This is a genomic window from uncultured Allobosea sp., assembly GCF_945957345.1.
In the GTDB taxonomy this organism is placed as follows: Bacteria; Pseudomonadota; Alphaproteobacteria; order Rhizobiales; family Beijerinckiaceae; genus Allobosea.
The window spans coordinates 1-56,622 of sequence record NZ_CAMFKW010000014.1; the positions used below are offsets into that span (position 1 = coordinate 1).

Below are 56,622 nucleotides of genomic sequence, written 5' to 3' on the forward strand. Positions count from 1 at the left end.
GCCAGCCGGTTCCGATCGTCTGGGAAGAGGATCTCAAGGCCCCGCTGCCCAAGGGTGGGGACGAGGATGGAGCGGGCGTCGTCGCCCACTGACCTCAGGTCTTGAAGGAACGAACCGCTGGCGCGCAAGCGCCGGCGGTTTTTGTTTGGGCGAGCGGTCAAGCCATTGCGGCAAGGCTTGCCCATGACCACCTTGAACTGGCTCCGCCACCGCCCGAAGGCAGGCCGATGAAGTTGCGACGCCCTCCACGACCAAAATCGAAACCGGACCGCTGGGCCGCGTTCGATGGTCTGCCGGCGCCGGTACGACAAGCGCTGGCGGAGGCGGATCGTCCCCTGGATCCGCTCAAGCTGGTCGGTGTCGCCGATGTCGAGGACGCGGTCCGCAGGGTTGCGCGATTGGACGACGCTGCGAGGCGGCGGGGATAGGTTTGGCGATCGGCCGGCCAATCGCAGGCGGGGGTGGCTTGGCCATCCGCGTCCATGGGCTACGCGATAGCCGCTGCAACGGCCGGCTTGACCGAGCGTTCCACGCCCGCCAACAGCGCACAGCAATGGCATGGCAAGGATGCCGGCGCCACGCGGGCTCAGAATGACGAGGGAATATCAGAAGCTTGGATAATGGTGGGCGGTGACGGGCTCGAACCGCCGACCCTCTCGGTGTAAACGAGATGCTCTACCAACTGAGCTAACCGCCCCTGCGGTCGCGTTTAAGGCCTTGGCCGCCGCATCGCAAGCGCTGTCGACGCGCTGCCCGCAAAGGTACTCAGGCGGCCGAATTCCGCCATGTTCATCGTCACCTTGTCGGAGCCGCTGGAGGTGGCCTGCTTGACCCGTGATCGTCGTTTTCCACGCCTTGCTTTTGCTGGCTCATGCCTGGGGCTCTTCCTCGCCGCCGGCCAAGCCGGGGCGCAATCGCTCCTGCCCGATTCCTTCTTCGCCGATCGTCCGGCCTTCTCTCAGCCGGAACAGGCCGGGACGCCCGCCAGCTGCGAGACCATAGCAACCCAGCTTCCCGATTCGATGCCGCCCGATTCGCGAGTCGACATGGCGATTGCGGGAACGGTGAGTCTCCTCCGGACGGATGGAGCGCTCTGGTATGTCGCGGTCTGCGCCGAGCCGGGCGTTCGGGTTCTCTGTGTGACCTATGGCGCCGGCGATCTGAAATTGGGCGATATGGCGGTCCTGCGCGGCGGATATAATCGCCAGGACAAGCGCCATGTCCTGCTCGATCCCTGCCTGGCATCGCCGTGGACCGGGGGCGACGGCGCCGAGCGATAGGCGAGGGCGAGGATAATTTTCCCCAGATGCGATTTTGCCGGCGTCACTCGCTTGACACTTTCGGCCGGGGGCAATACTCACCACGTCGCTGACGGCGAATGCCTCAGCCGCCCAGCGCGGGCGTAGCTCAGTTGGTTAGAGTGCCGGCCTGTCACGCCGGAGGTCGCGGGTTCGAGCCCCGTCGCCCGCGCCATTTAAATCAAGGGGTTATCGGCAAGCCCCCTGCTCCTCTTACAAATCCCCGCCCGGCATCGCAGACGTTCCATCGTGTTTTGTCCGCCGAGGCGTGGCCCGATCGCGTCCGCGTTCCGCTCCGTCGCTGGGTTGGCCGGGTTGTCGGACTTTCAGCTTTGGCAAGCTCGGTTTGCCGATCAAATTCCGGTCGCCATGCTGTCCGCCTCGAGGGGCGCGCTCCAACCCTAGCCACCATCGGTATCGACCGCCATCCTATCTCGGTCCTCGACCCCGGCACTCTTCGATTCATGCCGCGGCGCCAGCCAGTTCGAAAAGGCGTCGAGATAGAGATAGATCACGGGTGTCGTGAATAACGTCAGCAACTGGCTGACGAACAAGCCGCCGACCATGGCGTATCCAAGCGGCTGCCGGATTTCCGAGCTCGTCCCATGGCCCAGCATCAGCGGGACGCCCCCGAGGAGAGCTGCCATGGTGGTCATGAGGATCGGACGGAAGCGCAGCAGGCAGGCGCGACGGATGGCCTCCAGGGAAGAGAGCCCCTGGTCGCGCTCGGCCGCGATCGCGAAGTCGATCATCATGATGCCGTTCTTCTTCACGATGCCGATCAGCAGGATCAGGCCGATCAGCGCGATCAGGCTGAAATCGAAGCCGAAGAGCAGGAGGATAGCCAGCGCTCCGACACCCGCCGAGGGCAAGGTGGAGAGGATGGTGAGCGGGTGAATATAGCTCTCGTAGAGGATGCCGAGGATCAGGTAGACGACGACCAGCGCGGCCAGGATCAGCATCGGCACCGAGGAGAGCGAGGCCTGGAAGGCTTGGGCCGTGCCCTGGAAGGATGTGGTGATCGTTGCCGGCAGGTTCATCGCCCGTTCCAGCGCGGCGATCGCGTCGGTTGCCTGTCCCAGCGCGACGCCGGACGCCAGATTGAAAGAGATCGTCACCGCCGGGAACTGGCCCTGGTGGTTGATGACCAGCGGCTGCGCCGGGGCCGTGCTCCATTTGGCGATGGCCGAGAGCGGCACGCTGCCCCCCGTCGTCGCAGAGCGCAGATAGATCTGCTCCAGCGTCGCGGTCTTCTTCTGCAGGGCTGGCAGCACTTCCAGCACGACGTAGTAGGTCGAAAGCTGCGTCGCGTAACTGGCGATCTGGCGCTGCCCGAAAGCGTCGTAGAGCGTGGCATCGATGATGTCCGGCGTCAGCCCGTAATGGGCCGCCTGATCGCGGTCGATCGTCAGCGTCAGGGTGGAGCCGGATGCCTGCTGGTCGGAGGCGAGGTCGCGCAATTCCGGCATCGCCTTCATTTTGTCGAGCAGCTTGGGGGCCCATTCGTTCAGTTGGGCGATGTCGGTTCCCTGCAGGGTGAACTGGTACTGGGTGCGGGAGGGGCGGCCACCGACGCGCACGTCCTGCGCCGACTGGAGATAGAGGCTGACGCCTTCGAGCCGGCCGGTCTGTTCACGCAATCGGCGGATCACAGCGTCGGCCGAAGCTGTGCGCTCCTCCCGCGGTTTCAGCGTGATGTACATCATGCCGTCGTTGAGGGTGCTGCCGTTCCCGCCCATGCGCATCGCCATGTGGTCGACGGCGGGATCCTTGAGAACGATGGCGCCGACTGCCTCCATGTGCCTGGCCATGGCCTGGATGGAGGAGTCCTGCGCGGTCTCGATCACGCCGGTGATCAGGCCGGTATCCTGCTGCGGAAAGAAGCCCTTCGGAATGATGACGAACAGATAGATGGTGAGCGCGAGCGTGGCGAAGAACACCATCAACGTGGTGAAGCGGAAGCGCAGCGCGACATCGAGGCTGCGCTCGTAGGCATTTGCGAGTGTCCGGAAGAGCTTCTCGCTGGCTTGATAGACCCGGCCATGATGCACCTCACGGATCGGTTTCATGAAGCGCGAGGCCATCATCGGCGTCAGGGTCAGCGCGATGACCGCGGACGCCAGGATGGCCATTGCGAGCGTGACCGCGAATTCGCGGAACAGGCGGCCGATGATCCCGCTCATCAGCAGCAGCGGGATCAGCACCGCAACGAGCGAGATCGAGATCGACACGATGGTGAAGCCGATCTCGCTGGCGCCCTTGATCGCCGCGGCCATGGGCTCCTCGCCGTCCTCGATATGGCGCGTGATGTTTTCCAGCATGACGATGGCGTCGTCGACGACAAAGCCGACGGCGATGGTCAGCGCCATCAGGGAGAGGTTGTCGAGGCTGTAGCCGGCGAACCACATCAGGGCGCAGGCGCCGAGCAGGGCGAGCGGCACGGTCAGTGATGGGATGATGGTGGCCCACAGGCTGCGCAGGAAGACGAAGATCACCATCACCACGAGCGTGATCGTCAGCAGCAGGGTAAACTGCACGTCCTTGACCGCCGCGCGGATCGTCTGCGTTCGGTCGGACAGCACGGCGACCTTGATGGCAGGCGAGATGCCGGCTGTCAGGTGGGGCAGGGCCTGCATCACCTTGTCGACCGTTGCGATGACATTGGCCCCGGGCTGCTTGAAGATGACCAGGAACACGCCGCGTTTGCCGTCTGCCCAGCCGGCCTGCGTGTTGTCGAGCGGTGCGCTGACCGCCTGGCCGATGTCGCGCACGCGCACGGGGTTGCCATCGCGATAGGCGATGATGACGTCGTTCCACGCCTTCGCATCGGTAAGCTGGTCGTTGGCGTAGATCGTGTAGGCGCGCGTCTCGCTATTGATGGTCCCTTTGGGGCTGTTGACGGTGGTCACGGAGAGTGGCGTGCGCACATCTTCAAGGGACAGCCCGCGCGCGGCGAGCTTCGCCGGGTCGAGCTGGACGCGGATCGATGGCGTCTGCTGGCCGCCGACATTGACCTGGCCGACGCCGCCGATCTGGCTGATCGCCTGGGCGAGTTTGGTCAGGGCTTCGTCGGAAACCTGGGTGAGCGGCAAGGTGTCGGACGTCGCACCGAGCAGCAGAATCGGCGAGTCGGCCGGGTTGACCTTGCGATAGGTCGGCGGGCTCGGCAGGTTCTTGGGCAATTGTCCGGAGGCGGCGTTGATGGCGGCGAGCACGTCTGCCGCCGCACCGTCGATGTTGCGGCCGAGATCAAACTGGAGAACGACCTGGGTCGAGTTGGCTTGGCTCGACGAGGTCATTTCCGCAACGCCGGGGATCAGGGCGAACTGGGATTCGAGCGGTTGCGCCACTGTCGCAGCCATGGTGGCGGGGTCGGCCCCGGGCAGGCTGGCGGAGACCTGGATCGTCGGGAAATCCACCTCCGGCAGGGGCGCAACCGGCAATTGCGGATAGGCGACGATGCCGACGAGCAGGAGGCCCGCCATCAGGAGCGAGGTGGCGATGGGGAAGCGGATGAAGGGGGTGGAGATGCCGCTGGCCATGGCTCATTCTGCCGCCTTTGCCGGAGCGGGAGGGGCGGCAGCGATCGGTTTGGCGTCGACGACGGCCCCGTTCTGCAGGCGAGCTTGGCCGGCGATCACGATCTTCTGTCCGGCGGTGAGCCCGGACAGGATCACTGCACGGTCGTCGTCGCTGGGCCCGACCTCGATCGGCTGGGCCATCACCTTGCCGCCATCGCCGATGACATAGGTGAACAGGCCGGAAGGACCGTGCATCACACCGCTCTCGGGAATGACGATGACCTGCTTGAGCGTGTCGACCCGCATCCGCGTATTGACCGAAAGCCCTGGCCAGAGTGCGTTATCCTGATTGGCGAACCGAGCTTTCAGGCCGATCGTGCCGCTGGCGACATCGACGGTGTTGTTGATGGCGACGAGCTGGCCCTGCGCCAGGGTTCGCGTGCCGTCCGAGGAGATCGCATCGACAGGGATCGAGCCCCCGTCATAGGCCTTGGCGATGGTCGGGAGCCGGTCCTGCGGCGCGGTGAACTGGACCGCGATCGGCTGCAATTGCGTGATGGTGACGATGCCATTGGCGTCGGTGGTGTGGACGATGTTGCCGGGATCGATCTGCCGAAACCCGGCCCGCCCGGTGATCGGGGAGCTGATCGTCGTGTAATCCAGATTGACCTGCGCGCTGTCGACCGCAGCCTGGTCGCCCTGGATCTGTGCCTTGAGCTGGTCGACCAGCGCCTGCTGCGAATCGAGGTTCTCGCGCGACTGGAAACTTCTTTGGGCGAGATCCTGGTATCGCTGCAGGATGATCTGGTTGTTCTTCAGATTGGCTTCGTCCTGGGCCTTCTTGGCGACGGCCTGGTCGAGTGCGGCCTGATAGGGCCGCTTGTCGATCTCGACCAGTTGGTCGCCCTCATGGACGATCTGGCCCTGCTTGAACAGCACCTTGTTGATCGCGCCGTCGACGCGACTTTTCACAGTCACTGTCTTGAAGGCCGAGACCGTGCCGAGGCTGTGGAGATAAACGGGATAATCCGCTTTTTGGACCTCCGCGAAGGTCACCGGGACCCGCTGTGGCGTGGCCGCATCAGCGCCAGCCGCAGGGGAGCGGCCGTGAAATCCACGCCATCCGAGATAGCCCGCTGTCGCGACGGCCAATACGGCAGCGAGCACCAACCAGCGGCCGGTTCCCCTCCACCCGTCTTCGCCGTTCTTGGTCATGCTCGCATCCGCCGAAAGACAAGAGCGTCACCCTGCTTCGCAGCGACGGCCTCCATCGCGGCTGCGCGAGAACAACGCGCTCATCGGCCACGAGTTTCAGGTTCGAAGCCGGCAATCTGCAGGTGGATCGCTTCCGCCGGTAGCCCGCATTCGAGCAAGCGAAGCCGAAAACAGCGATTTCGGCGGCGGAAACGGCGCGGAAATGCCTCCTTCCGGCGCGTCGCCGGTCCTCGATCCAATCGGGTCGCTCTCAATCTTGTGACGATGAGCGGACCTGATGGGCTGAGCCAGCAACCTTCCGAGGTTGCTGCCAATTGCTCGAGCAAGCCGGTAGTTTTGCTTCTCCCCAATCTTCCCGACAGCAGGCTCCCGTCACGGAGCTCGCATCTCTTCCGCATCAACGAGCTCGTTCAATTATAGGGACGTGGGACTCCCAATGAGACGGGCAAAGTCACGCTAGCAACCGCGGCAAATGTCATGCAGCTGTTTAAGTGTGTTGTCGCCGTTCTCGATCAATTTTTGATAGGCGCGTTCCTCTGCGTCGCGTGCCGCATTGCGTCGTTCCGATCGCTGCATTGCGGGCGAGGCATTCACGGTGAAGATACGAACACCCGCCTTTTGCGCATCGACTTCGAAATCCTTGAGCGGCTGGGAGATGCGCCAGCCATCGGCTTCCTGGGAGGTGTCGAAGGCAATCAGAAAGAATGCGGCCGGCGGTGCGCCGTCCAGGGCGCTTGGGGCGGTATCCTGGGAGACGAGCCGACCGTTGAAGGCGGACAGGCTCTCGGTCAATTTGGCCGTCATGGCAAGCGTCGCCGCGGCGTCCGTCGCAGACGTCATCTCAACCGCCGCATAGGTGCTGATGTCGGAGCGATTGGCGCGGCGTTCGCCGTGGATATGCAAGCCATGGCGGCCGTAGCCACCACCGAACCCTCCGCCGACATGGCCGCCGCCGCGGGCGCCCGCCAGCGAGGGGCAAAATGCGAGAGGGATGAGAAGGAGAAGCGAGACAGGTCTCAACACGATCATGCTCCGGTTGCTCGTGCCCCGAAGCGTGAGCGTCGCATAGGATTTGAGCAGGACTGCGAACGGCACGGAAAAACTCCCCCGGCGGCTGTTCGGATTTCCAAGGCCGCGCTGGCCGGACGGTGCGCCAGGGGGGAGGCCGGCCAAGCTGAAGACGGATAAGCGGTCTCCGCTTGCGCCATTCGCCGCGCCTGGGCTTCCGCGCTGCAAGGAACCGGTCGCGGCCCCTGCTCCTGGAGCCGGATCGGTCGAATGCTGGAGTATCGAAAATGTGTACGAGCAGACCCTATCGAAGTGGCTTCGTTTTCCTATGGTTCGGGCATGTCGTGGCGCCGATGTGCGAAGCTTACGACCAGGAAGGGATGGAGATATGCTCACCCTTACGATCAATGGACAACCACGCGAAGTCGACGCGCCCGCGGATACGCCGCTTCTGTGGGTGCTGCGCGACCACCTTAATCTGGTCGGCACCAAATATGGCTGCGGCGTCGCTCAATGCGGGGTCTGCACCGTGCATGTGGGTGGCAAGCCGGTGCGTTCCTGCCAGCTCGCGGTAGGCGATGTCGGCACCCGTGCCGTCGTCACCATCGAAGGGGTTGGCAATACGACCCACGGCGCCAGGGTCCAGCAGGCCTGGCTGGAAGAGGCCGTGCCGCAATGTGGCTATTGCCAGGCCGGCCAGATCATGTCAGCGGCGGCCCTGCTGGACAGAATTCCGCAGCCGAACGATGCCGATATCGATGCGGCCATGGCGGGCAATCTCTGCCGTTGCGGCACCTATATTCGCATCCGCCGGGCGATCAAGAACGCCGCCGCCAAACCGGCCTGATCATGAAAAAAGCCGTTGGTGTCGTCGTCGCGGTCATCGTCGTCGTCGCGCTTGGTTTCGCAGGCTGGCTGTTCCTTGGCCGCGATCAGATGTCCTTCGCCGGTGGCGCGACCGTGGAACTGGCCAAATATGCGGGCGGCAACGTCACCGGCGTACCAGCCCAGCTTGCCGATGCCGATTTGGTGAAGCGCGGCGAATACCTCGCCCATGCCGCCGACTGCCAGGCCTGTCACACTGCACCGGGCGGCACGCCCTTTGCCGGCGGATTTGCTTTCAATATGCCGTTCGGCACGATCTATTCGACCAACATCACGCCGGACAAGCAAACCGGCATCGGCAATTACACGGACGCCCAATTCCTGGCGGCGGTTCACAGGGGCATTCGCGCCGACGGCGAGCGGCTTTATCCCGCCATGCCCTACACCTCCTATGGCTACATCACGGACGCCGACGCGCTGGCGATCAAGGCCTATCTGTTCGCGCTGGCGCCGGTCAGCGCTCCCGCCAGACAGAACAAGCTCTCCTGGCCCTTCAGCCAGCGCGGCCTGCTGGCGGTCTGGAACGCGATGTTCAATCCCGGCGAACGCTTCCGCCCCAATGCCGGGCAGAGCCCGCAATGGAATCGCGGCGCCTATCTTGCCGAGGCCATGGGCCATTGCGGCGAATGCCATACGCCGCGCAACCTTGCCTTCGCGCTCGACAATCACCGCAAGTTCGCGGGCGCGCTGACCGCCGGCTGGCGCGCCTACAACATCACCGCCAGCAAGGATTCGGGCCTCGGCGACTGGAGCGACCGCGACCTCTATTCCTACCTCTCCACCGGCCATGCCGAAGGGCATGGCGGCGCGGGCGGGCCGATGGGCGAGGCTACCGACAATAGCCTGAGCTATCTGGTGCCGGAGGACGTGAATGCCCTGGTGACGTATTTGCGCAGCATACCCGCCCAGGCGACGGACCTCCCGCGCACCGTCACCACGCCGGCACCGGCCTCCTACAGGGAGGGCGTGGCGGTCGCGGACGCCAATGCGCGCGGCGAGAAGGTCTTCGCCGGCGCTTGCGCCAGCTGCCATGACTGGACCGGGGTGAGCCCGGTCAGCGGCTATGCCACACTGACCGGCGTGCGCGCGGTGAACGACCCTAGCGCGACCAATGTGGCCCAGACGGTGATCAACGGCGTCGATCGAAAGACGGGCAGGGGTATCGCGATGCCGGCCTTCGGTCAGGGCTATTCAGACGACGACATCGCAGCCGTGGCCAATTACGTCACGGCCCGTTTCGGAGCCAAAGGCGCCCGGTTGACGGGCCAGGATGTGGCCCATCTGCGGATGCAGACGGCTCAGGAGCCTAAGGAGGGATCCAATGACTGACATCCAGTCCGGTTTTTCCCAATCCGACGCCTATCTCTCAGCCTTGATCGACGAGCTCCGTTCGTCGCCGACGGCGCCCAAACCGCCTGTGACGATGCACCGGCGCACCTTCTTCAAGCTCACCGGCGCGGGTGCCGCGGGGCTGGTGCTGGGCTTCTACCTCGGGAACGAGGCACGCGCGGCCGAGACGCCGAATGTCGATGCCGGCAGCCGCGGCGCGGCGGGCGAAGAAAACCGGGTGATGAACGCCTTCATCCGCATCGCGCCCGACAACACGATCACGATCTATTCCAAATGCCCCGAGATCGGGCAGGGCATCAAGACCTCCTTCGGCGTGATCATCGCCGAGGAGCTTGATGCCGACTGGAGCCACGTTGCGATGGAGCAGGCCGAGATCAACCCCAAGGTCTATGGCAGTCAGGGCGCCGGAGGATCGACCTCCATCCCGCGCGCCTGGAATCAGTTGCGCCAGGCAGGCGCCGGCGCCAAGGCGATGCTGGTCGCCGCCGCAGCACGGCAATGGGACGTCGACCCGTCAGAGATCACCGCCCGGGATTCGATCCTGAGCCATGCCGCGAGCGGCAGGAGCGCAACCTACGGCGCGCTCGCGGCCACAGCGGCGACAATGCCCGTGCCCGATCCAAAAGCTCTGAAGCTCAAGAACCGCTCCGAATACCGCCTGATCGGCAAGCGCTATCGCGGTGTCGACGACCCCAAGGTCGTCACCGGCCAGCCGCTGTTCGGCATCGACGTTCAGCTGCCCGGCATGGTCTATGCCAGCTATACGAAATGTCCGGCCGCAGGCGGCAAGGTCGCGTCCTTCAACCTGGACGAGATCAAGGGGCAGCCTGGCGTGCTCGACGCCTTCGCCATCGACGGCACCGGTGTGATGGTCGAGGTGATGCCGGGCGTGGCCATCATCGCCAAGGACACCTGGAGTGCGTTGCAGGCGAAGAGGAAGCTCAAGGTCGAATGGGACCTGAGCGAGGCATCGCGGGATTCCTCCTCGCGGTTCTCGGCCCGGGCCAGGCAGCTGGCGACCGATTTTCCGGCGCGCGCCGATGTCAATATCGGCGATGTCGACAAGTCCTTCGGCGAGGCCGCCAAGGTCATCGAGGCCTATTACGAATATCCCTTCGCCGCCCATGCCCCGCTGGAGCCGATGAACGCGACGGCGCACTGGCATGACGGGGTGATGGAAATGTGGGTGCCGACGCAGCAGCCCGATCGCGGGCTGCCGCTGGTCGCGAAGGCGGCCGGCATCTCACAGGATCAGATCGTCATGCACCAGACACGCGTCGGCGGCGGGTTCGGACGTCGGCTCGTCAACGACTATGCCTGCGAAGCTGCGGCCATCGCCCGCAAGGTCGCTGCGCCGGTCAAGCTGCAATGGACCCGGGAAGACGATTTCGGCCATGATTTCTACCGGCCGGCCGGCTATCACCAGTTCAAGGGCGCGGTCGACAAGGGCGGCAGGCTCGATGCCTGGCAGGAGCATTTCATCACCTTCACCGCCGACGGCAAGAAGGAAGCCTCGGGCGCCAACCTGACCGACAATCTCAGATATTCGATCAAGGCGCCCAATCTGCGCCGGGGCAAGACCATGTTCCCGCTCAGGATTCCGACGGGGGCGTGGCGCGCGCCTGGTGACAACGCCCAGGTCTTCGCCGCACAGAGCTTCATGCACGAATTGTCGTTCGCCGCGGGCCGGGACCATGTCGAGTTCCTTCTCGACGCCGTCAATCGCGATGTGCCGGAGCTGGCGCCGAAGGACCAGAGCGTCAATTTCAGCCCCAGGCGGGCCGCGGACGTGATCCGGCTATGCGCCGAGAAAGCGGGCTGGGGCAGGGCATTGCCCAAGGGGAGCGGGCTGGGTTTGGCGTGGTGCTATTCCCACGCCGGCCATGTCGCGCAATCGGTCGAACTCAGCGTGGATGCCGACAAGCAGATCAGGATCGACCGCATCGTGGTGGTGCTCGATGTCGGCCCCATCATCGACATGGCGGGTTCGGAAGCCCAGGCCCAGGGCGCATCGACCGATGCCCTTTCCACCGCCATGGGGCTCAAGATCAACATCGAAAACGGCCGGATATTGGAGCGGAACTACAATGCCTATCCGATCCTGCGAATGCCGTTCGCGCCTACGACGATCGAGGCCCATTTCATCCAATCGGACCATTCCCCGACGGGCATGGGAGAGCCGGCCTTCCCGGCGCTGGCACCCGCGCTGGGCAACGCCATCTTCTCCGCCACCGGAGAGAGGGTGCGCCGCCTGCCGTTGCGCGATCTCGGATATTCGTTAGCCGTCTGAACGATCGCCTGTGCCGAAACGGAGGACGTTGATGGCCCTCGCTGAGAGTTCGCTGGACGCCGACAAGTCCTGTACAGGCCCGTTCCTGTCACGCGGTAAGGCCTCGGCCGGCACAAACCATTGACCGCCCTGTCGAAGATCGCCACGGTGATCGTCTTGCAAGGAGGGCGAGGGGACCCGCTCCACCTGAGGGTAATGGAGGTCCGGGATGGTTGTGGGGACGGCAAGCGCATCACGCGTAGGTCACGAGCGGATACTCTGGGAATTGCCAAAGCCGCCAGTGTCTCGCGGCGGCAGCGGCTTCGTCGTTGCGCCTCGGGCCTGGGTGTTAACCAGCCAGATGAGGGTTCCCCGCCGAGCGGAGCAAGCTAAACTCAGCTGCCCGCCACCGTATGATGACGACAAGCTCGCCGGTCATCCTGTTGCCGCGGGGCTTACAGCACGGCGCTCCAGGTCTCCCCGCAGCTATGGCCGCGAGCTCAAGCAAGGGCATTACCGGCAGACAGCTCCCTGTCCCTTCATCGTGCAGGTCGAGGTCATCCGCTCGTGGGTGAGCGGCGGCTCATAGCCGCCAGCCTCTTCGGGGGTGTAGTTCTGGCCGGTGCCTTGCATCCGTGCGCCATCCTCTGGGCCAGGAAACACCAACCCGCCACATCCTGTGAGAAGGAGGCAGCATGCTGCGGCAAGAAGCTGTTTCATGACTGGCGCGCCTCTTAGAGAGGGCGTGGCGTTGCTGACGCTAGACCGCCAGGCCCGTGGCTTCAGGATATGGGATGACGCGATAAAGGTGGCGGGCTCGTGACGAGTCGAAGCGATGTTCTTCCGGCAGCGGATTGTATTGGCCTAGTACATGCCAGCCATCACGGCGCGCGGCAATGATCAGGGCCCGGAAAATGCCCCGACTGGATGATGGCCGGTCGATGCCGCCGAAAGCAGGCTCGACGCATGTCCAGGTGCGCAGCCAGTCATCGCGGCTTTCCCGGTCCTTGTCGCGCTTTTGCCTGCTTGTGGGGGCGAGCCGCGTCGCAAGGCTTCAGTGCGCGGCCGCGACCGAGAGACCGACCACTTGATGCTTGGCGATCAGCCGACCGACGAGCCCGGTCCGGACCGCCGCGGCAACGAAGCTCTTCAGGTAATCGATCGCGATGCCGGAGGCCTTGGGCGTGCCGAGCGCCTGCTGGACCGCCATGAAGCGGCCCGGCAGCATCCGCGAGCCCGGCAGCGTCTTCTCATCCTCGATCAGCTTGGGCCGCAGACCCGCGAGCGCATCGAGCTTCTGGTCGACGAAGTGCCGGTAGGCGCCGTCGAAGCCTTCGCCGGTCACTAGTCCGGCCGCCTGGATGTTCCGTTCCAGCCAGAGACCATAAGCCGTGCGCGCAGCAACGGCGATGCGTCGTCCCTTCTGGTCGACGTCCGCCATCGATTGGAGGGACGAACCTGCCGGCACCAGATAGGTCGCCTCGATCTCGGTATACGCTGGGGTGAAGTCTATGATCGCGGCGCGTTGCGGCTCGGCGCCGACAAGAGCGACATCCCATTCGTCGCGCTCGGCCGCATCCGCAAGCGGGCCGGGCGATTCATAGGGGATGTATCGGAGCTGCAGCCCGAGGCATGCGGCCAGGATCGCCGCCATGTCCGGGGAGACGCCGGCTGGGCCACCATCGGCCGTCCGGCTGGAGACCAACAGGAAGTTCGAAAGGTTGATGCCGGCCCGCAGCGCGCCATGGCGCGAGAGCGTTCGGCGAACCGATTCGGGTGGCGTGCCGATGATCGCGCCGATCTGACGGGCTTCCTCGCTTATCATCGTCAGGCCGTCCGCAGGGGTTCGGCCACGAGCGCGCCGAAGCGCTTCGTGCCGGTCTTGCCGCCGAGATCGGGCGTGCGCGAGGCGGGATCGGTCAGCACGGTGTCGGTAGCCTTGTCGATTGCATGAGAAGCCTGCTCGAAGGCGGGCAGTTTCCGCTTTTCGCCGAGGCACTGCAACAGCATCCCGCAGGACAGGGGCATCGAGCCGGCGAGGCCGCAGCCGCCGGACAATTTGCTGGCGAGGTCCGAAGTCGAAGCGGAGTCCGAGGTCGAAGCGGTCGCGTGCGCGTTCCAGCACCGCCATCACGGCGGAGATGATCTCGGGGCCGATACATCGCGGGGAAGGACGAGGATTCTCGTATTGGTCTTGCTCCGGTCCCAGATGTTTTTTGAATTGGCTATTTGATTTTATAAAGCCAGTAATGGTGGGAGTGGCCTGCCGCGATTTGCCATCCTGTCGCAGACCTGCGATCACTCGCGCGGACCAACGGCTCCAGACATGCCCCATAGCCCTCTCGCTCTTCGCATCGCCAACGACATCGCCGCGCGGATCGGCATGGGAGAGTTCGGCACGGGCTTGCATCTGGCGACGGAAGTCCTTGCCAAGCGCTTCGAGGTTTCGCGTTCGCCGGTGCGGGAAGCGCTGGCCATTCTCTGCGAGCAGGGCGTCATCGAGAACCGGCGCAATCGCGGCTTCTTCGTGTTGCCAAGCGCGGAGCGCAAGCCGGGTGAGACGGCGCTGGAGCCCACTGGGGCAGATGAAAGCGACCTCTATTACGAGCTGGCGGAAGATTGGCTCAAGGACCGGATCGGCGCCGACCAGACCGAGCAGGCGATCCGGGATCGCTACAACCTCACACGCTCGCAGGCACAGGATCTTCTGTCGCGCGCTGCTCGCGAGGGCTGGGCCGAGCCGAAGCCGGGCTATGGCTGGAAGTTGCGGCAGGTCGCCAAGACCGCCGAAGCCTTCGAGGAAATCTATCGGTTCCGTGCGGTTATCGAGCCCGCGGCCTTGCTCGAACCGAGCTTCCGGTTCGATCGGGCGGTTGCGGCAGCGCTACGCCGGACGCAGGAACGCCTGGCCTCGGGCGATCTCAACGGGCTGGCGCCGGCAGCGATGACGGCTGCGGGCGCGGAGTTCCACGAAGGAATCATCAGGATGTCCGGCAATCCGATGTTCTTCCACGCGTTGGAGCGCGCCAACCAGTTGCGGCGGTTGGTGGAATACCGGCTCAAGGTGAACCCGCTGCGCATCGCGGTGCAGAGTTCCGAGCATCTGCAGATCCTCGATCTGCTCGCCAAGGGCGATAATCTGGAGGCGGCGCATCTGATGCGCCGGCATCTCAGCGGGGCGCTTGCCTCCAAATCGCCGGTCATCCATCTACGAAACGACGATGCTGGGCACGCCGCCTAGGCGCGTTCGATAAGCTCAGCAACATCGTATCCTGCGATGCCCAAATCTGTATGCTGTCAGTATTGGTTTTATAGATTGATAAAGCCAATTGATGTTGTTAGCTTCTTGTCGTGACGATAAGCAGCAGGAAGACGTGACATGATCGAGCGGCAGCATTTCATGCTGGTTTCGGCCGCCAGCGTCGACGCTCTGGCGAGCACGCGAAATCTGGAGCGCGATTGACCTCCCGGCTTGCCCCCGATGCGACCAAGGCGCTCGGCGAGCGCGATGGGGTCCCTCTCGCGCATTTCCCGACCTCGCGGGCGGGCACGGCCTGCCCTGAACTGATCATGCAGCCGGTGCTCTCTTCGCCCGATGCCGCCGTCCGGAAATTGCGGCGCCTGCTTGATTGAGATCGTGACGGTGAACAAGAAGGCCGAATGGACCTCCTTTGAGGCGGCTGGCCAGCGCTTCCATCGCCTCGATGTGGCGTCGCTGCTCGGGGCCGATTTTACGCGTCTGCCGCATGTGCTGCGGATCCTGCTCGAGAACGCGATGCGCTCGGCGCCGGCGGACGAGACGGCGCATTTGCCGCAGGCGTTTCGCGACTGGCTTGAGGAGGGCTCCAGCCTTGTCGAGATCCCGTTCCTGCCGAACCGGATCATGATGCATGATACGACCTGCGGCCCGGCGCTGGTCGATATCGCCGCGATGCGCGACGTGCTGGCCGAGAACGGCCGCGACCCCGACCTGCTGATGCCGCGCATTCCCGTCGACGTCTCGACGGACCATTCCTCCGGCGTCGATGTCTTTGGTCGGCCGGACGCCTTCCAGCGCAATCTGGAGAAGGAATTCGCGCGCAATGCCGAGCGCTACCGCCTGATGAAATGGGCGGCCGCGGCGATGCCGGGCATCCGGGTGCATCCGCCGGGGTCGGGCATCATGCACACGATCAACCTTGAGCGGCTGTCGCGCGTCGTCGTCAGCGAGATGCATCAGGGCGAACGCTGGGCCTTCCCGGACGCGCTGCTGGGAACCGATAGCCATACGCCGATGGTCAACGGGCTCGGCGTGCTCGGCTGGGGCGTCGGCGGTCTGGAGGCGGAGGGAGCGCTATTCGGTGTACCCGTCGTGCTGCGCATTCCCGATGTGATCGGTGTGAAGCTCACAGGCCGGTTGCGCGACGGCGTGCTCGCGACCGATATCGCGCTGGAGGTGACCCGCGCGCTGCGCGCCATCGGCGTCACCGGCGATTTCGTCGAATTCTTCGGTCCCGGGGTGTCGACGCTCTCGGTCGGCGAGCGCGCCGCGATCGCCAACATGGCACCGGAATACGGGGCGTCGACCGGGCATTTTCCGATCGACGACAAGGCGCTGGCCTATCTCGCGCGGATCGGCCGGCCGCCCGCGGATTGTGCCCTGGTCGAAACTTATGCCCGGGCGAGCGGGCTCTGGTTCGATCCTGAGGCCGAGCCGCGCTTCACGCGCGCGATCTCGGTCGATCTTGATGCGATCGAGGCCAGCGTCGCGGGGCCGCGCCGCCCGCAGGACCGGCTCGCCGCCGGCAGCACCCGCTCGGCTTTCGCGCCGCCGCTTGGGGGGAAGGGCGGGGGCGTCATCCCCGACGGTGCCGTCGTGATCGCGGCGATCACGAGCTGCACCAACACCTCTGATGCCAGCATGCTGGCCGCCGCCGGCATCCTCGCCCGCAAAGCCCGCGCCCGTGGCTTGCAGCCGCCAGACTACGTCAAGACCTCACTGGCGCCGGGATCGCCGACCGCCGAACGCTTCCTGCGCCGGGCCGGTCTGCTCGATGACCTGGAAGGGCTCGGCTTCGGCATCGTGGGCTATGGCTGCACGACCTGCATCGGCAATTCCGGGGCTCTGCTCGACGCCGTCAGGAGCGAGCTCGGCCGTGAGAGCTTTCGCCCCGTGGCGGTTCTCTCCGGCAACCGCAACTTCCCTGGCCGCGTCCATCCCGATCTCGAAAACGGGTTCCTGGCCTCGCCACCGCTGGTCATCGCCTTCGCGCTGGTGGGCACCGTCGATATCGATATCACGCGTGAACCGCTCGGCTTCGACGCAGCAGGCGAGCCCGTCATGCTCAGCGAGATCTGGCCGACAAGCGCCGAGATCGAAGAGGCGGTGACAGCCGGCTGGGACGTGGCCGATTTCGATGCCGCTTATCAGGAGGCTGCTACCCGCCCGCTCTGGGTCGATCTCGATGCACCGGCCGGGCCGCGCTTTCCCTGGGACCTGGCCTCGACCTATCTGCGCAAGCCGCCTTTCGTGCGCCCGCAAGGGTTGCTTCCGGCGAAAGGGCATGCCCGGTCGCTGCTGGTGCTCGGCGACGACGTCACCACCGACCATATCTCACCGGCGAACCAGATCCGCCCCGACAGCGCAGCCGGCCGGCATATCATCGCCGAGGGAGGCGATCCGGCCGACCTCAACGTCTTCGCCTCGCGGCGCGGCAACTTCGAGGTGATGATCCGCGGCGCCTTCACCAATCGGATGGCGGTCAACCGCCTGCTGGCGCCAAAGGCGCCGGCTGGCTTCACGCGCCACGAGCCTTCGGGCGATATCGTGCCCCTGACCGAAGCCGCCTCGCGCTATGCCAGTGAAAAGACGCCGCTGGTGCTCGTGGCCGGCGAGCGCTACGGCATGGGCTCGTCGCGCGACTGGGCGGCCAAGACCGTTGCGTTGCTCGGCGTGCGCGCCGTGATTGCGGCGAGCATCGAGCGCATCCATCGGACGAACCTGATCGGGATGGGCATCCTGCCGCTGCTGCTCCCGGCGGGAGCCCATCCGGACAGGTTGGACATTCGTTCGAGCGATCTCTTCGAGATCGACCTCGATCCTGAACGTCTGGCGCCGCGATGCGAGGTCCCTCTGGCGGTTCTTCGACCTCACGGCAGAACGCTTCGACTGGTGCTGCGCGCGGCGATCGAGACATCTCTGGAGATCACCTTGCTAAGGGCGGGCGGATTGATACCGCATGTCCTTGATGGCCTTCTCCGCGATGGTGGCGGGGAGTAGATGGCGAACGGGTCGATGACACCCCGCCGGTGAGTGGCCTTTCTCGACCTGTGGCGCTCAGGGCGCCGAGACGCCGGCCGGGACGCCATCGCGGGCGACGATCCTGCCGCCTTTGACCACGAGATGCCGCGTTGGCAGGTCTGCGACCGCCTCGGCAACGGTCTCGGCATCGACCAGCACGAGATCGGCCTTGCAGCCGGCGGCAAGGCCGTAATCCGGAAGGCCGAGCGCCTTCGCGCCGAGCGTGGTGCAGGCTTCGAGCGCGAATTCCAGATCCTCGTCGCGTGAGAAGCCGTTGCGCTGTCCGATCAGCGCGGCGCGCTCCAGCATATCGCCCCGGCCATAGGGGCTCCAGGTCCCGCGCGGCCCGTCGCAGCCGCCGCAGACGAGGACGCCGAGCTCGTGCAGCCGCTTGATCCGCGGTGCGGGGAAACCGGCGGGGCCCGCCGTCATCACGGCGATGCCGGCTTCGGCGAGACCGGCGGCGAGCGCGTCCTGCCGAGCCGGCTCGATCATGCCGAGGCAATAGGCATGGCTGATCAGCACGCGCCCCTGCAGGCCGAGCGCGCGGGTGCGCTCGATGATCAGCTCCATCGAGAAGGCGCCGAGCTCGCCGAGCTCATGCAGATGGATGTCGATCGGCTTGCCGAAGCGGTCGGCCATGCCGAAGATTACATCGAGATGCCGCACGGGATCGCGGTCGATCTCGGCCGGATCGAGACCGCCGACGATGTCGGCGCCCATCCGGAGCGCCTCCTCCATCAGTGCGACCGTTCCCTCGCGGATCAGCATGCCGCTCTGCGGGAAGGCGACGATCTGGATATCGACAAGGTCGCGATAGGCTTCGCGGGTCGCCATGACGCCGGCGATATTGGCCGTGCCGATTTCGGTATCGACATCGACATGGCTGCGGATCGCGGTGACGCCGAGCGCCAGCGTCTGCACGGCCTGGCGTGCCGATTGGCGAGCGGGATCGATGCCGAGGCGCTTCTTCTCGCGGCGGTCCGTCTCGATGCGATCGCTGCGGCGCGGGCCGTTCTGGTTGCGCCACCACGGCATGCCGATCAGGTTCTTGTCGAGATGGGTATGGGCTTCGACCAGGCCGGACAGCACCAACAGGCCACCGCCATCGAACGTCTCGATGCCGGCCGGGATCGGTTGGCGGGCATCGGCGAAGCGCCCATCCAGGATCAGGATGTCGGTGGCAGCGGCGCCCATCGGGCGGACGTTCTTCAGGAGCAGGGCGCTCATTGCGGCAGGCCTTCGCGGAGGAGGGGGAAGTGGTCGGCGAGGCCGGCGCGGTCGATCATCGTCGTGTAGGCGTCGCCGGCTTCCCGCAGCACGGCGGCGGGATCGACGCTCAGGACGCGGCGGTCCTGCATCAGCACCCGCCCGGCGACGACGACGCTCGCGACATCGGCGCCGTTGGCGAAGCGCGTCAATCGCTGGACCGGCTCGACGGGCGGCCACAGATGCGGCTTCGCCCAGTCCACGACGATGACGTCGGCGCGCTTGCCCGGTTCGAGCGAGCCGATCTGGTCGGCGAGATTCAGCGCCTTCGCGCCCTCGATCGTCGCCATTTCCAGCACCTGCCAGGGCGGCAGCACCGAATCGTCGTGGAAATGCGTCGCGTGATAGCGGTGCATGTGGAACATGCACCGGAACAGGTCGAAGGGCCGGTCCGGCGCCGGAGCATCCGAGCCGATCGCGACGATGACGCCCTCCGCTGCCAGCTCCGGCGCAGGGCAGCGGCCGAACACCGACATGAGCGCGCTGGGATTATGGGCGATGGCCGCACCTGAGGCGCGCAGCGCCGCGCGATCGGCCTCGGTCAGGTCGATCGAATGGGCGAAGACCGAATGGCGGGGGCCGAGCCCCACGGTCGCGGCGGCGGCTGCCATGCTGCCGTCGCGATGGCCGTCCTGCACCAGCAGGGCGCCCGTCTCCTCAGCCAGCTGCAGCGCGGCGCGGCTGAGTGCCGCCGGCGCGTTCTCGCCCGCGATGGCGAGATCGACGGCGGAAAACACCGGCAGGGAGACGGCGATCCGCAGCGTCGCGCCGGCATCCCCGTTATGGGCCTGGATCAGCCTGCGGGCGACAGCAATTTGCTCGCGCGGCAAGACCGGAATCTCACGACTCTCGGCGCCGTTCCACGAGAGGTACTGCGCCGGTCCATCGGGCCGGTTCGGGCCGACGGCCAGAACCTCGGCAACGCCGACCGAGCGCACGCCGTCGAGATGGGCGTCCGCTGCCTCCGGCGTTTCCGTGCGCATGATGTCGGGGCCGCCGCCCATCAGCAGCGCGGCCGTCGTCGTGCCGCACATCAGCCGCTCCAGAGCCGAGAGCCGGGCCTCGGCATGCCAGAATGCTGCGTCGGTTGCTCGTGCATAGATCCGCCCGGCGATGCCCATCCACTCGCCCGATGCCGAGCCGAGCCCCTTGGTCAGGCCATGGCCGGCATGGGCATGGGCGTCGACGAGCCCCGGCAGGATCAGGCCGCCGCGCGCATCCAGGCGGGTGAGGCCATCCCGCTCCGGCGCAAGGCCGGGCCCGACCGCGACGATGCGCTCGTCCTTAATCAGGACATGGCCGTTTGCGATGATCTCCCGTTGCGTCATCGGGAGCACGGTTCCATTCTCGATCGTCAACCACCCGGGCATGGCCTTCGCCTTCTTTGTTCGCGTTAAAATCGCATACAAAAATTTGCTCGTGTAGTATGCGATCTCGCTGGCTTCCCGCCAAGGTGTCGCGTGATGTTTCTGCTTATCCCGCGCCGATCGAACCGCCTGGCGATCATTCAGGCAGCGGTGATGACATGTTCAGCAATTTATCGTATACAATATTGCTACGTTTCTGTATGCATGCGGCGTTCACGCAAAGTGAGGGGACAACAATGAAACGCGGTCTGATGGCGCTCGCTGGCGCCCTTGCGATCCTGATGACGCAATCCGCCGGTGCGCAGACGCTGCGCTGGTCGGCTCCGGGAGACGCAGTCTCCTTCGACCCGAACGCCCAGCTCGACAGCTTCACCCAGAATATCCAGCTCATGGTCTACGACACGCTGGTGCGCCGCAACCGCAAGCTCGAGATCGAGCCGGGGCTGGCGACCTCCTGGCAGATCGTCGAGCCGACGCGCTGGCGCTTCAAGCTGCGCCCGGGCGTCAAGTTCCATGACGGCGAGCCCTTCACCGCCGACGACGTCGTCACCACGGTGATGCGCACGATCGATCCGGATTCCCGCAACAAGGGCAATCTCGCCACCGTCGTGAAGGCCGAGAAGGTCGACGACCTGACCGTCGACATCGTGCTGAGCGGCCCCTATCCGCTGCTGCTCAACGACCTCACCGGCATCTTCGTGATGAGCAAGTCCTGGCTCGAGAAGAACAATGCCATGAAGCCGGGCAACACCTCGACCGGCGTCACCACCTTCGCCTCGACCCATGCCAATGGCACCGGCCCGTTCAAGCTCGAGAGCTACGCCCCGGATTCCAAGACCGTGATGACGGCCAACGAAGGCTGGTGGGACAAGCCGGAGCACAATATCAAGCGCCTCGAGTTCCGCCCGATCAAGTCCGACGCGACCCGTGTCGCCGCGCTGCTGTCCGGCGAGATCGACATGATCTCCTCGCTGCCGCTGCAGGACGTGCCGCGCGTTTCCGGCACGCAGGGCTTCAAGGTGGTCGAGGACCCGTCGCTGCGCCTGATCTTCCTCGGCTTCAACTGGAAGCCGGAGCTCTATGCCGATCCCGGCAAGAAGAACCCGCTGCTCGACGTCAAGGTGCGCCAGGCGCTCTGGCATGCCGTCGATCTCGACGCCATCCAGAAGCGCATCATGCGCGGCAAGTCGCGCAATACCGGCACGATGGTGGCGCCGCCGGTGCCGGGCTATGTCGCCGATATCGACAAGCCGCTGGCCTACGATCCGGCCCTGTCGAAGAAGCTCCTGACCGAGGCCGGCTATCCGAACGGCTTCAAGACCGGCCTGACCTGCACCAATGACCGCTACATCGCCGACGAGCAGCTCTGCCTCGCCATCGCCGGCATGTGGACCAAGGCCGGCATCCAGGTCGACGTGAAGACCGAGAGCAAGGCAACCTATTTCCCGCGCCAGGACCGTGGCGAGCTCGATGTCTGGATGCTGGGCTGGGCGACGCTGCCGCAGATGGACGGCTTCAGCGTACTCTCGGGCATCTTCGCCTCGCGCAAGGACGGTTATGGCGGCTCCAATGCCGGCGGGATGGTCATCCCCGCGCTCGACGATCTCGCCCGCAAGACCGCGGTCGAGCTCGACGAGGGCAAGCGCCGCGCCCTGATGGGCGAGGCCTTCAGGATCGCCAAGGACCAGGCCCTCTTCATCCCGCTGCACCAGCAGCCGCTGGCCTGGGCGATGCGGAGCAATGTGGATATGCCGCAGTTCCCGGACGAATATGTTCGTCCCTGGTTCGCCAAAGTGAACTGAGGAGGTCGCGCCGTGATCGCCTCCATCGGTTCTCGCCTCGGACAGGCCGTCCTCGTCATGCTCGCCGTGACGGCCATCGCCTTCGTGATGTTCCGCTATGTCGGCGATCCCGTCGCGATGATGTCGCGCGAGGATGCAAGCCCCGCCGAGAAGGCGGAGTTGCGCGCCTCGCTCGGGCTCGACCGGCCTGCGATCGTCCAGTACGGCGACTTCCTCGGCCGCACGCTCAAGGGCGATCTCGGCATCTCCTTCCGCAACCAGCGCCCGGTGGTCGATCTGCTCGCCGAGCGCCTGCCGGCGACGCTGGAGCTGGTGATCGTGGCGACGCTGCTGTCGCTTTCGGTCGGAATCCCCATCGGGGTCTATTGTGCGCTCAAACCGGACGGGGCGCTGACGCGCGCCATCCAGACGATTTCGCTGGTCGGCATCTCGATGCCGACCTTCGTCACCGGCATCGGGCTGATCCTGATCTTCGCAGTGACATTACGCTGGCTGCCGTCCTTCGGGCGCGGCGACGTCGTGCAGATCGGCGGTTGGTCGACCGGCTTCCTGACCCGCTCGGGCTGGGCCTCGCTCATCCTGCCCTCGATCACGCTGGCGCTTTACCAGCTCACGCTGATCATGCGGCTGGTCCGCGCCGAGATGATCGACGTGCTCTCCTCCGACTATATCCGCTTCGCCAAGGCGCGGGGCCTGCCGTCGCGCTACATCAATTTCCGCCTGGCCCTGCGCAATGCGCTGATGCCGGTGGTGACCGTGACGGGCCTGCAGATCGGTTCGCTGATCGCTTTCGCCATCGTGACCGAGACGGTGTTCCAGTGGCCCGGCATGGGCCTGCTCTTCATCCAGGCCGTCAGCTTCGCCGACGTGCCGGTGATGGCCGCCTATCTGCTCTTCGTCGGCTTTCTCTTCGTCGTCATCAACATGATCGTCGACCTCACCTACACCCTGATCGATCCGCGCCTGAGGACGCGCCGCGCATGAGCCTCGCCGCCCCCAACCGGCCGGCCAAGCGCCGGCGCCGCCTGCAGATGCCGGTCTCGGTGATGATCGGGCTCGCCGTGGTCGTGCTGATGCTCGCCATCGCGCTGCTCGCGCCCTGGATCGCACCGACCGACCCGACCAATGTCGCGAGCTTCGACCTGATGAGCGCGGAGCTGCCGCCGGCCTTCATGCCCGATGGCGATCCCGCGCACTGGCTCGGCACCGACAACCAGGGCCGCGACCTGTTCTCGGCGATCCTCTACGGCATGCGTGTCTCGATCGCGATCGGCGGCGGCGCGGTGCTGGTCGCCGCGAGCATCGGCGTCGTGCTCGGCCTGCTCGCCGGCTATTTCGGCGGCTGGGTCGACATCGTCATCATGCGCGTCGGCGACGTCATCCTCAGCCTGCCCACCATCCTGCTGGCGCTGCTCGTCAGCGGCATTGCCCGCGCGATCTTCCCGGAGGCGGGAACGGCGCAATGGGCGCCGGTGATCCTGATCGGCGCCATCGCCATCCATGAATGGGTGCAATATGCCCGCACCGTGCGCGCAGCGACCATGGTCGAGGCCTCGAAGGACTATGTCCGCGCCGCGCGCGTCATCGGCCTGCCGTCGCTGCACATCATGGTTCGCCACATCCTGCCGAACGTGATGAGCCCGGTGATGGTGATCGCGACGATCAACCTCGCCGCCGCCGTTTTGACCGAGGCGACCCTGTCCTTCCTCGGCGTCGGCATGCCGCCGACCTATCCCTCGCTGGGCACGCTGATCCGCATCGGCAACGAATTCGTCTTCTCGGGCATCTGGTGGATCGCGGTCTTCCCGGCCGTCACGCTGGTCATCCTGGTGCTGGCGGTCAACGTGGTCGGCGACTGGCTGCGCGACCGCTTCAACCCGAAGCTGAAGGGGCGCTGATGAAACCCGCCGCCCTCTCCATCACCGACCTCACCGTCGATTATCCGCTCGCGGACGGCTCGGTCGTCACCGCCGTCAGCGGCGTGAACCTCACGGTCGCGCCCGGCGAGATCCATGCGCTGGTCGGCGAATCCGGCGCCGGCAAGACCACGATCGGCAATGCGCTGATGGGCCTGCTCCAGGCGCCCGGCCGCGTCGCCAAGGGCCGAATCGAGATCGGTGGCAAGCCGGTCGACATCCGCACGGGCCGAACCGACGGCATCGTGCAGGGCAAGGATGTCGGGGCGATCTTCCAGGATCCGATGACCTCGCTAAACCCGCTCTTCACGGTGGAGAGCCAGCTCGGCGAGACGATGCGGCACCATCTCGGCCTGAGCCGCGCCGAGGCGCGCCGGCGTTCGCTGGAATTGCTGCGTGCCGTCGGCATCCCCGAGCCCGAGCGGCGGCTGAAATCCTACCCGCACCAGCTCTCGGGCGGGCAGCGCCAGCGCGTGGTGATCGCCGCGGCCCTGTGCTGCGGCCCCAAGCTGATCATCGCCGACGAGCCGACCACCGCGCTCGACGTCTCCGTGCAGGCGCAGATCCTCAAGCTGATCCGCGGTCTCGCCGACGAGCGCGGCGTCGGCATCCTGCTGGTTACGCATAATATGGGCGTCGTCGCCGAGGTCGCGGACCGCGTCACCATCATGCTGAAGGGGCAGGTGGTCGAGAGCGGGCCGGTGGCTGAGGTGCTCGGCGCGCCGCAGCACGCTTACGCCAAGGCGCTGATCGGGGCCGTCCCGCGCGTAGACGTCAAGCTGCCGCGCCTGCCCGTGCCGGCGCAGGAGAGCCCCGGCACCGCCGCGGCGCGGGAGCAGGTCCGCGCCCGCATGGGCGGCGGCGAGGAGGCCAAGGCAGGCGTGCTTTCGGTCGACAATCTCGTGGTCGAATATGGTGCGCGGGGCGGATTCTTCGGAGGCTCGCGCGTCTTCCGCGCGGTGAAGGGTGTCTCCTTCACGGTCGAGCCCGGCGAGATCTTCGGCCTCGTCGGCGAATCCGGCTGCGGCAAGACGACCGTCGCCAACACCATCGCCGGTCTCGCCAAGCCGACCTCCGGCTCGGTCACGCTCGGCGGTTTGCCGATCGGTGCCAAGCGCGGCGGCGTGGCGCGCAAGGCCCTCCAGATGGTGTTCCAGGATCCGTATTCGGCGCTCAACCCGCGCCTGCGTGTGACCACCGCCATCGCCGAGCCGATCGCCTTCTATCACCTCGCCGCCACCAAGGCTGAAGCTGTGGAGGATGCGGCGCTCCTGCTGGAATCGGTCGGGCTGGACCGCGAGGCCGGGGCACGCTTCCCGCATGCCTTCTCGGGCGGCCAGCGCCAGCGTATCGCCATTGCGCGTGCTCTGGCGCCGCGGCCGCGCTTCCTCGTCTGCGACGAGCCGACCTCCTCGCTCGACGTCTCCGTGCAGGCACAGATCCTCAACCTGCTCAAGGACTTGCGCGATCTCGCGGGCCTGTCGATCCTCTTCATCAGCCACGACCTCGCCGTGGTCAGGCAGATGTGCGACCGCATCGCCGTGATGAAGAGCGGCGAGATCGTCGAGCAGGCGCCGACCGAGGAGCTGTTCGCCGCTCCGAGCCATCCCTATACGCGGGAGCTGCTCTCGCTCGTCCCCTCGCTCGACAAGATCGCGCGGGAGCCGGTCGCCGTCTGAAGGCAGCATATTCCGACGGCTGATGGCGCTGCCGGCGGGCAACTCCATCAGCCGTTGAACCGGGAGGCTTTCGGCGTTGGCCGGGCCACGAGACACGGACTGACGCGGATGTGTCCCGCTCAGTCGTCCTGCCGCAGGATCAGGTGATAAACCCGGCCCTTGAACAGCGGCATGATCGTGCCGAGTTCGCGGCGGACCTCCTGCCGGATATTGCTGGCGAGGGCGGCATGCATCGCCTCCAGGCTGTCGAAATACAGGTCGAAGGTCAGGTAGACCGGCGGCGCGCCTGCCTCCTGCTCGGCCTGCCAGCGCAGCTTGACGTCGCGGATACCGGGATAGCGGCGGATCGCCGGCAGCACGGTCTCGGTCATTTCGCGGTCGAAATGCGCCTTGTCGGCGACCGGAACTTCGCCTTCGAGCACGGCAGTGCGGATGATCATCGCGGTTTGTCCTTTTTCTCGGTTTCGGCGCGCAGCAGGCGGAGCACGCTGGTCTCTGTCGCGGCCAGATGCGCGTCCATGAGGCGGCAGGCCTTGTCGGCATCGCGGGCGAGAACCGCATCCATGATCGCGACATGCTCGCTGTTGACGTCGCGGACCTCGGCGCCGGCCTCATGGCGGCGGAGCAGGCGCAGCTTTCGATAGCGCTCGGAATGGTCGGCCAGCACCGACCAGAAGCGCAGCAGCCAGTCCGAACCGCAGGCGCTGACCAGCGCCTGGTGGAAGCGGCGGTGTTGCGCCTCCCAGAAGGCAGCCGCCTCGCGATCTTCTGGCGAGGCGGGCAGGGGCGCACGTGACAGCCTATGCATCGCTGCGACGATCTCGGCTTCCCATGCGGCATCCCCCCGTGCGATCGCCTTGGCGAGGCAGAGGCGTTCGATCTCCCGGCGCGTCGCCATCAGGTCGGCGAATTCATGTGGCGAGAGCTCGCTGACGCGCGAGCCGCGATGCGTCTCGGCCGCGACGAAGCCCTCCGAGGACAGACGCATCAGCGCTTCGCGGATCGGCGTCAGGCCCAGGCTGTAACGGTCCTGCAGATCGTTCGCCCTTAAGCGCTCGCCCGGCATCAGGTCGCCATGCAGGATCTCGCCGCGCAGCAGCTGATAGGCGCGCTCGGCCTGCGACCGGCTTTCCGCGAGAACCTCGGCCTCGGCACCTGCTCTCATCTGGATGTCCATATTTTATGTTGACAGATAGATTTTATAAAATCACCCTTGCCTTATAGCAAGGCGTTTCTCAGAGAAGGCGACGTGATGGCGCAACCCGGTCAAATCCATTGGGCGCTGGCGACGGTCGAGGCCGATGGCGCGGCGATCGCCTGTCTCGAGGTCGGCAAGGCTCTCTATCGGCTGGAGCCGTCATTGGCGCGCGTCGGCTGGGCCGGGCAGGGCGATGTCGCGACGCTGTTCTCCAATTGGGAGCGAGCTAGGTCCCTGCTGGCGGAGGCTGCCGGCAAGGTCGAGCCGAGCGACCGCGTCACGGCCTCGCGGCGGCTGGCTCCGATCCTCTATCCCGGCAAGATTCTCTGCGCCGGCGCCAATTATTTCGACCATCTCGCCGAGATGGGCATGCCCGGCGCCAAGAAGGAGGAGCAGCGGCTGTTCTTCTTCATGAAGCCGCCGCGCAATGCCGTGGTGGGAGAGGGCGCGACCGTGCGCATGCCGATCGGAACGGAGAAATTCGACTGGGAGATCGAGCTCGCCGTCGTGATCGGCAGGACGGCGCGCAATGTCCCGGTCGAGCGCGCGCTGGAGCATGTCGCCGGCTATACGGTCGCGATCGACTTCTCCGCCCGCGACCATAACCGCGCGCCGGAAACCTTCTACAAGCTCGACTGGGTGGCCGGTAAGGCGAACGACACCTGCTGCCCGCTCGGCCCGCGCTTCGTGCCGGCTTCCGCCATCGCGAACCCGCAGGATGTCGGGCTGAAGCTCTCGGTCAACGGCGCCCTCAAGCAGGATGGCCGTTCGACCGACATGATTTTCTCGATCGCCGAGCAGATCGCGACTGCCTCACGCATCATGACGCTCGATCCGGGCGATGTCCTGCTGACGGGGACGCCGGCCGGCGTCGGCGTGCCGAAGGGCACCTTCCTCGCCGTCGGCGACAAGGTCGATGCCGCGATCGAGGGCATCGGCACGCTCAGCGTCGTCATCCAGGAAGCCGCCTGAGATGGGCGCGCCCGTCGCCTTAGTGACCGGTGGCGCGTCCGGCATCGGGCGCGCGACCGTTCTGCGGCTCGTTGGCGACGGGTTTAGGGTCATCGCGGCCGACCGCGACGCCGGTAAGTTGAATGCGCTGGCTCATGACGCAACGGCAGGCAGCGTCGAGACCTGCGTACTCGACGTCTGCGATCGGCCGGCGGTGGCGGCGGCGATCGCGGCGCCGGACCGGCTCGACGCTCTGGTCTGCGTGGCGGGCATCTATCAGCCGCGCGCCTTCGACGCGATCAGCGACGCGGATTTCCGCGAGATGCTCGACGTGAATCTCATCGGCGTCTTCATCGCCGCGCAGGAGGCCGCCCGCCGCATGACGGCCGGCGCGCGGATCGTCACGGTTTCGTCGCGCGCGGCGATCGGCGGCACGAATTTCGCGCATTACGTCGCCTCGAAGGCAGGCGTTGTCGGGCTGACGCGAGCGATGGCCATGGAACTCCGGCCGCGCCAGATCGCGGTGAACTCCGTCGCGCCCGGATTCACCGACACGCCGATGACCCGCGCCATGCCCGCTGACCAATATGCCAGGGCGCAGGAATTGGAGCCGAGCGGCCAAGCCGCCGATCCGGCCGACATCGCCGGGGCGATCGCCTTCCTGGCCTCGCCTGCGACGCGCTTCATCACCGGCCAGACCCTGTTCGTCGATGGCGGTAAGTCATTGGGCGGATTGGGATTGTAAGCACTGCATCAGTCGACCGAGCCAAGAAAAAGGGGAATGGCGATGACGACACGCCGCGATATCATCAAGGGCGCATGGGCCGGGGCCATGCTGGGGTCGGCCGGACAGGTTCTGGCGCAGGCGCCGGTCCAGATCCGGGTCTCGACGGCGGCGCCGCCGACCGATTTCCTTGCCAAGGCGCTCGATGCGTTCAAGGCCGACATCGACGGCGCCTCGGCCGGCATTGCCATGAGCGTGCATACGGCCTCGACCCTGTTCAAGCAGGGCACGGAGGTTCAGGCCCTGCAGCGCGGCAATCTCGAAATGAGCACGATGACCACCTTCGAGGTGGCGCAGCAGATGCCCGAGCTCGGCTTCTTCAACCGAGGCTATCTGTTCAAGGACCATGCCCATCTGCGCCGCGTCTTCGACGGGCCGCTCGGCGAGGACTACCGCAAGGCCGTCGCCGAGAAGATGGGGATCGAGATCCTGGCGACGCATTATCTCGGCACGCGGCAGGTCTCGCTGCGCACGAAGCGGGCCGTGAAGGGGCCGGCCGATCTCGCCGGGGTCAAGCTGCGCATGCCGGCGGGGCCGGAATGGCTGTTGCTCGGCCGCACTTTGGGCGTGAGCCCGCTGCCGCTCGGCATGCCCGAGCTGTATCTCGCGCTCAAGACCGGCACGGTCGACGGGCAGGAGAACCCGCTCTCGATCTTCAATGCCGCCAAGCTCTACGAGGTCAGCGAGCAGGTCGTCCTGACCTCGCATATGCTTCAGCCGGTGTTCTTCGCCATCGCCAAGCCCGCCTGGGCGAAGCTCTCCGCCGCGCAGCAGACCTTGCTGCAGAACGCGGCCCGCAAGGCGGCGAAGGCCGGCGACGACGGGCGCCTTGCCGACGAGGCCAGCATCATCGGCGCGATCAAGCAGCGCGGGCTCAGCGTCGATACGATCGATCTGGCACCGTTCCGCGCGGCGGCCGACAAGGCTTATGTCGGTGATGCGGTGAAGGCCTGGGACATGGCTTGGCTCAAGCGCGTCGCCGAGGCCTGAGGCCGCCATGCAGACGGCCCCTGCCAAGACCGAGGAAGCCGGAACCTGGACCATGCGGCTGCGGCGCTTCGCGGCCCTGGTCCCGGCCCTGCTCTTCGCGCTGGTCTTCCTGATCTTCAACTACAAGATCATCACGCGCTATCTGGAGCATGACGAGGCGGCCTGGGCCGACGAGATTTCGGTGATCCTGTTCATCTGGATCATCTTCTGGGCCAACGCCTTCGTGGTGCGAGACCGCGAGCAGATCACCTTCGATCTCGCCTACCGTCCGCTCCCTGATCGCTGGAAACGGGTGGTGGCGCTGGCCCGGCTTGTCATCGTCGGCGGCATCTTCGCCGCCGCGCTGCCGGGCTCGCTCGACTACATCGCCTTTCTCTGGCGCGAGCGGACGCCCGTGCTGAACCTCAGGCTCGACATCATCTATTCCTGCTTCGGCCTGTTCCTGGTCGCGGTGGTGGTGCGCTCCGCGTGGCTGGCGTGGCGGCTCCTCGGCCCGCGCTGGCGCTCTTATCTCTGACGGAGACGACGGCTCATGTCCGACGGGCTTTGGATCCTTCTCGGCGTCTTCACGCTCGTCGCCGTGCTCGGCGCGCCGCTCGGCCTGTCGATGCTGGCGGCGGGCTTCGCCTATATGGTCGCGACGCATCAGGATGTCGGGCTTGTCGTCGACCAGACGATGAACGGGCTCTACAATTCCTATCTGCTGATCGCGGTGCCGCTGTTCATCTTCGTTGCCAATGTCATGCATGCGAGCGGGGTGATCGAGCGCTTGCTCAACTTCGGCTCGGCGATGGTCGGGCATCTGCCGGGCGGTCTGGCGCAGGTCAACGTCGTCTCCAACCTGATCTTCTCGGGGATGAGCGGTTCGGCCGTCGCCGATGCCTCAGGACCCGGTCTCGTGGTGGCGCGGATGATGACGCGGGAGGGCCGTTATCCGCGCGGCTTCGCAGCCGCGACCTCGGTGGTCTCGGCGACGCTCGGGCCGCTGATGCCGACCTCGATCCCGATGATCTTCTATGCGCTGATCGCCAATGCCTCGGTCGGCGCGATGTTCCTGGGCGGGCTCGTGCCGGCGGCCCTGATGGCGCTGGCGCTGATGAGCGTGATCGCGATCATCGCGCGCCGCCGCGGCTTCCCGCGCGAGGCCCGCGTGCCATGGTCGGCCATGCCGGCGATCTTCGGCCGGGCGCTGGCGCCGCTGGCCCTGCCGGTCATCCTGCTCGGGCTGATCTATTCCGGGGTGACCACGCCGACCGAAGCGGCAGCGATCGCGGCGAGCTATGCGCTGGTCCTCGCCTTCGTCGTCTACCGCACGCTGAAGCCAGCGCAACTGCTCGACGTGATGGGCGAGACCGTGAAGGCGACGGCGATGATCACGCTGATCATGAGCGGCGCCTTCGTCTTCAACTATGCCGTCGCCAACGAAGGCGTGCCACATCTGATCCAGGCGACGCTCCTGTCCTGGAAGCTGACGCCTACGCAGTTCCTGCTCATCGTCGACCTGCTGATGCTGTTTTTGGCGGTCGTGCTCGACGAGGTCACGATCCTCTTGGTGATCGTCCCGCTGATCGTACCCGTCGCCCAAGGGCTCGGCATCGACCTCGTGCATTTCGGCATCGTCGTGGTGCTGAACATGATGGTCGGGCTGACCTTGCCGCCGCACGGGCTGCTGCTGTTCGTGATGGCGGGCCTGACCGGCACGCCGCTCTCGGAGATCTTCCGCGAGGTACCGCCCTTCATCGTCGCGATGCTGGGCATCGTGCTGGCCGTGACCTTCTTCCCCGACCTGGCACTCTGGCTGCCGCGGATGGCGGGGATGATCCACAACTGAGGGCCACCGGGCTGCGCGGTCTCAGCGCCGGCGGCGAAGCGCGCGAGCCCCTGCTGGTAACGCGCCTGCGACGTCGGCAGGTCCACCGGAGGCACAGCTGTCCTCGCCTGAGCCGAAGACGTCTCGGAGATTGGAAACATCAGATTGAAGGGTTGATACATCAGTTGTTAGTCGCGATAGTGCGGCCGGACGACTTGCTCGCGGCCGGCACATCCTTCGCCGCAGCGGGAGGCGTCTGGTGTCGGCGCCGGAAAGCGGGCGCATGAGGAGCTTCGCGCATGTCTTTTGTCAGTCGCCGTGATCTCATGACAGCCACGGTCGTCGCCGCCCTGATCCCTGTGGCGGCTCCCGTCGTCTGGGCGCAGAAGCTGCCCAAGGTGGATTTCCTGTATTCGCCCTTCGCCGATTACGCGCCGTTCTTCGTCGCCAAGGAGCTCGGCTTCTTCAGGGATTACGGCGTCGAGGTCACGCTCTCACCCAAGGGCGGCACAGCCGAGACCATCCAGTTGCTCGCCTCCGGCAATGTCGAGGCCGGCGCCGCGACCTGGGGCGCGGGGCTCTTCAACGCGCTCGACCGCGGCGCGACCGTCGCGATCATCGCGACCTCGGCCCGGATGCCGTCGACGGTTCCCTCGCCGTCGCCCTTCATGGTCTCGCAGAAGGCCTGGGACGCCGGCATCCGCAGCGTCGCTGCCCTCAAGGGCAAGCGCGTCGGCATCCCCGGACCGAGCGGCTTCGGCATGTTCTCCGTCGCCAAGGCGCTGGAGAAGGGCGGCCTGACCGTCGAGGATGTCGAGGCGGTCTATCTCCCGCCGCCGGCGACCGCCGCGGCCTTCGCCAATGGCGGACTCGAGGCCGGCTGGAGCATCGAACCCTTCGCCGGACAGCTCGAGAAGCAGGGCCTCGGCCGCCGGCTGGTCGAGGATCACACCTTCGGCACCGAGCTCGGCCTGATCGCCTTCAACCAGGATTTCGTCGCCAAGAACGAGGACGCGGTGGTGCGCTTCATGGCGGGCTATCTCAAGGCCGCCCGCCTGCTCGACAAGGGCGGCTGGAAGGACGACAAGATCCTCGACATCGTCGCGAAATACACCGGAACCGAGCGCGATTCCCTGCGTGGGATCCCCTATACCGTCCGCTCCGAGGACGGGGCCATCGACATGGCCTCGGTGCGCGAGCAGGAGGAGTTCTTCCGCAAGCGCGGCGCACTCGAATACAAGGGCCAGGCCAAGATCGACGCGGTCTATCGCCGCGATCTGCTGAAGCGCGCGAACGAGCTCGTCGCGAGCAAGCCGTGATGGCGGCGGTGATCGAATTCGCGCGGCCCGCCTCGGCGGAAGCGGCGCAGCCCGCCATCGAGGTCAGCCACCTGACCAAGGCGTTCTACGACGCCGAAGGCGACCGTGTGACCGTCGCCGTCTCCGATGTCAGCTTCTCGGTGAAGCGCGGCGAGTTCGTCTGCATCGTCGGCCCGAGCGGCTGCGGCAAGACCACGGTGCTGCGCATCCTGGCCGATCTCGAACGGAAGCTCAGCGGCACGGTGACGCTGCACAGCAAGACCCCGCCGGCCATGGTCTTCCAGGAAGCCTCCGTCCTGCCCTGGCTCACCGTGTCGGAGAATATCGCCTTTCCGCTGAGCCTGAAGGGCGTGTCCCGCGCCGAGCAAGACAAGCGGGTCGGCGAATTGCTGGCGCTGACCGGCCTCACCGATTTCGCCAAGGCCCGGCCGCATCAGCTTTCCGGCGGCATGAAGCAGCGCGTCTCGGTGGCGCGCGCGCTCGTCGACGACCGCGATATCCTCCTGATGGACGAGCCCTTCGGCGCGCTCGACGAGCAGACCCGTCTCGTCCTGCAGCAGGAATTGCTCCGCATCTGGGAGAGGACCGGCAAGACCGTCGTCTTCATCACCCATAGCGTCGACGAGGCGCTGACCCTGGCCGACCGCGTGCTGGTCATGTCGCCGCGCCCGGGCACGCTCGTCGCCGATCTCGACGTGCCGTTCGAGCGGCCGCGGGACGTCGTCGAGATGCGGCGCGACAAGCGCTTCTGGGACCTGACCTACGAGGTCTGGCGCCTGCTGGCCGCACCGGGGAGGGCATGAGATGAGCGTCGCCCCCGTGACCTTGACGGAAGACGAACTGCGCCGGCTCAAGGCGCCGGCCCGGCGCGAGCGGCTGGTCCGGCTCGCCTCCTATTTCAGCCCACTCTTGCTGTTGCTACTCTGGGAATTGTCGAGCCAGCTCAACCTCATCGACCGGCGCTTCTTCCCGGCGCCGAGCGCGATCGCTGAGACCGCCTGGCGCATGGTGCTGAGCTTCGAATTGTTCGACCATATCGGCGCGACACTGCGCCGCGTCGGGGTCGGCTACGCCATGGGCGCCGTGCCCGGCATCGTCATGGGGCTCATCCTCGGCCTGTCGCGGCCAACGCGCCGGGTGCTCGGGCCGATCTTCTCGGCGCTCTATCCCGTGCCGAAGATCGCCATCCTGCCGCTGATCCTGCTGATCTTCGGCGTGGGCGACGCCTCGAAATTCGTGGTCATCGCGATCGGCGTGTTCTTCCTCATGCTCTACAACACCATGAGCGGGGTGATGCAGACGCCGCAGATCTACATGGACGTCGCCAAGAATGCCGGCGCGAGCCGCTTCCAGACCTTCCGGCGCATCGCCTTTCCGGCCGCTTTGCCGAGCATCTTCACGGGTCTGAAGCTCGCCGCCGGCTCCTCTTATATCATCATCGCGGCGGCCGAGTTTTTGGGCGCGCGCAGCGGCGTCGGCTTCTTCATCTGGGCGTCCTGGCAGACCTTCGCGGTCTCGCGGATGTTCGTCGGCATCGTCGTGATCTCGGCCATGGGCTACCTCACCATCCTCGCGCTGGAGGCACTGGAGCGGCGCTTCGTGCCCTGGGCGAAGCACTGACGGCGGCGGAGGCGCAAACCGCATGAGCCTTGACAACAGCCCGGCCGCCGCCGCACAGGCCCCGGTTTCCGAGCGCATCTATGCCGCGCTCCGGCAGGAGATCATGCGCTGCGAGATCGCACCGGGGACGACGCTCGACGCGGCCGCCATCGCCCGCCGCTATGACGTCTCGAAGACGCCTGTGCGTGACGCCATGCAGAAGCTCGCCGCCGACGGGCTGATCGCGATCCTGCCGCGCAGCGGCTATCGCGTCGCCCCGATCACCTTTCAGGCGGTGCACGAAATCCTCGACCTGCGCGCCGCGATCGGCCCGCACGCCGCCCGGCAGGCCGCCCGCTACGCCACGCCGGCCGATATCGCCGAATTGCGGGCGATCGTCAGGGAATATGCCGCGCCGCTCGATGTCGGCGCCATGCAGCAGGTGGCGCGGCGCTTCCATGTCGCCATTGCCCGCTGCAGCCGCAACAAGCGCGTCATCGCCCTCTCGGAAAACCTGTTCGACGAGCTCGAACGCCTGCTGCGCTTCGCCATCGACTTCTCCGTGAAGGCCGGCGAGCATTCCGACGAGCATACCGCGCTGGTCGATGCGATCGAGGCCGGCGACGGCGAGCGCGCCGCCGCGATCGAGACCGCCCATATCCGGCACGCCCGCGAGTTCCTGATCGAGCGGTTGATGACGCTGGGCTATCTCTCGGAGAGCGAGATCCGGCTCGGCAGCCCCAAGCGGAGCATGCTGGCATGATCGCTGTCCCTGAAGCAGTCGCGCGGCTTTCGGCCGCGCTTGGCGGCAGCAAGGCCGCGCAGCTTGCGGCAGCAGCCCTGGTCGAGGCCGATGCGCTCGGCCTGCCGCGCTTCGGCATCGCCATGCTCGACGAATGGGCCGCCGACGCGGTGCAACCCGCAATGGGAGAGCCGCAGGCCGTCCGCTGGCTCGATTGCTCCTCCTCGTTCGCGCCGCTCGCCGTTGCTGCCGCCACGCTCGATCTGGCGGCAGCCGCCCGGCAATGCGGCGTGGCCGCCATCTTCCTGCGCGGCGTCAGGGGCTTCGGCCGGCTGGCGCCCTTCGTTCGCCATCTCGCCGATGCCGGGCTCGTCGGCCTCGCCGGCGCCGAAGGGCCGCCCTTCGTCGCGCCGCATGGTGGCACGCAGGCCGTCATCGGCACCAATCCCCTCGCCATCGCAATGGGGCAGGGCAGCGAGCGCGTGGTCATCGATGTCGCCAGCAGTAGCGCCACCATGGCCGATATCCGTACCGCTCGCGCCACGGGGAAGGCGTTGCCGGACGGGATCGCTCTGGATGCTGACGGACAGCCCACCAGCATCGCCGCCGAAGTCGCGGCGCTGCTGCCGCGCGACGGCCAGATCGGCTCGCTGCTGGGGCTCGTCGTCGAGCTCTTGGCCGGAATCGCCGGCGGTGGCCGTGGCGATCCGAAAGGGCGCGGCGTCTTCCTCCTCGCCTTCGATCCGGCCGCGGCCGGAGAGCGCGTCGACTGGCAAGGCAAGCTGGCCGGCCTGAAGAATGATTGGACGACCGGCGGCGGTCACTGGCCGCGCGGCGGCGGCTTGCCGGCCGAAGCCGTGCTGGATGCCGCATTTGCTGAGCGCCTCGACGCCTATCTCGCCCGCATGACGGGCCGAGGAGATTGATGATAACGACAAGTCCCGTTCTTTCGGTCACGCCGTCCGACGGCCTGATCGACGAGCCGCGCCGCATCACCGTCACCGGCCTCGCGCCCGACGAGCTCGTCGCCATCTCTGCCCGGACGCTACGCTCGCGCGGCGTCCTCTGGGACAGTCAGGCGACCTACATGGCCGACGCGCAAGGCGTGGTCGACCTGACGCGCGATGCACCGGTCGGCGGCGATTATGCCGAGGTCTCGGCCATGGGTCTGCTTTGGAGTCAGCATCCGGCTGGCGGGACGAGCCAGGAACTCTTCGCCGACGACGTCATGCAACCGCTCGTGACGGCGCTGGTGGCGGAGACCGCCGACGGCATCCGCGTCGAGACGGAGCTCCTCCAGCACTTCGCCGCGCCGGGTGTGACGCGCCGGGAGATCCGGGAGGAGGGGTTGGTCGGCACGCTGTTCACGCCGGCCGGGCCGGGCCCGCATCCGGTCGTGGTGGTGCTCAACGGCTCGGGCGGCGGCATCAATGAGCCGCGCGGCGCGCTCTATGCCTCCCATGGCTATCAGGCCTTCGCGCTCGGCTATTTCAAGGCGCCGGGCCTCTCGTCCTTCATCACCGAAACCCCGCTCGAATATCTGGAGACGGGTCTGCGCTGGGCGCACCGGGAGCTTCAGCCGCGCGACGGCTTCGTCGCCGTCGCCGGCCAGTCGCGTGGCGGCGAGCTCTCGCTGCTGCTGGGCGCGACCTATCCCGATCTGGTCTCGGCCGTGATCGCCTATGTGCCCGGCGCCATGGTCCATGGCGCGCAGGGCGCGGGCGATCCCGCGCGCGGCGGCTGGCAGGGCGTGACCTGGACGAAGGACGGTGCCCCGCTGCCGCATCTCTGGCAGCAGAACCAAGCGGTGCATTGGCACCCCTGGGCCGGCGATGCCCCGCCCACTCGGCACCATTCCGTCTTCTTCGAAGGGCTGAAGGATCGGGCCCTGGTGGCGCAGGCGCGCATCCCGGTCGAGCAGATCGCTGGCCCGGTGCTGCTGGTCTCCGGTCGCGACGACCGCGCCTGGCCCTCCAGCCTCTATTCCCGGATGGTGGTCTCGACATTGGCCCGGCACGGCCATCCGCATCTCGTCCGCCATCTCGATTTCGACGATGCCGGCCACGCCATCAACCTGCCCTTCGTGCCGACGACGCAGTTGAGCCGCGAGCACCCGGTCTCGAAGGTGCCCTACACCAGCGGCGGCACGCCCTCCGGCAATGCCGGGGCCGATGACGGTTCCTGGCGCGGCGTCCTCGCCTTCCTGGCCGAGATCACCCGGCACTGATCCGGCCCGCCCATGCCCTGATGCGCAAGCAGACAACCGCTTTTGAAAGGAAGACGGACATGCCCACGAACGAGCACCTGGCGGGCCAGTGGCGCGAATGGCGCTATGCCCATGTCGCCACGATGTTCCGTCCCTATGGCTGGACCGCGCTCGTCGCGCAGTACTGGCTGGAGGAGAGTGACACGAACGTCACGTTCGACCTGCTGCCCGGCTCCTGGTCGGTCGAGAACGGCCGGGTCATCTTCACCCCGCCGGCCTCGGGGCCGACCCTGTCGGTAAACGGCGAATATCCCACGGGGCCGGTCGAGATCATTCCGGGCCGCAACCAGACTTATGGCCACGGCAACAGCGTGCCGGTCTATTTCGGGGAGAACGAGGTCGAGGCCATCGAGCGCACAAAGCATGACGGGCTCAAGCTCTTCGGCGTCCGCGTGCGTGATCCGCGCCAGGCGACCCGCCTGGAGGATGCCGGCGTCACCGCCTTCGACTACGATCCCGCCTGGCGCATCCGCGGCCATTACACGCCGGCCGAGCGCGTCGCCTTCGAGGCCGAGACGGTGGAGGCCGGCGTTCGCGAGAACACGCCGCGCATGGGCACCTTCACCTTCGCCCACAACGGCAAGAGCTACACCGTCGTGCTCATCGGCAAGGATACGCCGAAGGGTGTGCAGCCGGTCGCCCATGTCCGCGACCTGACCAGCGGTCCCGTCACCTACGGCGCCGGTCGCGTCATCGAGTTGCAGTTCGCCGATGAAGCCTGCACCCGCATCGACTGGATCGATTTCAACTATGCGGTGGCGCTGCCCTGCGCCTTCACCAATTTCGTCACCTGCCCGCTGGTGCCGCCCGAGAACCATCTCGATTTCGAGGTGCTGGCCGGTGAGAAGCGCCCTGCGCAGGGCGTCGTCAGGACGATGACCTATCAGCCCAAGGCGGATAACGCGGCCTGAGCCGGGCAGGGGCGGGACGCGCTTCGCAAGTCATGCTCCCGGACGAAGCGGGTTTCGCTTCGTCCGGGAAGGATCGTAAGACTGAGCTTAGGCCTCGCAGGGGATGGGGCTGCGGCTCTTGCCGAGCCAGACCAGTCCGAGGCCTGCCGCGGCGAGCAGGCCGCCGGCTACTGGCACCGCGGCATAGCCGAGGCCGAGGCTGATCACGCCGCCGCCGACGGCCGCGCCGAGCGCATTGCCGAGATTGAAGGCGCCGACATTGATCGAGGAGGCAAGGCCCGGCGCCTCGCTGGCCGCTTCCATCACCCGCATCTGCACCGGCGGCACGATCGCGAAGGCGGCAGCGCCCCAGGCGAGCAGGCCGATCGCGGCGCCGAGATGGCTGGTCAGCAGCAGCGGCAGCGCCAGCATGATCACGGCGAGCGCGGCCAGGAAGATCTTCGTCGCACCGTCGAGCGACCAGTCGGCCAGCCGGCCGCCAAGCCCGTTGCCCAGCGTAAAGCCGACGCCGATCAGGACGAGCGCGAGCGTGACGAAACCATCCGAGCCACCGGTGATCTCCGCCAGGGCCGGGGCGACATAGGTGTAGAGCGTGAACATGGCGCCGGCGCCCATCACCGTCGTCGCCATGGCGAGCAGCACGGCCGGATGCGTGAGAACGCCGAGCTCGCGCTTCACGTCCGGCATCTTGCCGGGTTTGCCCTTGGGCAGCGCCAGCCAGAGGGCGGCGATGGCGGCAAGCCCGAGCATCGCGGTGCCGGCGAAGGCCATGCGCCAGCCGATCTGCTGGCCGATCCAGGTTGCGGCCGGCACGCCGCCGATATTGGCGATCGTCAGCCCCATGAACATCGCAGCGACCGCGCTCGCCTGCTTGTCGCGCGGCACGACGCTGGCGGCAACGATGGAGCCGAGGCCGAAGAAGGCGCCGTGATTGAGGCTGGTGACGAGGCGTGCCAGCAGCAGCGTCGTATAGCCGGGCGAGAGCGCCGAGAGCAGGTTGCCGATTGTGAAGATCGCCATCAGCAGTATCAGCGCTGTGCGCTTGCCGAAGCGGCTGAAGGCCAGCGTCATGATCGGCGCGCCGACCATGACGCCGATCGCATAGGCGCTGACCAGCAGGCCGGCGGTCGGGATCGATACGCCGACGCCGTCGGCGATGACGGGGAGGAGCCCCATCGGGGAGAATTCGGTCGTGCCGATGCCGAAGGCGCCGATGGCGAGCGCCAGCAGCGCCCAGCGGGCATGGGAGGAGGTTTCGGCCGTCCCGGCCGTCAAAGCCTTGGTGTTCATGACGACGTTGTCCTTTTAGCATCGGACCGAAAAGTGGAATCCACTTTTCGGAAGAATCCGATGCGATACCAATGGGATAGATCATCGTGCGTCCGGTCGGGCGCGCGATGATCTAGGCTTCCGGATATCTCAGGCGTCCCAGGCGGGGGCGAGACCGGGAGGATTGACGAGGCGCCCGTCGGGACGGGCGAGCGTGCCGATCGCCGCCATATCGGTGTCGCTCAGCGTGAAATCGAAGATCGCGGCGTTCTCGGCCACGCGTTCGGGCTTGGCCGTCTTCGACAGTGCGACAAAACCCTGCTGGACCAGCCAGCGCAGCGCGACCTGCGCGGCGCTCTTGCCATAGGGCGCGCCGATCTTCTTCAGGACGGGATCGCCCGGCACCGCGCCGTCGGCCATGCCGTAATAGGCGGTGATCGCGACGCCAGCCGCCTTGGCGGCAGCGGCGACGGCGCGCTGGTCGAGATAAGGGTGGACCTCGATCTGGTTGGTGACGATCGGGGCCGGGCTCAGCGCGATCGATTCCCTCATCTGCGCGATGTTCTGGTTGCTCACGCCGATGAAGCGCGTCTTGCCGGCGTCTTTCACGGCATTCAGCATCGCGATCTGCTCGGCGATCGCGACCTTGTCGGCCGGCCAGTGCAGCAGGAGCAGATCGACCTGGTCGACCTTCAGCTTTTCGAGGCTCTCATCGACGGAGGCGGCGAACTTTCCGGGGTTGTAATTGTCGACCCAGACCTTGGTGGTCAGGAACAGGTCGTTGCGGCGGGCTCCTGCCTTCTGCAGGGCGCGTCCGAGCGCGGCCTCGTTGCCGTAGATCTGGGCGGTATCGAAATGGCGCAGGCCCGCTTCGAGAGCGGCGGGAACGACGCGCTCGACCTCGGCCTCCGTCATCCGGAACACGCCGAAGCCGAGGGCGGGAATCTCTGCGCCATGGGCCTTGATCGTCTGCATCCTGCTCTCCTGCGGTCTCCGGTGAACGGCATGGCCGGTTCTCCGGTGCATCGGCGACCTGTCCGATACGGCTTTCGGTTCGATGTGTCGGGAAATAGGCCGCAGGCCCCGGCTTGATAATTGGCCCGCCATCCACTTTATCTGTGAAACAATTTCACGAGTGGGGTGGCGCATGGACAACCGGGTCGGCGAGATGCAGGTGTTCCAGCGCGTGGTCGAGAGCGGCAGCTTCTCGGAAGCCGCGCGCCTTCTCCTGATGACGCCCTCGACGGTGAGCAAGCTGATTGGCCGGATCGAGGCCCGCCTTGGCGTGCGCCTGCTCGAACGCTCGACGCGGCGGCTCTCGCTGACGGCGGAGGGGCAGGTCTTCTACGAACGCAGCCTCGCCTTGCTGGTGGAGCTCGACGAGATCGAGCGGGGCTTGTCGCAAGGCGCGGCGAGCGCGGACGGCACGATCCGCGTCAACGCCTCCGTCCCGATCGGCACCCTGGCGCTGGAGCCCCTGCTGCCGGCGTTCTGGGCGGAGCATCCGCGGATCGTGGTGGATCTCTCGCTCTCCGACGAGATCGTCGATCTCTATCTCGACCGGACCGATGTCGCGTTCCGTGTCGGGCCTTTGCCGGATTCCAGCATGATGGCGCGCCGGATCGGCGTGGCCCGGCGCAAGATCGTCGCAGCCCCGGCCTATCTTGAACGGCACGGCGTGCCGAAGACGGTCGACGATCTCGCGGCGCATAACTGCCTGGGCTTCAACTTCCGCCGCTCCGCGCCGGTCTGGCCATTCAGGGAGAGCGGCCGCATCGTCGACCGCGCGGTCCATGGCTCGCTGCTCGCCAATAACGGCGAGACCGTGCGCCGCATGGCCGTCGCCGGCATCGGGCTTGCTCGCCTCGGCGACTATCATGCTCGCGAGGACATCGCCGCTGGCCGTCTGGTCGAGGTGTTGTCGGATGTCGTCGAGAGCGACCGGGAGGATGTTCACGCCGTCTATCTCGGCGGGCCGCGCCTGCCGCACCGGGTCAGGCTCTTCCTCGACTTCGTCTGCCCCCGGCTCGCCGCGTTCCTGGCGGGGTGAGGGGAGGCGGAACGCTGCGACGGCGGGCTCGCTGCGAGGCCACCCTTCCCGAACGCGCCGGAATGGCCCAAGAATGCCGATCATGGGCGGCAGGCAAAATTTAGTGCCTGCCGCACTTGCAGATATTTTAAGCTTGAAACATTATGATCTGCGCGAGCCGTAAGAATCCAAGGGAACGGGGCCGCGCTTCACATTCGTCCGGGAGAGCATCGATGACGGCATTCAGGTTCGGTCTGGCACTCGGTTGCGGCGCGCTGGCTCTGTCCATCGCCTCCGCGCAGGCGCAGGAGCCGATCAAGATCGGCGTGGTCAGCGTGCTGACTGGCCCGGCTGCCTCGCTCGGCCAGCAGGTCCGCGACGGCTTCCAGCTCGCGGTCGACAAGAACGGCGGCAAGCTCGGCGGCGTGCCGGTCAAGATCACGGTGATCGACGACGAACTGAAGCCCGACGTTGCGGTCGAGCGCGTGCGCTCGTTCGTCGAGAGCGAGAAGCCGACCTTCGTCGTCGGTCCGGTCTTCTCGAACATTCTCGGCGCCATCGCCAAGCCGGTGCTCGATTCCGGCGCCTTCCTGATCAGCCCGAATGCCGGCCCTTCGACCATGGCCGGCAAGGCTTGCAACAAGAACTTCTTCGTCACCTCCTACCAGAACGATCAGGTGCACGAGGTCCTCGGCAAATACGCGCAAGACCAGAACTACAAACGCGCCTATATCATCGCGCCGAACTACCAGGCGGGTAAGGACTCGCTCGCCGGCTTCAAGCGCTACTTCAAGGGCGAGATCGTCGACGAGGTCTATGCGCCGCTGAACGCGATGGATTTCTCGGCGGATCTCGCCAAGATCGCCTCTTCCAAGCCCGATGTCGTCTTCGCCTTCCTGCCGGGCGGGCTCGGCGTCAACTTCGTCAAGCAGTGGTCGCAGGCTGGCCTGCAGGGCAAGATCCCGTTTCTCTCCGCCTTCACGGTCGATGAATCGACCCTGCCGGCGCAGCAGGACGCCGCGGTCGGCCTCTATGGCGGCATGACCTGGGCGCCCAACATGGACAACCCGCAGACGAAGGACTTCGTCAAAGCCTATGAGGCGGCCTACAAGATCGTGCCCGGCTCCTATGCCCAGCAGTCCTATGACGCGGCCATGCTGATCGATTCCGCCGTGAAGGCGGCGGGCGGCGCCGGCAATCCCGACAAGCTGCGCGAGGCGATCAAGAAGGCCGATTTCACCTCGCTGCGCGGCAAGTTCAAGTTCAACACCAACGGCTATCCGATTCAGGACTTCTATCTGGTCAAGGTCGCGAAGCGCGCCGACGGCAAGTTCCAGACCGAGATCGCCCAGAAGGTGTTTTCGGACTACGCCGATCCGCACGCCAAGGATTGCGCGCTGAAGTGAGGTAAAGTGTCAGGCGTCTCTGACGCCAGCCATCCCGCCGTCATGGTCGGGCCTGTCCCGGCCATCCACGTCTTCGCTGGTCGAAGGCCGTGTTCAAGACGTGGATGCTCGCCACAAGGGCGAGCATGACGGGTTTAAGCGATTGCCCTTCGTAGAGACGGCAATGGCCCCGTGCCCTGAGTGAACAGGCGACAGCACCTTCCATGACCCTCAGCCTCCTGATCGTCCAGCTTCTGAACGGCCTCCAGTTCGGCGTCCTGCTGTTCCTGGTCGCGGCCGGGCTGACGCTGGTCTTCGGTGTGATGGACTTCATCAACCTCGCCCATGGCGTCCAGTACATGCTGGGCGCCTATCTCGCCGTGACCTTCGTCAGTCTGACCGGCTCCTTCCTGCTGGGCTTGGTGCTCGCGCTGGCCGCCGCCCTGCTGCTGGGGCTCGCACTCGAATTCCTGGTCTTCCGGCATCTTTACGAACGCGACCATCTCGACCAGGTGCTGGCAACTTTCGGGTTGATCCTGCTGCTCAACCAGGCTGTGAAGATGATCTGGGGCGCGGCACCGCTTTCGGTGCCGGTGCCGGAATTCCTCTCCGGCAATGTCCGGCTGATGGACGGCATCCTCTACCCGGTCTACCGCTTCGCCTTGATCGCGGCAGGCTTGAGCGTCGGCGCGCTGCTCTGGTTCGTAGTCGAGAAGACCCGCACCGGCATGCTGCTCCGGGCAGGTGCCTCGAACGCGCCGATGGTCTCGGCGCTCGGCGTCGACATCCGCAAGCTGTTCATGATCGTCTTCGCCTTCGGCACCATGCTCGCGGGCTTCGCCGGGGCGATGGCGGCGCCGATCCTCTCGGTCGAGCCCGGCATGGGCGACACGGTGCTGATCCTCGCCTTCGTCGTCATCGTCGTTGGCGGCATCGGCTCGATCCGCGGCGCCTTCGTCGGCGCGCTGATCGTCGGCCTTGTCGATACGCTCGGCCGCTCCTCGATGAACGACCTGCTCCGGCTGTTCATGGCGCCGGCCTCGGCCCGTGCGACCGGCGCGGCGCTCTCCTCGATGCTGATCTACCTCGTCATGGCGGCGGTGCTGTTCGTCCGGCCGGAAGGCCTGCTGCCGGCCAAGGGGCGCTCGTGAGCATGGCGAGCATCTCCTCGAATTCCGCGACGACGGCGGCGCGACCGGTCGCCCCGACGGTGCGCCGGCTGGCCCCGCTCGCCATCTTCGCCCTGCTCGCCCTCCTGCCGCTGGCATCTACGCTCGGCCTGCCAGGACATTGGCTGACGCTGGTAACGCGGGCGATGATCTTCGCGATCGCGGCACTCTCGCTCGATCTCGTCCTCGGCATCGGCGGGCTGATCTCCTTCGGCCACGCCGCCTATATCGGCATCGGCGCCTATGGCGCCGGCATCCTGATCACCGAGGGCCAGACCGAACTTCTGGTGGCGCTGCCGGTCATCCTGCTCGCCTGCGCCGTCTTCGCCGCGATCACCGGCTACGTCTCGCTGCGCACCCGCGGCGTCGCCTTCATCATGATCACGCTGGCCTTTGGACAGATGGCCTTCTATTTCGCCCAGGCGCTTTCGGCCTATGGCGGCGATGACGGCCTGACGCTCTACGAGAAGAGCACGCTGCTCGGGCGCGAGATCTTCGGCAACCGCACCGGATTCTACTATATCGCGCTCGGCACGCTGGCGGCCTGCTACTGGCTGGCGCAGCGGCTCGTCGCCTCGCGCTTTGGCCGCGTGCTCAGGGCGGCCCGCGAAAATGCCGTGCGTGTCACCGTCACCGGCTACGACGTCAACCATGTCCGGCTCGGTGCCTATGTGATCAGCGGCATGATGGGGGGCCTATCCGGCTTCCTGCTCGCCAACCAGACCGATTTCGTCAGCCCGGCCTATATGTCCTGGCCGCGCTCGGGCGAACTGATCTTCATGGTCGTGCTCGGCGGCGTCGGCTCGCTCTATGGCGCGATCCTCGGCGCGCTCGCCTTCCTCGTCACCGAGGACGTGCTCTCCAGCCTGACGCAGAACTGGAAGGTCATCTTCGGCCCGCTGATCGTGCTCTTCGTGCTGTTCACCCGTGGCGGCATCGCAGGGCTCGCCAACAAGCTGAGGGGCCGCCGCGATGTCTGAACCGGCGCTCGCGCTCAAAGGCCTCGCCAAGTCGTTCGGCGCGCTCAAGGTCACCAACGGGGTCGATCTCACCATCGCGCCCGGTGAGCTCCACGCCCTGATCGGCCCCAACGGCGCCGGCAAGACGACGCTGGTCCATCAGATTTCCGGAACGCTGAAGCCGGATTCCGGCGCGATCCTGTTCAGCGGGCAGGACATCACCCGCCTGCCGCCACAGGCGCGGGCGCGCGCAGGGCTCGCCCGCACCTTCCAGATCACCTCGACGCTTCCCTCGCTCTCGGCGCTGGAGAATGTCGCGTTCGGCGTGCAGGCTCATAGCGCCCATCCGCTCTCGCTCTTCCGCGACGCGGCCAGCGACGGGGCGCTCAATGGACCGGCCTGGGAAGCACTCGAAGCGGTCGGCCTCGCTGAACGCGCTCATGCTCCGGCCGGCAGCCTCTCGCATGGCGAGAAGCGCGCGCTGGAAATCGCGATGGCGTTGACCTTGCAGCCCAAGCTCATCCTGCTCGACGAGCCTTTGGCCGGCGTCGGCCACGAGGAGGGTGAGCGCCTGATCGCGCTTCTGAACAGTCTCAAGGGCCGCTTCGCCATGCTGCTGGTCGAGCACGACATGAGTGCCGTCTTCGCGCTGGCCGACCGCGTCACCGTGCTGGTCTATGGCGGCGTCATTGCCTCGGGCGAGCCGTCGGCGGTCAGGGCCGATCCGGCGGTGCGGCAGGCCTATCTCGGCGAGGAGGGCTAGCGATGCTTAGCGTCGAAGGGCTCGATGCCGGCTATGGCGAAGCGCAGATCCTGTTCGGGGTCGATCTCGCTGTGGGTGAAGGCGAGGTCGTGACCCTGCTCGGCCGCAATGGCATGGGCAAGACCACCACTGTCCGCAGCATCATGGGCCTGCTGCCGGCCCGCGCCGGGAAGATCGCTTTCGGCGGGCGCGACCTGACCGGCGCCGCGCCCTTCCGCATCGCGCAGGCCGGCATCGGCCTTGTTCCGGAAGGCCGCCAGATCTTCCCGACGCTCTCGGTCGAGGAAAACCTGATCGCGACCGCGGCCGACCGTTCCGGCAAGAAGCGCTGGGATCTCGGGCGGATCTACGCCTTCTTCCCGCGTCTCAAGGAAAGGCGGGAGAACCGCGGCAATCAGCTTTCCGGCGGCGAGCAGCAGATGCTGGCGATAGGCCGGGCGCTGATGACCAATCCCAAGCTGATCATCCTCGACGAGGCGACGGAGGGGCTCGCCCCCCTGATCCGCGAGGAAATCTGGAATTGCCTGACGGCCCTGAAGGCGGAAGGTGAATCGATCCTCGTCATCGACAAGAATGTCGACGCTCTGGTCCGCATCGCCGACCGCCATGTCGTGCTGGAGAAGGGCCGCGTCGTCTGGCGCGGCTCCAGCGCCGAACTGCGCAGCGACTGCGCCGTGAAGGATCGCTTCCTGCATTTCTAGCCGATCACGCCACCGCCATCCGGCCCGCGCGCCGGCAGATGAGGAGAGCCAAGACCATGAACCCGCTGACTGCCGGCGTGACGCGCGCCAATGAAGGCCTTGACGGTATTTCCTGGAACATCCTCGGCCAGACCTATGTGCCGAAGACGCTGACCGAGGAAAGCTTCTCCTGGCACGCGACCCTGCCGCCCGGCACCTTCGTCCCGCCGCATATCCACACCACGCAGGACGAGTTCATCTACATGCTGGAAGGCCGCCTCGACCTGCTGGTCGACGGCAAGGAGAGCTTCGCCACCGCCGGCGACCTGATCAAGCTGCCGCGCAATATCCCGCACGGGCTGTTCAACAAGGGCGATTCCACGGTGAAATGCCTGTTCTGGGTCTCGCCGACGTCGCGGCTCTACGACCTGTTCTGGGGCCTGCATTCCATGGCCGAGCAGAAGCCTGCCGACGTCGTCGCGCTCTCGGCCAAGCACGAGGTCGACTTCCTGCCGCCTCCGCCTGACGCGGGGTGAGGGCGAGGCGCTCCCACGACTGCTTGCGGAACCAGACCGTCATGCTCGCCCTTGTGGCGAGCATTTCCGTCTTGAACACCGCATTGCATGAAGGAAGACGTGGATGGTCGGCACAAGGCCAACCATGACGAAGCGGAGGGTTCAACGACGGCGCGATGCCGGCTTTATCCCTTCCGCGCCAACTGTTCAGTCGAGAACCCCGCCTTGCCGGCATATCCCTTGACGATCTGCTCGCGCGACGCGTGGTCGAGCACCTTCTCGACATCGTCGAAGCCCTGCGGCGCCAGCGCCTCGACGGCGTCGATCACGCGCTCCGGCCCACCGACACGGTTCATCGCCACGACCTCCGCCGTCGCCGGCAGGCGCTGTGCCTCGTAGGCAGCCAACGCCTGGCGCGGGTGCTCGGCCTTGGCCAGCCAGTCGGCGAGGCAGCGCGCGTCGAGGACCGCCTGTGAGGCGCCGTTCGATCCGACCGGGTACATCGGATGGGCGGCATCGCCGAGCAGCGTGACGCGGCCATGGGTCCAGCGCGGCAGAGGATCGCGGTCGCACATCGGATATTCCCAGAACGTCCCGGTCGCGCGGATCAGCGCGAGGATATCGACCTCGGGCACGCTGAAGCGCTTCGCGAAGGGCAGCACGTCCTCGAGCCGGCCGGGCTTCGACCAGGCCTCCTTCGGCGGCGGGCGCTCGGGATCGCCGGTGCGGATATTGACGACCCAGTTCAGCAGGCGCGTCTGCGGCGTCGCGCCTTGGCCGATCGGATAGAGCACCAGCTTTCCGGCCATGCCGCCGGCGATGATCATGCTCTCGCCGTCGAGGAAGACCGGCCAGTCGCAGGCGCCGCGCCACATCTGCACGCCCTGCCAGCGCGGCGGCCCCTGGTTCGGGAAATAGAAGGCGCGCACGGCGGAATGAATGCCGTCGGCGCCGATCAGAATGTCGCCGCGCGCGGTCTCACCCCCCTCGCCGAAGCGGGTATCGCTGAAATGCGCGGTGACGCCGCCCTCGTCCTGGATGAAGCCTTGCAGCCGGCGCCCGGTGCGGATCGCGTCCTCGCCCAGCCGCTCGGCGACCGCGTCGCGGATGACCTTCTGCAACCGGCCGCGATGGATCGAGAATTGCGGCACCGGCGCGCCGGCATGCAGGCCGCGCGGCTCGCTCCAGACGGTCTGTCCGAAGCGGTTCATATAGTGCAGTTCGCGCGTTCGGATGCCGACCGCGTCGAGCGCCGGCAGCAGGCCGAGATCGGCGAGCTCGCGGATGGCGTGAGGCAGGGTGTTGATGCCAACGCCGACTTCGCGGATTTCGCTGGCCTGCTCGTAGACCGTCGCGGCTATGCCGCGGGCGTGGAGCATCAGTGCGAGCGTCAATCCACCTATGCCGCCGCCGACGATGATAACCCGCATCTGCCCGTCCCCTCAGGTCTTATATTTTAAGTTTGAAATATCTTTGTCCGGCTTGTCAATTTGCGCGAGGGCAAGGGCGGCATATCTCTGCTTCAGCGTGCGTTGATGACGTCCTGAACCGTCTCGAAGAAGCTGCGCACCAGCGGCAGGCGCTGGCGCTCGGCCCGGCAGACGATGTACTCGCCGACGTCGAAATCGGCGCCGGTGATGACGATGCGCTTCAGGCCGGCCTCCGGCTTGAATTCGGCCGCGAAGACCACGCCGATCCCGAAGCCGAAAGCGACGGCCTCGCGCACGGCTTCGCGCGATTGCACCTCCAGCAGGTTCGCCGGCTTGATCCCGGCGAACGACAGCCGGTTCTCGAAGACCTCCCGCGTGATCGAGCCGCGCTCGCGCAGCACGATATCCTGGCCGGCGAAGGCTTCGATCGGTATCTGGTCGTGCCGGGCCAGTTCATGCTGATCCGAGACGAAGGCGACGAGATCGTCCGAACGCAGCCGGACGCTGTGGATGCGCGGGTCGGAATTGGCGCGGGCGGTGATTGCCACGTCGGCGGCGAAATCCATGATCTGGTCGACGACTTCCGAGGAGTTGCCGATCGTCAGCGAGAAGGTCAGGCCCGGATAGCGCTCGCGCATGCGGGCGAGCGCCGCCATGACATGGGTGGCGCTGTCGGCGGCGATGCGCAGATGGCCGCGCTGGAGCGTGCGGCTGCCGGCGAGAAGCGATTCCGCCTCGTCCTCGGCGGAGAACAGTTTGGTCGTGATGACGAAGAGACTCTGCCCCAGCGGCGTCAGCTTCACCTGCCGGCCGGCGCGGTCGAACAGGCGGACGCCATAGGCGTCCTCCAGCCCGCGCACCTGGGCGGAGAGGGTGGGCTGGCTGACATGGCGCGTCTTGGCGGCGCCGGTGAAGCTCTGCGCCTCGGCGACGGCATGGAAGGCCGCAAGGCCGGAATAGCTGATAGCCATATCTTCTATAGATCCTGTCTATAAGAGATATGGAAACGATGTATTGGACCTATGTCAATCGCGGTCCTAGCGTTCGGTCATCCGCTGCAACACATCGCGAGACCATCATGGCCCAGGCCCGCCGCCCTGCCTCCTCCGAAACCGGTGATCCGCTCCTCCTGACCCCCGGCCCGCTGACGACCAGCAAGGCCATCAAGGAGGCGATGGTGCATGACTGGGGCTCGCGCGACGCGACCTTCGTCGGCATCAACAAGGCCGTTCTGGAAGAGCTGCCGAAGATCATCCATGGCGGCGAGGATTTCGTCACCGTGCCGATGCAGGGCTCCGGCACCTTCGCCGTCGAGGCGATGCTGACCACCTTCGTGCCCCGCGACGGCAAGATCCTGGTGCTGATCAACGGCGCTTATGGCCAGCGCGCCAAGCGCATCCTGGAGATCGCCGGCCGCGCCGTCGCCGTGCACGAGACCGCCGAGGACACCCCGCCCGATCTCGCCGAGGTCGACCGCATGCTGGTGGCCGACACCGCCATCACCCATATCTTCACCGTCCATTGCGAGACGACCAGCGGCATCCGCAACCCGGTCGAGGCGATCGCCGCGCTCGCCAAGCGCCATGGCCGCCGCCTGCTGATCGACTCGATGAGCGCTTTCGGCGCCCTGCCGCTCGACAGCCGCGAGGTTTATTTCGACGCGGTCGCAGCCTCCTCGAACAAGTGCATCCAGGGGGTTCCAGGCCTTGGCTTCGTCATCGCCCGCAAGAGCGCGCTGGCCGAGACCAAGGGCAATGCCACCACGCTGGTGCTCGACCTCCACGACCAGAACGCCGGCTTCGAGCGCACCGGCCAGTACCGCTTCACTCCACCGATCCATGTCATCGTCGCCTTCCACGCGGCCTTGCAGGAATTCTGGGCCGAGGGTGGCGTCGCGGGCCGCGGGGAGCGCTATGCCGAGAACGCCCGCATCCTGATCGAGGGCATGGAAGGGCTCGGCTTCCGCACGCTGCTGCCGGCGGCCAGGCAGGCGCCGATCATCGTCACCTTCCACATGCCGGAGGATAAGAACTTCGTCTTCCAGCGCTTCTACGACGCGCTGAAGGATGCCGGCTACGTCATCTATCCCGGCAAGCTCACGGTCGCCGACAGCTTCCGCATCGGCTGCATCGGCGCGCTTGGAGCACAGGACATGCGCGCCTTCGTCGCCACGGTGTCGGACGTCCTTGATGAAATGGGCGTCGGCCTGAAGTCGGCTGCGTAAGGAACCCTGAGATGACAATGCACACGAAGATCGGCTCTGACGTCGTTGCGAACGGCCGCGCCTATTCCCGCCCGGTTCGCCCGACGGTGGTGATCTGCATGGACGGCTCGGAGCCGGCCTATATCGAGGCGGCGAGCGCCAAGGGCCTGACGCCCAACCTCGACCGGATCATGAAGACCGGCGCCAGCACCCATGCCTATTCGGTGATCCCGAGCTTCACCAACCCGAACAATCTCTCGATCATCACCGGCCGCCCGCCGGCCTGGCACGGCATCGCCGGCAACTTCTTCTACGACCGCGAGGCCAGGGAAGAGGTGATGATGAACGATGCCCGCTTCCTGCGGGCGCCGACCATCCTGGCCGAGTTCCAGAAGGCCGGCTTCAAGGTCGCGATGGTCACCGCCAAGGACAAGCTGCGCACCCTGCTCGGCAAGGGGCTCGACTTCGCCTCCGGCTCGGCAATCGCCTTCTCCTCGGAGAAGGCCGACAAGGCCAATAGGCCTGAGAACGGCATCGAGAACGTGCTCGATTTCGTCGGCATGCCCGTGCCGTCGGTCTATTCGGCCGATCTCTCGGAGTTCGTCTTCGCCGCCGGCGTCAAGCTGCTCGAGACCTTCAAGCCGGACCTGATGTATCTCTCGACCACCGACTATGTGCAGCACAAGGCCGGCCCCGGCTCGGAGATGGCGGACTCGTTCTACGCCATGTTCGACGCTTATGTCGGCAAGCTCGACGCGCTCGGTTGCACGCTGGTCATCACCGCCGATCACGGCATGAACGACAAGCATCTCGCCAATGGCGAGCCGGATGTCGTCTATCTCCAGAGCCTGATGGACGAGTGGTACGGCCGGGGCACGATGCGCGTGATCCTGCCGATCACCGACCCCTATGTCGTGCATCACGGCGCGCTCGGCTCCTTCGCCACGGTCTATCTGCCCGGTGGCGCCAGCCAGGAAGAGGTCGCAGCCCGCATCTCCGGGATCGAAGGCATCGCGCTGGCGGTGACCTCGGCGGAAGCTTGCGAGCGCTTCGAACTGCCGGCCGACCGGATCGGCGATGTCGTGGTCGTCTCGACCCGCCAGAAGGTCATCGGCACCTCGCCGGACAGGCATGATCTCTCGGGCCTGACCGAGCCCTTGCGCTCGCATGGCGGCATCACCGAGCAGCGCGTGCCGATGATCGCCAACCGGCCGATCACGGTGCCGCAGGGCCGCACCTTACGCAATTTCGACGTCTTCGACGTCGCCCTGAACCTGGTGAACTGAGATGAACGCGACGGTGAAGCCGCCGGTGCGGCGCGAGGCGATGCGCATCGCCGGCAAGCTGGTCACGACCGACGACATGGTCGAGGTCAGGAACCCCTATGATGACAGCGTCGTCGGCCTGATCCCGGCGGCCCGGCCCGAGCATGTCCGCGAGGCCTTCGCCCAGGCCAAGGCGTTCAAGCCGAAGCTCTCGCGCTACGAGCGCCAGCAGATCCTGCAGAAGACCGCCGAGCTGCTGCGCGACCGCAAGGAGCTCTTCGCCAAGCTGATCACGGCGGAAGCCGGCCTGTGCTGGAAGGATTCGCTCTACGAAGCGAGCCGCGCCTATGACGTCTGGTCCTTCGCGGCGCAACTCACCATCAAGGACGATGGCGAGATGTTCTCCTGCGACATCTCGCCGAACGGCAAGGCGCGCAAAATTTTCACGACGCGCCAGCCGTTGCTCGGCGTGATCTCGGCGATCACCCCGTTCAACCACCCGCTCAACATGGTCAGCCACAAGCTGGCCCCGGCGATCGCGACCAATAACCGCCTCGTGCTCAAGCCGACCGAGCTGACCCCGCTGACCGCGCTGGCGCTGGCCGACGTGCTCTACGAGGCCGGGCTGCCGCCGGAGATGCTTTCCGTCGTCACCGGCAATCCCTCGACCATGGGCGATGCGATGATCACCGATCCCGATGCGGATCTGGTGACCTTCACCGGCTCGGTCCGAGTCGGCAAGCACATCGCCAATACGGCGGGCTACAAGCGCATCGTGCTCGAACTCGGCGGCAACGATCCGCTGATCGTCATGGAGGATGCCGATCTCGACAAGGCGGCCGAGCTCGCCGTCACCGGCGCGACCAAGAACTCGGGCCAGCGCTGCACGGCGGTGAAGCGCATCCTGGTGGTCGAGAGCGTCGCCGATGCCTTCTCCAGGCTCGTCGTCGAGAAGGCCAAGAAGCTGAAATGCGGCGACCCGATGGATCCCAATACCGATGTCGGCTGCGTCATCAATGCCCGCTCGGCCGCGCTCTTCCAGGCTCGGGTCGACGATGCCGTGAGCAAGGGCGCCGAGGTGCTCTACGGCAAGCGGGCGGAAGGGGCGCTGTTCCACCCGACCGTGGTCGATAAGATCCCCTATACCTGCGAGCTGGTGCACGAGGAGACGTTTGGTCCGGTGATCCCGATCATCCGCGTGCCCGACGACATCGCCGAGGTGATCGCGATCTCGAACTCCACCGCCTATGGTCTCTCTTCCGGCATCTGCACCAACCGCTACGATTACATCCAGCGGCTCATTGCGGAGCTGGAGGTCGGCACGGTCAACCTCTGGGAGGTCCCGGGCTACCGGATCGAGATGTCCCCCTTCGGTGGCATCAAGGATTCCGGCCTCGGCTACAAGGAGGGCGTCGTCGAGGCCATGAAATCCTTCTCAAACGTCAAAACGTGGTCAATGCCCTGGACCGCGTGAACAAGAAACGGCCAGCGCAGGCGGAGCGATCCGCCTGCGTTTTTGTCTGTCAGGGGAAGAAAACGTCCAAAGAGCGTTCAAACTGATCATAACGAGGGGATGAGATCATGAAGAACTGGCTTGCTTCCTGCGTCATCGGCGCCTTTGCGCTCGCGCTTCCGGGCATCGCTCATGCGCAGAAGACGAAGGTGACGATCTACACCGCGCTGGAGAACGACCAGCTCGCACCGTTCAAATCCTCGATCGAGAAAGCCGTGCCCGAAGCGGAGGTCGTCTGGGTGCGTGACTCCACCGGCGTCATCACCGCCCGCTTCCTCGCCGAGAAGGACAATCCCCGCGCCGACATGGTGATGGGCCTGGCGGCGTCGAGCCTCTTGATGTTCGAGAAGGCGGGCCTGCTCGAAACCTACAAGCCCGCCGGCGCCGATGCGCTGAAGCCGGTCTTCCGCGATCCCAACAGCCCTTATACCTGGACCGGCATGGACGCCTATCTCGGTGTCGTCTGCTATAATACGGCCGAGGCCAAGGGCGTGCCCGTTCCGACCTCCTGGAAGGACCTGCTCAACCCGGCCTTCAAGGGCAAGATCGTGATGCCGCATCCGGCTTCCTCCGGCACCGGCTACCTGATGGTCGCCGGCTGGCTGCAGAGCATGGGCGAGGCCGAGGGCTGGAAGTTCATGGACGGGCTGCACGAGAATATCGGCGCCTACCTGCATTCGGGCTCGGCGCCCTGCGTCCAGGCGGCGCGCGGCGAGCGCACGATCGGTCTGGCGCTCGACATGCGCGGCGCCTCCGAGAAGAGCAAGGGCGCACCGATCGAGGTCGTGATCCCGAAGGAGGGCGTGGGCTGGGAGATGGAAGCCAGCGCCATCGTCAAGGGTTCCAAGAACCTCGCGCTCGCCAAGAAGATCGCCGACTGGTCGACCACGAAGGACGCCAACGAGCTCTATTCGAAGACCTACGCGATCGTCGCGGCACCCGGCGTCGGCACCAAGCCGGCGAACTACCCCGCCAATGCCGAGGCTGGGATGATCAAGAACGATCTCGGCTGGATGGCCGATAACCGCGACCGCGTGCTCGCCGAATGGTCGAAGCGCTACGAGTCCAAGGCGGCGCCGAAGAACTGAGCCTCTGCCGTGCCGCCGCTCGTGTGAACGGCCGGCGGCACGGTCCGTGCAAGACGTAACGAGAAGTCCCGCCGCTGCCGCGGGACAGGTCTCTGCCCGTTCAGATGAAGGCCGGCCGATGTCACAGCCCACGATGTCAAAGACTCCATTCCTCTCGATCCGCCAGGTCGCCAAGAATTTCGGCGCGTTCCGGGCGCTGCGCGACATCGACCTCGACATCCATCGCGGCGAATTCGTCTGCTTCCTCGGCCCCTCCGGCTGCGGCAAGACCACATTGCTGCGGGCGGTTGCCGGGCTCGATCTGCAGGACAGCGGCACCATTCATATGGGCGGGCGCGACGTCTCGCATGCCAGCCCCTCCGAGCGCGATTTCGGTATCGTCTTCCAGTCCTATGCGCTCTTTCCCAATCTCACCGTCGCCGACAATGTCGGCTACGGATTGGTCAATCGCCGGCGCTCCCGCGACGAGATCACCAAGCGCGTCAACGAGCTCCTCGCCCTCGTCGGCCTGCCGGACCAGGGCAAGAAATATCCGGTCCAGCTCTCGGGCGGGCAGCAGCAGCGCGTGGCACTGGCCCGCGCGCTCGCCACCTCGCCGGAGCTGCTGCTGCTCGACGAGCCGCTTTCGGCACTCGATGCCAAGGTCCGCATCCGCCTGCGCGACGAGATGCGCTCGCTGCAACAGCGGCTGGGCGTGACCACGATCATGGTGACGCATGATCAGGAGGAGGCACTCGCCATGGCCGACCGCATTGTGGTCATGCGCGACGGCGCGGTCGAGCAGGTCGGTTCGCCCGAGGAGATCTATCGCCGCCCGGCTACGCCCTTCGTCGCCGATTTCGTCGGGCATATGACCTTCATGGACGCGATCGTCACCGGTCCCGGCAAGGTCCGCGTCGACGAACTCGACCTCGTCGTCGCCAATGCCGCGCCTTTCGCGGTCGGCACGCCGGTGAGGCTGGCGATGCGGCCCGAGGAGGTCCGCACCCGCGGTATCGGCGCGAACACGCCGAACCGCTTCGAGGCGACGATCGGGGACCTTGCCTTCCTCGGCTCCTTCTGTCGGGCGCATCTGGAGCCGACCGGCTCGCGAGCGACCCGGATCGCCGCCGATTTCTCGACCAATGCGATGCGCGACCTCGGCATCGTGCCGGGGCAGGTGCGTGCCGTCGCCTTTCCGCCGGAGGCCCTGCACGTCTTTGCCGGGGAGGGACGATGAGCGATCTGGCGCGACCCCTGACGATGACCGATGCGCCCGTGAAAGTCTCGGCGCCGCGGATCAGCGAGCGCCATGTCGCCGGCGCGCTGATCCTGGCGCTCTGCGCGGTACTGGTCCTGATCATCGCCCTGCCACTCTGGGCACTGCTCTCCAAGAGCCTGGAAAACACGGACGGGAAATTCGTCGGGCTCGCCAATTTCGTCAGCTATGCGACGACGCCCTCGCTGTTCTACTCGCTGCTCAACAGCCTGCTCGTCGCTGGCGTCACGACGGTGATCGTCGTGCCGCTGGCCTTTCTCTACGCCTATGCGCTGCGCCGCAGCTGCATCCCGGCCAAGGGCGCCTTCTATGCGGCGGCGATGATCCCCGTCTTCGCGCCCTCGCTGCTGTCTGGCCTCGCGCTGATCTATCTCTTCGGCAACCAGGGCATCCTGAAATCCTGGATGATGGGCGCCTCGCTCTATGGCCCCATCGGCATCATCGCCGCCGAGGTGCTCTACTGCTTCCCCCATGCGATGCTGATCCTCGTCACGGCGCTAGCCCTCTCGGACGGGCGCCTGCGTGAGGCGGCGGATGCGATGGGCACCTCGCGCTGGCGCATCTTCCACACGATCACCCTGCCGGGCGCGCGCTATGGCGTGATCAGCGCGACCTTCGTCGTCTTCACGCTGGTCATCACCGATTTCGGTATTCCCAAGGTGATCGG

The 56,622-nt window shown here is 66.3% G+C and carries 49 protein-coding genes and 2 tRNA genes (1 of these 51 only partly in view); 36 read left to right on the forward strand and 15 right to left on the reverse strand.

Features of this window, described 5'->3' with window-relative positions; translation table 11 throughout:
• Positions 1 to 621: 621 nt before the first annotated feature.
• Positions 622 to 697, reverse strand: a tRNA-Val gene (locus Q0Q36_RS09105).
• Between the two features lie 88 nt (positions 698 to 785).
• On the opposite strand from Q0Q36_RS09105, the gene Q0Q36_RS09110 reads away from it, so the two are divergent.
• Together Q0Q36_RS09110 and Q0Q36_RS09115 are read left to right on the forward strand one after the other, a co-directional pair.
• A complete protein-coding gene (locus tag Q0Q36_RS09110) occupies positions 786 to 1,280 on the forward strand; it encodes a hypothetical protein (protein ID WP_293797513.1) in 495 nt (164 codons plus the stop codon).
• Between the two features lie 116 nt (positions 1,281 to 1,396).
• Positions 1,397 to 1,473, forward strand: a tRNA-Asp gene (locus Q0Q36_RS09115).
• A gap of 226 nt (positions 1,474 to 1,699) precedes the next feature.
• Here Q0Q36_RS09115 and Q0Q36_RS09120 read toward each other — a convergent pair.
• From Q0Q36_RS09120 to Q0Q36_RS09130, 3 genes are all read right to left on the reverse strand, one after another.
• Positions 1,700 to 4,840: an efflux RND transporter permease subunit gene (locus Q0Q36_RS09120; protein WP_293797515.1), complete on the reverse strand. Its 3,141-nt coding sequence runs from the start codon at positions 4,838 to 4,840 to the stop codon at positions 1,700 to 1,702.
• Between the two features lie 3 nt (positions 4,841 to 4,843).
• Positions 4,844 to 6,034, reverse strand: a complete 1,191-nt coding sequence (locus Q0Q36_RS09125; protein WP_293797517.1) for an efflux RND transporter periplasmic adaptor subunit — start codon at positions 6,032 to 6,034, stop codon at positions 4,844 to 4,846.
• A 456-nt stretch (positions 6,035 to 6,490) separates the two neighbouring features.
• A complete protein-coding gene (locus tag Q0Q36_RS09130) occupies positions 6,491 to 7,129 on the reverse strand; it encodes a hypothetical protein (RefSeq protein ID WP_293797519.1) in 639 nt (212 codons plus the stop codon).
• Positions 7,130 to 7,430: 301 nt separating this feature from the next.
• Between Q0Q36_RS09130 and Q0Q36_RS09135 the strand changes: the two genes are divergently transcribed.
• Genes Q0Q36_RS09135 through Q0Q36_RS09145 form a run of 3 tightly spaced genes read left to right on the forward strand, consistent with a single transcriptional unit; the run spans position 7,431 to position 11,567 of the window.
• Positions 7,431 to 7,889, forward strand: a complete 459-nt coding sequence (locus tag Q0Q36_RS09135; RefSeq protein ID WP_293797521.1) for a (2Fe-2S)-binding protein — start codon at positions 7,431 to 7,433, stop codon at positions 7,887 to 7,889.
• A 2-nt stretch (positions 7,890 to 7,891) separates the two neighbouring features.
• Positions 7,892 to 9,256 carry a cytochrome c gene (locus tag Q0Q36_RS09140; RefSeq protein WP_293797523.1) on the forward strand — a complete coding sequence of 455 codons (1,365 nt, stop codon included), beginning with the start codon at positions 7,892 to 7,894 and terminating at the stop codon, positions 9,254 to 9,256.
• Positions 9,249 to 11,567, forward strand: coding sequence for a molybdopterin cofactor-binding domain-containing protein (locus Q0Q36_RS09145; protein ID WP_293797525.1), 2,319 nt, complete (start codon positions 9,249 to 9,251; stop codon positions 11,565 to 11,567). The genes Q0Q36_RS09140 and Q0Q36_RS09145 overlap by 8 nt, the downstream gene beginning before the upstream one ends.
• A 1,033-nt stretch (positions 11,568 to 12,600) precedes the next feature.
• Here Q0Q36_RS09145 and Q0Q36_RS09150 read toward each other — a convergent pair.
• A complete protein-coding gene (locus tag Q0Q36_RS09150; protein ID WP_293797527.1) occupies positions 12,601 to 13,371 on the reverse strand; it encodes a transporter substrate-binding domain-containing protein in 771 nt (256 codons plus the stop codon).
• 2 nt (positions 13,372 to 13,373) lie between these two features.
• The gene (locus tag Q0Q36_RS09155; RefSeq protein WP_293797529.1) at positions 13,374 to 13,604 is read right to left on the reverse strand and encodes a hypothetical protein; all 231 of its coding nucleotides are present in this window, start codon (positions 13,602 to 13,604) and stop codon (positions 13,374 to 13,376) included.
• Between the two features lie 268 nt (positions 13,605 to 13,872).
• Between Q0Q36_RS09155 and Q0Q36_RS09160 the strand changes: the two genes are divergently transcribed.
• Complete coding sequence (locus tag Q0Q36_RS09160; protein WP_293797531.1) at positions 13,873 to 14,787, forward strand: GntR family transcriptional regulator; 915 nt, start codon at positions 13,873 to 13,875, stop codon at positions 14,785 to 14,787.
• 68 nt (positions 14,788 to 14,855) lie between these two features.
• Here Q0Q36_RS09160 and Q0Q36_RS09165 read toward each other — a convergent pair whose 3' ends face one another.
• Positions 14,856 to 15,197 carry a hypothetical protein gene (locus tag Q0Q36_RS09165; RefSeq protein WP_293797532.1) on the reverse strand — a complete coding sequence of 114 codons (342 nt, stop codon included), beginning with the start codon at positions 15,195 to 15,197 and terminating at the stop codon, positions 14,856 to 14,858.
• Here Q0Q36_RS09165 and acnA point away from each other — a divergent pair.
• Positions 15,184 to 17,805 (forward strand): aconitate hydratase AcnA, encoded by a 2,622-nt coding sequence (acnA, locus tag Q0Q36_RS09170; RefSeq protein WP_293797535.1) that lies wholly within the window; start codon positions 15,184 to 15,186, stop codon positions 17,803 to 17,805. The genes Q0Q36_RS09165 and acnA overlap by 14 nt on opposite strands.
• Positions 17,806 to 17,862: 57 nt before the next feature.
• Here the strand turns inward: acnA and Q0Q36_RS09175 are convergent, their stop codons facing one another.
• The gene (locus Q0Q36_RS09175; protein WP_293797538.1) at positions 17,863 to 19,056 is read right to left on the reverse strand and encodes an amidohydrolase family protein; all 1,194 of its coding nucleotides are present in this window, start codon (positions 19,054 to 19,056) and stop codon (positions 17,863 to 17,865) included.
• Positions 19,053 to 20,465, reverse strand: coding sequence for an amidohydrolase family protein (locus Q0Q36_RS09180; RefSeq protein ID WP_293797541.1), 1,413 nt, complete (start codon positions 20,463 to 20,465; stop codon positions 19,053 to 19,055). Before Q0Q36_RS09180 ends, Q0Q36_RS09175 begins: the two co-directional genes overlap by 4 nt.
• A 233-nt stretch (positions 20,466 to 20,698) precedes the next feature.
• Between Q0Q36_RS09180 and Q0Q36_RS09185 the strand changes: the two genes are divergently transcribed.
• Genes Q0Q36_RS09185 through Q0Q36_RS09200 form a run of 4 tightly spaced genes read left to right on the forward strand, consistent with a single transcriptional unit; the run spans position 20,699 to position 25,859 of the window.
• On the forward strand, positions 20,699 to 22,264 hold the full coding sequence (locus Q0Q36_RS09185; protein ID WP_293797544.1) for an ABC transporter substrate-binding protein: 1,566 nt from the start codon (positions 20,699 to 20,701) through the stop codon (positions 22,262 to 22,264).
• Positions 22,265 to 22,276: 12 nt separating this feature from the next.
• Positions 22,277 to 23,248: an ABC transporter permease gene (locus Q0Q36_RS09190; RefSeq protein ID WP_293797546.1), complete on the forward strand. Its 972-nt coding sequence runs from the start codon at positions 22,277 to 22,279 to the stop codon at positions 23,246 to 23,248.
• Positions 23,245 to 24,162 carry an ABC transporter permease gene (locus tag Q0Q36_RS09195; protein ID WP_293797547.1) on the forward strand — a complete coding sequence of 306 codons (918 nt, stop codon included), beginning with the start codon at positions 23,245 to 23,247 and terminating at the stop codon, positions 24,160 to 24,162. Before Q0Q36_RS09190 ends, Q0Q36_RS09195 begins: the two co-directional genes overlap by 4 nt.
• Complete coding sequence (locus tag Q0Q36_RS09200) at positions 24,162 to 25,859, forward strand: ABC transporter ATP-binding protein (RefSeq protein ID WP_293797548.1); 1,698 nt, start codon at positions 24,162 to 24,164, stop codon at positions 25,857 to 25,859. Before Q0Q36_RS09195 ends, Q0Q36_RS09200 begins: the two co-directional genes overlap by 1 nt.
• A gap of 119 nt (positions 25,860 to 25,978) precedes the next feature.
• Here Q0Q36_RS09200 and Q0Q36_RS09205 read toward each other — a convergent pair whose 3' ends face one another.
• The gene (locus tag Q0Q36_RS09205) at positions 25,979 to 26,299 is read right to left on the reverse strand and encodes an EthD family reductase (RefSeq protein ID WP_293797550.1); all 321 of its coding nucleotides are present in this window, start codon (positions 26,297 to 26,299) and stop codon (positions 25,979 to 25,981) included.
• Positions 26,296 to 27,024, reverse strand: coding sequence for a GntR family transcriptional regulator (locus Q0Q36_RS09210; RefSeq protein WP_293797553.1), 729 nt, complete (start codon positions 27,022 to 27,024; stop codon positions 26,296 to 26,298). Before Q0Q36_RS09210 ends, Q0Q36_RS09205 begins: the two co-directional genes overlap by 4 nt.
• 87 nt (positions 27,025 to 27,111) lie before the next feature.
• Here Q0Q36_RS09210 and Q0Q36_RS09215 point away from each other — a divergent pair, with 87 nt between their 5' ends.
• The 12 genes from Q0Q36_RS09215 to Q0Q36_RS09270 all read left to right on the forward strand — a co-directional run bounded on the left by Q0Q36_RS09215 (position 27,112) and on the right by Q0Q36_RS09270 (position 38,429).
• Positions 27,112 to 28,029 (forward strand): fumarylacetoacetate hydrolase family protein, encoded by a 918-nt coding sequence (locus tag Q0Q36_RS09215; protein ID WP_293797555.1) that lies wholly within the window; start codon positions 27,112 to 27,114, stop codon positions 28,027 to 28,029.
• Between the two features lies 1 nt (position 28,030).
• Positions 28,031 to 28,753 carry an SDR family NAD(P)-dependent oxidoreductase gene (locus tag Q0Q36_RS09220; protein ID WP_293797558.1) on the forward strand — a complete coding sequence of 241 codons (723 nt, stop codon included), beginning with the start codon at positions 28,031 to 28,033 and terminating at the stop codon, positions 28,751 to 28,753.
• A gap of 42 nt (positions 28,754 to 28,795) precedes the next feature.
• The gene (dctP, locus tag Q0Q36_RS09225; protein WP_293797560.1) at positions 28,796 to 29,782 is read left to right on the forward strand and encodes a TRAP transporter substrate-binding protein DctP; all 987 of its coding nucleotides are present in this window, start codon (positions 28,796 to 28,798) and stop codon (positions 29,780 to 29,782) included.
• Positions 29,783 to 29,789: 7 nt separating this feature from the next.
• Positions 29,790 to 30,299 carry a TRAP transporter small permease gene (locus Q0Q36_RS09230; RefSeq protein WP_293797562.1) on the forward strand — a complete coding sequence of 170 codons (510 nt, stop codon included), beginning with the start codon at positions 29,790 to 29,792 and terminating at the stop codon, positions 30,297 to 30,299.
• Between the two features lie 15 nt (positions 30,300 to 30,314).
• Positions 30,315 to 31,613, forward strand: coding sequence for a TRAP transporter large permease (locus Q0Q36_RS09235; protein ID WP_293797564.1), 1,299 nt, complete (start codon positions 30,315 to 30,317; stop codon positions 31,611 to 31,613).
• A gap of 278 nt (positions 31,614 to 31,891) precedes the next feature.
• A complete protein-coding gene (locus Q0Q36_RS09240; RefSeq protein WP_293797566.1) occupies positions 31,892 to 32,911 on the forward strand; it encodes an ABC transporter substrate-binding protein in 1,020 nt (339 codons plus the stop codon).
• Complete coding sequence (locus Q0Q36_RS09245; protein WP_293797569.1) at positions 32,911 to 33,714, forward strand: ABC transporter ATP-binding protein; 804 nt, start codon at positions 32,911 to 32,913, stop codon at positions 33,712 to 33,714. The genes Q0Q36_RS09240 and Q0Q36_RS09245 overlap by 1 nt, the downstream gene beginning before the upstream one ends.
• A gap of 1 nt (position 33,715) precedes the next feature.
• Positions 33,716 to 34,531: an ABC transporter permease gene (locus Q0Q36_RS09250; RefSeq protein WP_293797571.1), complete on the forward strand. Its 816-nt coding sequence runs from the start codon at positions 33,716 to 33,718 to the stop codon at positions 34,529 to 34,531.
• A 22-nt stretch (positions 34,532 to 34,553) separates the two neighbouring features.
• A complete protein-coding gene (locus Q0Q36_RS09255; RefSeq protein WP_293797573.1) occupies positions 34,554 to 35,273 on the forward strand; it encodes a GntR family transcriptional regulator in 720 nt (239 codons plus the stop codon).
• Positions 35,270 to 36,178 (forward strand): Ldh family oxidoreductase, encoded by a 909-nt coding sequence (locus Q0Q36_RS09260; RefSeq protein WP_293797575.1) that lies wholly within the window; start codon positions 35,270 to 35,272, stop codon positions 36,176 to 36,178. Before Q0Q36_RS09255 ends, Q0Q36_RS09260 begins: the two co-directional genes overlap by 4 nt.
• Complete coding sequence (locus Q0Q36_RS09265) at positions 36,178 to 37,479, forward strand: acyl-CoA thioester hydrolase/BAAT C-terminal domain-containing protein (protein WP_293797577.1); 1,302 nt, start codon at positions 36,178 to 36,180, stop codon at positions 37,477 to 37,479. The genes Q0Q36_RS09260 and Q0Q36_RS09265 overlap by 1 nt, the downstream gene beginning before the upstream one ends.
• A 59-nt stretch (positions 37,480 to 37,538) precedes the next feature.
• Positions 37,539 to 38,429, forward strand: coding sequence for a DUF1684 domain-containing protein (locus tag Q0Q36_RS09270; protein WP_293797579.1), 891 nt, complete (start codon positions 37,539 to 37,541; stop codon positions 38,427 to 38,429).
• Positions 38,430 to 38,516: 87 nt separating this feature from the next.
• Here Q0Q36_RS09270 and Q0Q36_RS09275 read toward each other — a convergent pair whose 3' ends face one another.
• On the reverse strand, positions 38,517 to 39,719 hold the full coding sequence (locus tag Q0Q36_RS09275) for an MFS transporter (RefSeq protein WP_293797581.1): 1,203 nt from the start codon (positions 39,717 to 39,719) through the stop codon (positions 38,517 to 38,519).
• 129 nt (positions 39,720 to 39,848) lie between these two features.
• Positions 39,849 to 40,673 (reverse strand): aldo/keto reductase, encoded by an 825-nt coding sequence (locus Q0Q36_RS09280; RefSeq protein ID WP_293797584.1) that lies wholly within the window; start codon positions 40,671 to 40,673, stop codon positions 39,849 to 39,851.
• A 172-nt stretch (positions 40,674 to 40,845) separates the two neighbouring features.
• On the opposite strand from Q0Q36_RS09280, the gene Q0Q36_RS09285 reads away from it, so the two are divergent.
• The 7 genes from Q0Q36_RS09285 to Q0Q36_RS09315 all read left to right on the forward strand — a co-directional run bounded on the left by Q0Q36_RS09285 (position 40,846) and on the right by Q0Q36_RS09315 (position 47,219).
• Positions 40,846 to 41,748, forward strand: coding sequence for a LysR family transcriptional regulator (locus Q0Q36_RS09285; protein ID WP_293797586.1), 903 nt, complete (start codon positions 40,846 to 40,848; stop codon positions 41,746 to 41,748).
• A gap of 212 nt (positions 41,749 to 41,960) precedes the next feature.
• On the forward strand, positions 41,961 to 43,133 hold the full coding sequence (locus tag Q0Q36_RS09290) for an ABC transporter substrate-binding protein (protein WP_293797588.1): 1,173 nt from the start codon (positions 41,961 to 41,963) through the stop codon (positions 43,131 to 43,133).
• Between the two features lie 203 nt (positions 43,134 to 43,336).
• Positions 43,337 to 44,263, forward strand: coding sequence for a branched-chain amino acid ABC transporter permease (locus Q0Q36_RS09295; protein WP_293797590.1), 927 nt, complete (start codon positions 43,337 to 43,339; stop codon positions 44,261 to 44,263).
• A gap of 2 nt (positions 44,264 to 44,265) precedes the next feature.
• Positions 44,266 to 45,261 carry a branched-chain amino acid ABC transporter permease gene (locus Q0Q36_RS09300; protein WP_293797592.1) on the forward strand — a complete coding sequence of 332 codons (996 nt, stop codon included), beginning with the start codon at positions 44,266 to 44,268 and terminating at the stop codon, positions 45,259 to 45,261.
• A complete protein-coding gene (locus Q0Q36_RS09305) occupies positions 45,254 to 46,003 on the forward strand; it encodes an ABC transporter ATP-binding protein (RefSeq protein ID WP_293797594.1) in 750 nt (249 codons plus the stop codon). The genes Q0Q36_RS09300 and Q0Q36_RS09305 overlap by 8 nt, the downstream gene beginning before the upstream one ends.
• Positions 46,004 to 46,005: 2 nt before the next feature.
• Positions 46,006 to 46,704 (forward strand): ABC transporter ATP-binding protein, encoded by a 699-nt coding sequence (locus tag Q0Q36_RS09310; protein ID WP_293797596.1) that lies wholly within the window; start codon positions 46,006 to 46,008, stop codon positions 46,702 to 46,704.
• Between the two features lie 56 nt (positions 46,705 to 46,760).
• Entirely contained in the window at positions 46,761 to 47,219 is a 459-nt protein-coding gene (locus Q0Q36_RS09315; RefSeq protein WP_293797598.1) for a cupin domain-containing protein, read from the forward strand.
• Positions 47,220 to 47,383: 164 nt separating this feature from the next.
• On the opposite strand, the gene Q0Q36_RS09320 is transcribed toward Q0Q36_RS09315, so the two are convergent.
• Complete coding sequence (locus tag Q0Q36_RS09320) at positions 47,384 to 48,628, reverse strand: flavin-dependent oxidoreductase (protein ID WP_293797600.1); 1,245 nt, start codon at positions 48,626 to 48,628, stop codon at positions 47,384 to 47,386.
• Positions 48,629 to 48,720: 92 nt separating this feature from the next.
• Complete coding sequence (locus tag Q0Q36_RS09325) at positions 48,721 to 49,599, reverse strand: LysR substrate-binding domain-containing protein (RefSeq protein ID WP_293797602.1); 879 nt, start codon at positions 49,597 to 49,599, stop codon at positions 48,721 to 48,723.
• 107 nt (positions 49,600 to 49,706) lie between these two features.
• Here Q0Q36_RS09325 and Q0Q36_RS09330 point away from each other — a divergent pair, with 107 nt between their 5' ends.
• The 6 genes from Q0Q36_RS09330 to Q0Q36_RS09355 all read left to right on the forward strand — a co-directional run.
• Positions 49,707 to 50,852 carry a 2-aminoethylphosphonate--pyruvate transaminase gene (locus tag Q0Q36_RS09330; protein WP_293797604.1) on the forward strand — a complete coding sequence of 382 codons (1,146 nt, stop codon included), beginning with the start codon at positions 49,707 to 49,709 and terminating at the stop codon, positions 50,850 to 50,852.
• Between the two features lie 17 nt (positions 50,853 to 50,869).
• Entirely contained in the window at positions 50,870 to 52,117 is a 1,248-nt protein-coding gene (gene phnA, locus Q0Q36_RS09335) for a phosphonoacetate hydrolase (RefSeq protein WP_293797685.1), read from the forward strand.
• A 1-nt stretch (position 52,118) separates the two neighbouring features.
• The gene (gene phnY / locus Q0Q36_RS09340) at positions 52,119 to 53,570 is read left to right on the forward strand and encodes a phosphonoacetaldehyde dehydrogenase (protein ID WP_293797605.1); all 1,452 of its coding nucleotides are present in this window, start codon (positions 52,119 to 52,121) and stop codon (positions 53,568 to 53,570) included.
• Positions 53,571 to 53,677: 107 nt separating this feature from the next.
• Positions 53,678 to 54,697 carry a putative 2-aminoethylphosphonate ABC transporter substrate-binding protein gene (locus Q0Q36_RS09345; protein ID WP_293797606.1) on the forward strand — a complete coding sequence of 340 codons (1,020 nt, stop codon included), beginning with the start codon at positions 53,678 to 53,680 and terminating at the stop codon, positions 54,695 to 54,697.
• A 133-nt stretch (positions 54,698 to 54,830) separates the two neighbouring features.
• Positions 54,831 to 55,916 carry a putative 2-aminoethylphosphonate ABC transporter ATP-binding protein gene (locus Q0Q36_RS09350; protein ID WP_293797608.1) on the forward strand — a complete coding sequence of 362 codons (1,086 nt, stop codon included), beginning with the start codon at positions 54,831 to 54,833 and terminating at the stop codon, positions 55,914 to 55,916.
• Positions 55,913 to 56,622 carry the beginning of a putative 2-aminoethylphosphonate ABC transporter permease subunit gene (locus tag Q0Q36_RS09355; protein WP_293797611.1) on the forward strand. Its footprint extends 1,006 nt past the window's final position, so only the first 710 of its 1,716 coding nucleotides appear in the window; it begins with the start codon at positions 55,913 to 55,915; the stop codon falls past the right edge of the window. The genes Q0Q36_RS09350 and Q0Q36_RS09355 overlap by 4 nt, the downstream gene beginning before the upstream one ends.

Coding starts and splice junctions, on each gene's coding strand:
- Q0Q36_RS09295 (WP_293797590.1), top strand. CDS start 43,337: ATGACCCTCAGCCTCCTGATCGTCCAGCTTCTGAACGGCCTCCAGTTC.
- Q0Q36_RS09145 (WP_293797525.1), top strand. CDS start 9,249: ATGACTGACATCCAGTCCGGTTTTTCCCAATCCGACGCCTATCTCTCA.
- Q0Q36_RS09320 (WP_293797600.1), bottom strand. CDS start 48,628: ATGCGGGTTATCATCGTCGGCGGCGGCATAGGTGGATTGACGCTCGCA.
- Q0Q36_RS09245 (WP_293797569.1), top strand. CDS start 32,911: ATGGCGGCGGTGATCGAATTCGCGCGGCCCGCCTCGGCGGAAGCGGCG.
- Q0Q36_RS09310 (WP_293797596.1), top strand. CDS start 46,006: ATGCTTAGCGTCGAAGGGCTCGATGCCGGCTATGGCGAAGCGCAGATC.
- Q0Q36_RS09125 (WP_293797517.1), bottom strand. CDS start 6,034: ATGACCAAGAACGGCGAAGACGGGTGGAGGGGAACCGGCCGCTGGTTG.
- Q0Q36_RS09175 (WP_293797538.1), bottom strand. CDS start 19,056: ATGAGCGCCCTGCTCCTGAAGAACGTCCGCCCGATGGGCGCCGCTGCC.
- Q0Q36_RS09280 (WP_293797584.1), bottom strand. CDS start 40,673: ATGCAGACGATCAAGGCCCATGGCGCAGAGATTCCCGCCCTCGGCTTC.
- Q0Q36_RS09275 (WP_293797581.1), bottom strand. CDS start 39,719: ATGAACACCAAGGCTTTGACGGCCGGGACGGCCGAAACCTCCTCCCAT.
- Q0Q36_RS09315 (WP_293797598.1), top strand. CDS start 46,761: ATGAACCCGCTGACTGCCGGCGTGACGCGCGCCAATGAAGGCCTTGAC.
- Q0Q36_RS09135 (WP_293797521.1), top strand. CDS start 7,431: ATGCTCACCCTTACGATCAATGGACAACCACGCGAAGTCGACGCGCCC.
- Q0Q36_RS09185 (WP_293797544.1), top strand. CDS start 20,699: ATGAAACGCGGTCTGATGGCGCTCGCTGGCGCCCTTGCGATCCTGATG.
- Q0Q36_RS09300 (WP_293797592.1), top strand. CDS start 44,266: ATGGCGAGCATCTCCTCGAATTCCGCGACGACGGCGGCGCGACCGGTC.
- Q0Q36_RS09180 (WP_293797541.1), bottom strand. CDS start 20,465: ATGCCCGGGTGGTTGACGATCGAGAATGGAACCGTGCTCCCGATGACG.
- Q0Q36_RS09120 (WP_293797515.1), bottom strand. CDS start 4,840: ATGGCCAGCGGCATCTCCACCCCCTTCATCCGCTTCCCCATCGCCACC.
- Q0Q36_RS09290 (WP_293797588.1), top strand. CDS start 41,961: ATGACGGCATTCAGGTTCGGTCTGGCACTCGGTTGCGGCGCGCTGGCT.
- phnY (WP_293797605.1), top strand. CDS start 52,119: ATGAACGCGACGGTGAAGCCGCCGGTGCGGCGCGAGGCGATGCGCATC.
- Q0Q36_RS09210 (WP_293797553.1), bottom strand. CDS start 27,024: ATGAGAGCAGGTGCCGAGGCCGAGGTTCTCGCGGAAAGCCGGTCGCAG.
- Q0Q36_RS09160 (WP_293797531.1), top strand. CDS start 13,873: ATGCCCCATAGCCCTCTCGCTCTTCGCATCGCCAACGACATCGCCGCG.
- Q0Q36_RS09195 (WP_293797547.1), top strand. CDS start 23,245: ATGAGCCTCGCCGCCCCCAACCGGCCGGCCAAGCGCCGGCGCCGCCTG.
- Q0Q36_RS09140 (WP_293797523.1), top strand. CDS start 7,892: ATGAAAAAAGCCGTTGGTGTCGTCGTCGCGGTCATCGTCGTCGTCGCG.
- Q0Q36_RS09200 (WP_293797548.1), top strand. CDS start 24,162: ATGAAACCCGCCGCCCTCTCCATCACCGACCTCACCGTCGATTATCCG.
- Q0Q36_RS09235 (WP_293797564.1), top strand. CDS start 30,315: ATGTCCGACGGGCTTTGGATCCTTCTCGGCGTCTTCACGCTCGTCGCC.
- Q0Q36_RS09285 (WP_293797586.1), top strand. CDS start 40,846: ATGGACAACCGGGTCGGCGAGATGCAGGTGTTCCAGCGCGTGGTCGAG.
- Q0Q36_RS09325 (WP_293797602.1), bottom strand. CDS start 49,599: ATGGCTATCAGCTATTCCGGCCTTGCGGCCTTCCATGCCGTCGCCGAG.
- Q0Q36_RS09215 (WP_293797555.1), top strand. CDS start 27,112: ATGGCGCAACCCGGTCAAATCCATTGGGCGCTGGCGACGGTCGAGGCC.
- Q0Q36_RS09220 (WP_293797558.1), top strand. CDS start 28,031: ATGGGCGCGCCCGTCGCCTTAGTGACCGGTGGCGCGTCCGGCATCGGG.
- Q0Q36_RS09270 (WP_293797579.1), top strand. CDS start 37,539: ATGCCCACGAACGAGCACCTGGCGGGCCAGTGGCGCGAATGGCGCTAT.
- Q0Q36_RS09345 (WP_293797606.1), top strand. CDS start 53,678: ATGAAGAACTGGCTTGCTTCCTGCGTCATCGGCGCCTTTGCGCTCGCG.
- Q0Q36_RS09240 (WP_293797566.1), top strand. CDS start 31,892: ATGTCTTTTGTCAGTCGCCGTGATCTCATGACAGCCACGGTCGTCGCC.
- dctP (WP_293797560.1), top strand. CDS start 28,796: ATGACGACACGCCGCGATATCATCAAGGGCGCATGGGCCGGGGCCATG.
- Q0Q36_RS09330 (WP_293797604.1), top strand. CDS start 49,707: ATGGCCCAGGCCCGCCGCCCTGCCTCCTCCGAAACCGGTGATCCGCTC.
- phnA (WP_293797685.1), top strand. CDS start 50,870: ATGCACACGAAGATCGGCTCTGACGTCGTTGCGAACGGCCGCGCCTAT.
- Q0Q36_RS09350 (WP_293797608.1), top strand. CDS start 54,831: ATGTCAAAGACTCCATTCCTCTCGATCCGCCAGGTCGCCAAGAATTTC.
- Q0Q36_RS09305 (WP_293797594.1), top strand. CDS start 45,254: ATGTCTGAACCGGCGCTCGCGCTCAAAGGCCTCGCCAAGTCGTTCGGC.
- Q0Q36_RS09265 (WP_293797577.1), top strand. CDS start 36,178: ATGATAACGACAAGTCCCGTTCTTTCGGTCACGCCGTCCGACGGCCTG.
- Q0Q36_RS09205 (WP_293797550.1), bottom strand. CDS start 26,299: ATGATCATCCGCACTGCCGTGCTCGAAGGCGAAGTTCCGGTCGCCGAC.
- Q0Q36_RS09110 (WP_293797513.1), top strand. CDS start 786: ATGTTCATCGTCACCTTGTCGGAGCCGCTGGAGGTGGCCTGCTTGACC.
- Q0Q36_RS09150 (WP_293797527.1), bottom strand. CDS start 13,371: ATGATAAGCGAGGAAGCCCGTCAGATCGGCGCGATCATCGGCACGCCA.
- Q0Q36_RS09260 (WP_293797575.1), top strand. CDS start 35,270: ATGATCGCTGTCCCTGAAGCAGTCGCGCGGCTTTCGGCCGCGCTTGGC.
- Q0Q36_RS09250 (WP_293797571.1), top strand. CDS start 33,716: ATGAGCGTCGCCCCCGTGACCTTGACGGAAGACGAACTGCGCCGGCTC.
- Q0Q36_RS09230 (WP_293797562.1), top strand. CDS start 29,790: ATGCAGACGGCCCCTGCCAAGACCGAGGAAGCCGGAACCTGGACCATG.
- Q0Q36_RS09255 (WP_293797573.1), top strand. CDS start 34,554: ATGAGCCTTGACAACAGCCCGGCCGCCGCCGCACAGGCCCCGGTTTCC.